Raw genomic sequence first — 57,671 nt, 5'->3', positions numbered from 1 at the left:
GATGAAGCGCCGCAGTATCGCGACCGGAAACCAGTCGCCGCCCTGCAAAGGGTAGACACCACGCCAAGGCTGAACGACGCAGATCAACCACGACATCCCAGCGGGTTGTGGCAACCTGTCGCCATAAATCCAGCCAATGCCCGCCCCAACGGCGTTTATCCATGATGATCAGGCGTTCCAGCTCAGGCAAACCCGAGAACAGTGGAGCCGCCAAAGGACCACAGGCAACAGTGACACGAACCCCCGGCATGACCCCAACCAAATAAGCCAGAAGACCAGAAGACAGAACCGCATCCCCGATCCGGGTCGAGGTGACAAACAACAAACGGCTCATACACAAACCTCAGCGGCAAGAGTCTCAAGAAAAACAGCCGCATCATTCCATGATCGATGGCGGAACGACGCCCCTGCTGCAGCAGACAAACCAGAAAACACACCATCATCCTGTAAAATCTGCACAGCCACACCAGCCAGTGCCGCATCATCGGGGACACAATACCCGGATACACCGTTCTCTACACGGTCAATAGCCCCCCCAGCTGGACCAGCAACGGCAGGAACGCCGCATGCCTGGCTTTCGGCCAGTGTCCAGCAGCACATGTCATCATCACACGTAGGGTAAAGGTGCAACCGGGCACGGGACCAGAGGGTGAACAGACCCAGATCGCCGGGCGGAAGACAGACTTCAACGCCCTTACTGGCCAAAGCCTTGACGCGCTCAAACAGGGGCCTCAGAACCACAGGCACATAATCCGGACCGGATCCAAGGAGACGTGACACGACCAACAACCTTGCCCCGGGAACATGGGGCCTGATCTGGTCACACCAAATATCCAGAAGGCGGTCCAGCCCACGCTGCGGATGCGTGGTAACAACCGCGACAGGATCAATAGAGGCAGGCACTCCCGTACCCCGACCCAAGAAGGGGGAGCGAACCCCAACCGGCATAATCCAAGCGGGACCGTCTCCACTCCAACGGCGATGCTGAGCAGCACCACAAAACAGAACGCCCGCCCTTGTAGCCAGGATACGCGCCTGCACAGCCGGATGCGCCATATATTCAGGTGATGCCGTAACCCAGAGCAACTGCCGACGCGCCGACACCTGCCCCAGCAAGCCCGGATCCCGGAAGGCAACAGAAACATCTGCAACAAGATCCGTCGCCTCGCCTACAGGAACGTAGGCTATCCCGTTGCATTCAACCCGCCGGGATACACGACAGGCAACAGAAACCCCGTGCCCACGGGCTGACAAGGCATCAGCCAGCCCGTGCAAAGCTTTCTCCGCACCACCCAAAGCATGATGATCGGGGGAGAAAACACTGTAATCAGCAGTGCCATCAAGAAAGCAAAAGCGCATGTCCAAGAAAACAGCCGGGCGACCAACGAATGCTTTCGCTTATAAGAGGTTGCACACCAGATTACCAGCCCCGGTCAACCAACCGACTGAAAAACACGGCTGACAGGACTTTTCTCTTGCTTGACTCTATAAGCCCGCCCACATAATCGGGGCATAATCACAGAACTGACAAGCCTGAGACCACGAATGTCACCAGAAACTGCTCCGTTTCATGAGCTTGCTCACCGAGGCGCCCTGATCTTGTCCGGCGATGACCATCGCGCCTTCCTGCAGGGGCTGGTTTCTGCCGACATTCGTACGGTTACGGAGAACCACAGCGCGTGGACAGCCCTGCTGACCCCACAGGGAAAATTCCTGCATGACTTCTTCATTTACCAGCTTGGAAACACCCTGCTGCTGGAGGGAGAGCGGGAGCGACTGGAAGACCTGCGGACACGCCTCCTGCGCTATCGGCTTCGCGCCAAGGTCATCCTGGAATCCGCACCGGACCTGGCCGTCTTTGGTACCCTGCCACCATTTCATGGGCCACTGAAGAACCTGAGCCACGCAGGCGATACAATCACATTCGGGGATGGCATCGCCTGCATGGACCCGCGCCTGCCAGCCGGTGGTATACGCATCGTTGCATCGCGCCAGGCCATTTCAGAGACAGGGCTGACCACAACTGACATGACCGAAGCCGCATGGGAGCAAAACCGCATACGCAACGGCCTGCCTGATGGTAGCCGGGACATAGAACCCGAGAAAGGCTTCTTGCTGGAATATGGCTTCGATGAACTGGGCGGTGTTGATTTTCGCAAGGGCTGCTACGTTGGCCAGGAAACAACCGCCCGCATGAAGTGGAAGCACCTGACAAAGAAACGCCTTGTCCCCCTGCGCGGGGAAGGTAAGACCATTCCACAAAGCAACAGCCCGATAACTCTGCCTGATGGTCAGGTAGTTGGCGCTATACGCAGCAGCACGACTGACGAGACCGGAACAGGCTTTCTTGCCATGGGCATTGTACGCTTGGATGCCATCCAGGCGGATGATTTACGCTGCGACACCATGCGCCTGAAACCCTGCCCTCCCGCTTGGCTGCGCCTTCCGGACAACCGCTGAGGCAAGGTTAACAAAGGCTGGTTAATCCAGCTTGCGTGACAAGGCATTGAGAAGGGAAATGACGGCCCGGCTTGCCTCATGCAGTTCGTCAAGGTGCACAAGAGCGTTGTCGCGCTCTCCGGAATACCACGCCTGAAGCGCTTTCCGGGCTTCAGCATGAACAGTGGCGTGGGGCCCCTCCAGGGCAGCATACTCCGGAAGCGCCTTGATTCTTTGATCATTCAAGGCATCGTACCAACGCCCCAGGCGACAGCTATGGTGATCCGGAACGTCTGTGGGCTGCCACTCCCCATTGCCCATCAAAACATCAACAACCCGCTTCTTGAAAAGAATATGGTCAACGCGGGCCATTTCGCACAATCCTTGTGCTGATCCTTCGACGAACCACTCCTTGGCGCTTTTGCTGACAGCATCATTACTGGAGTGGATACTGTCTGCGACCTTTGTCACCAAGCTTACATTGTCACGCGACATTTCTGCAACGGCGGTAATACTGCGGGCAATTTCACCAGTTGCCTCCTTCTGCTGCCCCAGTATTGTATTGATCTCCTGCATTTGCCGTGCTGCCTCTGTCACCTGTGACGATACGGCGTGCATTTTCTCCTGGATGGACTCAATCGCAGAACGCCCCATGTCAACAGCACGCGTCGAACGCGCCATCGTTTCACGGATAGTTGTCATGCCAACACGCAAGGCATCAATACGACGGGTAATATCTTCCGTCGCCCGCGCTGTCTGATTGGCAAGCGTCTTCACTTCGTTTGCCACGACAGCAAAGCCCTTGCCCATCTCACCGGCACGGGCTGCCTCGATCGTAGCATTCAGGGCAAGCAGATTCGTCTGGCTTGCAATGGCCTCAATCACAACCAGAATTTCACCGATCTGCTCGGAAGCCGTCGACAGATCACTCACACTCAAGGCTGTTTGCTCAACGGCCCCCGCAATATCCCTGATCGCATTCCGTGCTCTTTCGACATCACTGACCCCTTCCCTGACCAAGGCGTCCGCGGCAGATGCCTCACCCGAGGCAGTGCCGCTGTTGCGGGCAATTTCCTCGACACTGGCCAGCAGTTCGGTCGCAGCAGAGGAAATAGCTTCACCCGAACTGCTGGTAATATGCGAGTTACGAGATAGTGACGCCAGAACAACGGCTGCATCATTGACATCAGCTGCTGTATCAGCCATCTGCCGCAGAATAAGAATGGAATGCGCATCCTTTGCTGCAGAAGGTATAGCCTGAACACTCTCGCTGCCTGAGGTCTCCATAAGATCAGGCACAACACGTCCATGCAGGCTACGGATCGCAGCATCACAACGGGATGTACGAAAACGGAACTGACGGGCAAGGGCAGACGAGGCCATGGACAAAAACATGGACGTAGCCAACCGATAAACCGGATCCTGCGGAAGATGCGGTTCGGGATACTCCGTCACACCAACCGACAACAGCCCATCCCAACGAGCGCGGAAGGACGACACACCCGAAGATCCATCCACCGCATCAGATGAAATATGGGCCAAAACAGCATCAGAAACCGCAGGTACAACACGCGCTGCATCCTGCAATCCGCGTTCTGTAACCCATGCCTCTGTACCCAATGTGCCTTTATGACTGGAAAGACTTGTCATATCAGGTGCCCGCTTTACTGCCACGCGCCAAGGTGCAGGTACAATACCCACCCGCAGAAATCACTGTGACACAGCGGAAACCAAGCGACAAACGGGACGTATGCCAGCTTGACTATTCCGCCAAGACAACACAGCACACCCTCTGGTCATGATCACCCCATCACGCCGTACTGTCTACAAGCTCCTTATGCCCGTTCCCTATACGACGACAGGCTGAACGTGCTGCAGCCAAGCGTGCGATGGGAACGCGATACGGAGAGCACGACACGTAGTCAAGTCCAATGCCCTCGAAAAAGTCTATCGAATCCGGATCGCCGCCGTGTTCACCACACACACCAACCTTCAACCCGGGATGAGCTGCACGCCCACGAACTGTTGCAATCTTGACAAGCTCACCCACTCCTTCGCAGTCAATCGATACGAATGGATCCTTGGCATAAACGCCATGACGATGATAGGCATCCATGAAGTGAGCTGCATCATCGCGCGAGATTCCCAGAGCAGTCTGGGTAAGATCATTGGTTCCAAAACTGAAGAATTCAGCATCATCAGCAAGATCACCTGCACGTAGAGCTGCGCGTGGCAGCTCTATCATGGTGCCAACCTTGTAAGGAATCGTCTTCCCACACCGGGCAAAGACATCCTTGGCAGCTTGATCAACAATCGCTTTTGTCAGCTCCAGTTCGCGACGGGTTGCAACAAGGGGAATCATCACTTCCACCATGGACGGTGCATCCTTGGGAGAAACCTCAACAGCAGCCTCAAAAATAGCCTGACACTGCATTGCATAAATTTCAGGGAAAGTAATCCCCAGACGACAGCCGCGATGCCCCAACATAGGATTGGACTCAGCCATCTGGGCAATGGCCTGGCGTACAGTACGCACGTCAACGCCCGCAGAGTCAGCTACCTCCTGAATATCGGCATCTGTATGGGGCAAAAACTCGTGCAGAGGTGGATCCAGCAAGCGTATCGTGACCGGAAGCCCGTGCATAATACGGAAGATCTCGATAAAATCAGCCCTCTGGTACAGACGCAGAAGATCCAGCGCCTGGCGTCGGCCATCCTCATCCCGGGCCAGGATCATCTGACGTACATGCACAATGCGTCCAGGCTCAAAGAACATATGTTCTGTACGACAGAGGCCAATCCCTTCAGCCCCGAAACTACGAGCCACGCGCGCGTCAGCAGGTGTTTCCGCATTGGCACGGACGCCCATACGGCGGATGCTGTCCGCCCACTCCATCAAAAGGGAAAAGTCTTTCCCCAGATCCGGACGAACCATGGGAACAGCTCCGTAAATAACCTGACCGGTCGAGCCATCCAGCGTCAGGATATCTCCCTCCCGGATTTCACGTCCCAACACAGTCATCACACGATCCGTGATATTGATCCGCACAGCTCCGGCCCCGGCAACGCAGGGACGCCCCATGCCACGGGCAACCACAGCCGCATGACTGGTCATCCCCCCACGGGATGTCAGAACACCTTCGGCCACATGCATACCGCCTATATCTTCCGGGCTGGTTTCAACACGCGCCAGAATAACTTTCTCCCCCCGGCGAACCCATGCCTCTGCATCGGCTGCGGTAAAAACCAGCTTACCCGAAGCAGCCCCGGGACTGGCCGGCAAGCCTGTTGTCAGAACATCACGGACAGCCCGTGGATCAAGCATCGGATGCAGAAGCTGGTCAACCTGCCCCGGATCAACCCGCATAACGGCTTCCTCACGCGTGATCAGCCCCTCACGTGCAAGATCAACCGCAATCTTCAAGGCAGCAGCAGGTGTACGCTTGCCTGTGCGGGTTTGCAGCATCCACAGCACCCCGCGCTGGACTGTAAACTCAATATCCTGCATGTCGCGATAATGCTTTTCCAGAATACGGCGTATCGCATCCAGCTGACGAAATACGTCTGGCATAAGCTCTTCCAAGGCAGGAAGATCAGATTGATTGGCCTGTTTTCCCCGAATTGTCAGATGCTGTGGCGTCCGGATGCCAGCCACGACATCCTCTCCTTGGGCGTTGACCAGATATTCTCCGAAAAACGTATCGTCACCGGTCGAGGGATCACGCGTAAAGGCAACACCGGTCGCACAGTCACTCCCCATGTTGCCAAACACCATAGCCTGCACATTGACAGCCGTTCCCCACGCTTCCGGAATATCATGCAAACGACGGTACGTTATGGCGCGCTGGTTCATCCAGCTGGAGAAGACGGCACCGATTGCGCCGCGTAGCTGATCGTACGGGTCATCCGGAAAAGGCGCGCCAGAGCGCTGCATAACCAATGCCTTATAGGAACCCAAGAGTTCCTTCCAGTCTCCTGCCTGAAGATCGGTATCAAGGACATACCCGCGATCAGCCTTGAGATCTTCCAGCAACTCCTCGAAATAATGGTGTCCAATCCCCAGAACGACATCGGAATACATCTGCACAAAACGGCGATAGCTGTCCCATGCGAAACGCGCATCGCCAGATGTCTCAATCAGACCAAGAACCGTATCGTCATTCAGACCAAGATTAAGAATGGTATCCATCATGCCGGGCATGGAAGCACGGGCCCCCGACCGAACCGACAACAGAAGCGGCTGCTTCCGGTCCCCGAAAGACACCCCCATAACCGAGGCAATATGGGCAACCCCTGCCTCGATCGCATCATCCAGGCCAGCAGGATACGTGCGACCATTGGCATAGTAAAACGTACACACATCAGTCGTAATGGTAAAACCGGGAGGAACCGGAAGCCCGATCACAGCCATCTCGGCCAGATTGGCACCCTTGCCGCCCAGCAGATCCTTCATGCCGGCACGTCCCTCGGTCCGTCCACCACCAAACACATAGACCCACTTGGACATCCTTGCGCCCCTTGTCCTGTCTGACTTCTTGTCTACCCGGTATGACACCCGGGCTTCACCTTGAACAAATGGCCGGGACAAGCCCGGCCACTTCTCTACACCACGGCCTCAGCAACCGGGCCACTTCCCTCGACCAATGCCAAGTCTGCAAGACCAACCGTTACCGCACCGACGGCTGACAAAAGTCGCAACCGATTGCGGCGTAAATCAGGATCAGAATCATTCACCGTCACATTCTCAAAGAAAGCATCAACCGGTCCACGCAATCCCGCAACCAAGACAGCCACCTTCTGGTAATCCTCGTCATCCAGAGCCTGATGAATTTCAGGTTCCGTCACCGACAACGCAGCAGCAAGGGCTTTTTCCTCATCCATAACCAAGGACCGAACATCAACAGGCCCGGTGTGCGGCCCGTCTTTCCGATCTTCTATACGGACAATGTTCATCGCACGCCGCCACGCAGCAAGCAGGTTGGCACCATCATCCGAACGCAACAAACCGGAAAGGGCTTCCACCCGCTTCACAAGCCTGACCAGATCATCCTCGTGACCAAGGGAGAGAACCGCTGACACCAAGTCATGCCGCAAGCCTTTCTCTCTGAGAAAAACCTTTAATCGTTCCGCAAAGAACGCCATCAGATCTGTGGCCAAGACATCCGACGACGCAACACGCGGCACACTGTAAGCATCCAGCGCCTTGAGGAATACAGCACGCAACGGCAGGCGCAAGCCATTCTCCAGAACAAGCCGAATAACCCCGAGAGCTGCCCTGCGCAGGGCAAACGGGTCTTTTGATCCGGTTGGTTTCTCGTCAATGCTCCAGAAGCCAGCCAAGGTATCAATCTTGTCCGACAAGGCAATGCATACCGAAACCGGAGCTGACGGGCAACGATCCGACGGACCCTGCGGGCTGTAATGCTCCGCAACGGCATCAGCCACAGCATCAGGCTCTCCGTCAGCCCGGGCATAATAACGCCCCATGACACCCTGTAGCTCGGGAAACTCACCGACCATACCCGTAGACAGATCAGCTTTGGCCAGAAGAGCTGCACGATCAACAAGAGCGCAGTCTACCCCCACATACCCGGCAATCATTGCAGCCAAGGAACGGATACGCCCTACCTTCTCCCACTCTGTGCCAAGACGGGCATGAAAAATCCGTTCCCGCAGCGTATCAACACGTGCCTCCAGACGGACCTTGCGATCCTGGTCCCAGAAAAAACGGGCATCTGACAACCGCGCGCGGAGAACACGCTCGTTACCAGCGATAATCTGCTGCCCTCCATCTTCTGTTTCGATATTGGAGACAACAATAAACCGTGGAGCAAGCGAACCATTATCCTGAACAGTGGAGAAATATTTCTGGTGTGCCCGCATGGACGTTGTCAGAACCTCGGCCGGCAGATCCATAAAGACATCTTCGATAGCCCCGCTCAGCACAACAGGCCATTCAACCAACCCCGTGACTTCCCGCAAAAGGGCGGCATCCTCTTTCAGGCGAACCCCGTGACGATTGGCCAGATCTGTGGCCGCAGCCTCGATCAAGGCAGAGCGGTGCGCCGGATCCAGAACAACCTTGGCGGCGGCCAGTTTCTCAAAATAGTCCGCAGGACCTGTAACCGAAAAAACGGCAGGCGCATGGAAGCGATGCCCCCGCGTTACGTTACCGGCAACGAGACCGGCAAAAGAGACTGGAACCACCTCGGCCCCGAAGAGACACAGAATAGAATGCAGCGGACGCACCCAGCGCTGCGGCCCAGTCCCCCAGCGCATCGACTTTGGCCACGGAAAAGAAGCCAAAGCTCCTTCAATAGCCTCTTTGAGGACCGATGACATAGGCCGCCCGCGGCTGCAAACAACAGCAAACAAAAACGTTCCCTTGGGCGTTTCACGCTTCTCGCATTGATCCAGAGTTACACCGTTGGCCGCCAGAAAACCCTGTATCGCCTTTTCCGGTGCATCAACACGCGGCCCGCGCCGCTCTTCCGAGACATCCGGCGTGGCCTCGAGCAGGCCATCAATAACCAGCGTCAACCGGCGTGGTGTCACGTATGTCCGGGGCTCCGGAGCAGAGAAGCCCGCTTTCTGCAGCCCGTCACAAACCAGACGCTCCAGGGCCTCAGCCGCAGTAGCCTGCATACGGGCCGGTATTTCCTCGGACAGAAGCTCAAGCAAAAGGGACTGCGCCATGATATCAGCCCTCCGCCGCAACAAGATGACCACGCGCTTTCAGCCACCCTTCGCAGCACGCCTTGGCTAAAGCCCGTACGCGACCAATGTAGGCCGCCCGTTCTGTTACAGAAATGACCCCGCGCGCATCCAGAAGGTTAAAGCGGTGGGATGCCTTGATGCACTGGTCATAGGCCGGCAACGGCAACCCGACAGCCAACAGGGACTGACACTCTTTTTCAGCGTCACGGAAGTGATTTAACAGCATGGTGGTATCGGCATACTCAAAGTTATGGGCTGAATATTCGACCTCGGCCTGGTGGAAAATGTCGCCATAGGTTACGCCAGCTCCATTGAAATCCAGGTCATAGACGTTCTCGACCCCCTGGATGTACATCGCCAAGCGCTCCAGACCGTACGTAATCTCGGCCGGAACCGGGTTACACTCGAAGCCGCCAACCTGCTGGAAGTAGGTAAACTGGGTCACCTCCATCCCGTCACACCACACTTCCCACCCCAGGCCCCAAGCCCCGAGCGTCGGGCTTTCCCAGTCATCCTCGACAAACCGGATGTCATGTTTCATAGGATCAATGCCCAGTGCCCGGAGAGAGTCCAGGTAAAGCTCCTGGATATTGTCCGGGGACGGCTTCATGATGACCTGAAACTGATAGTAATGCTGCAAGCGGTTGGGATTTTCGCCGTAGCGCCCATCCGTCGGACGGCGTGAAGGCTGAACATATGCGGCATTCCAAGGGTCTGGACCCAGAGCCCTCAAGGTTGTTGCGGGGTGAAAAGTCCCCGCACCCACCTCCATGTCATAGGGCTGAAGGATTGCGCAGCCGTGACCGGCCCAGAATTGCTGGAGGGTAAGAACAAGCTGCTGGAAACTGGGGGATTTGGACAAAGGGCCTAGTGCGGGCATACGACAAGGTTCCGGGGGGTACAATACCACAGGGTTGAAAGGAACCTGAAAACTACCTGCCCCGACACATACGGTCAAATCCCTTTTGAGACGGGGTCCATTCGCGCTTTCCCGCGTACTACGACAAGGCCATAGCCGTATCCACAGAAAGAGCATCACGCAGGACAGCCTGCGCCGCATCGGTAAAGTCACCGGAAGCATGGTGCAGGACCAGACCGGGCAAAAGACGCAACGGCGAACCGGACCCCTTGCGGGCACGGACCAACACCCTCTTTGCCTCCTGACCAACGCGGGGCCACAAGGGAATGATCTCCACTCCACCGGCACGCCCCTGCAAGGTTGCCAGCATTTCCCCCAGACGATCCATACGATGCACAACGACCAGCCACCCACCTGGCTTCAGGCAGCGCAGACAAAAGATAATCCAGTCCCGAAGGGGCACATCCTCCATGTGGGCATGCGCGCGCCCTGGATCGGAAGGAAAAGTACCCTGTCCGTGATACGGGGGATTGGAAATTACAACATCGAACGACGATCCGGGAACGGGGGCAGGTCTGCTGCGCAAATCTGCGCACAGGACGCTGCAGCGGTCCTCATACCCGTTGGCAAGAACCGACTGTCGCGCCAGATCGGCATGGGACGGAACAAGTTCAACACCACACAGGGAATCAACCGGCAGACGCGCCAACAAACACAAGGCCGCCGCCCCTGTTCCCATTCCTACATCCAGAACTTTCCCGCAGCCGGACCCGGGAACAGCCGCAGCCAGAAATAAAGGATCCAGCGCGACACGATAACCCTCCAAAGGCTGAAGAAGGCGCACACGCCCTCCCAGCAACTTATTCTCTTCCACCATTGCCTTTATCATTCTGGTTACCGTTTTATATCCTGACAAAGTGACCGGAAACCATCACCGGCATCAGACCGCACAAAAAGCATTTATGACCACAGAGGCATTGCTCCTTGACCGCAACAGCGCTGAAATCCTATGCTCCGGCGCACACTGTAACTCCTCCAGATTATTCAGGATTGGCCGTGACCAACCCACCAAACGCCGAAACAATAGCCTGTCCGCAGACGGGAGATACCAACGCCCTGGATGTGCTGAGCGACCTTGTTGCCGATGACATGAAACGCGTCAACGAGACAATTGTCCAGCGCATGCAAAGCCCGGTTGCCCTCATTCCCCAGCTGGCAGGCCATCTTGTTGCGGCCGGGGGCAAGCGTCTGCGCCCGATGCTGACCTTGGCAAGCGCGCGTCTGTGCGGCTATGAGGATGGAGAAGACCACGTTCGCCTGGCAACCTGCGTAGAGTTCATCCACACGGCCACACTGCTGCATGATGACGTGGTGGACGAAAGCATCCTCCGTCGTGGCCAGGCCAGCGCCAACGCCCTTTTTGGTAACAAGCCCAGCGTTCTGGTCGGGGACTTTCTGTTCTCCCGGGCCTTCGAGCTGATGGTCGAAGTTGGCAACCTGCCCGTCCTGGGCATCCTGTCCCGTGCCTCTGCCATCATTGCAGAAGGCGAAGTACAGCAGCTGATCACCACCAATGACATTGACACAACCGAGGAATCTTATTTGGCTGTCATCAGCGGCAAGACAGCAGAACTGTTTGCAGCCGCATGCAAGGTTGGCGCAGAGGTTGCCGGACGCACACATGCCGAGGCCAATGCTCTTTACGCATACGGCATGGCCTTGGGGCTGGCATTCCAGATCGTGGACGATTGCCTTGATTATTCTGCCAATCAGGAACGCCTGGGGAAAACCGTTGGCGATGATTTCCGTGAGGGCAAAATTACCCTGCCGGTTATCCTGGCCCTGCAACAGGCCAACAGTGACGAACGTGCATTCTGGAGCCGGACGCTCGGGGAGCTACAGCAGCATGACGGAGATCTGGAGCAGGCCATGGCGTTGATGAGACGCCATGGTGCCTTGGAAGCAACGGCGCAACGGGCCCGTGAATACGGCGAGCAGGCAAAGGAAACACTGAAGATTTTCCCGCCCTCCCCAATGCATCAAGCACTCCGCGATATTGTTGGCTTTTGCATCAGCCGGGCTTGGTAAAGGGAAATCTGCAACATGCAAACAATGATGCCTTGCTGCACTGTTCCGGTAAGGCTATAAGCACCTTCCTTGATAGCCTCAGGGATATACGGATAGCGGAGTGTAGCTCAGCCTGGTAGAGCACTGTCTTCGGGAGGCAGGGGCCGGAGGTTCGAATCCTCTCACTCCGACCATTTCAAAAGCACCGCCTTCAAGCGGTGCTTTTTTTGCAGAATAAGGGATATGCTCCCGGATAATTGTTCTTGCCAGGGAAATTCGGGAACGTTATAAGCACACGCCTTGGCGCTGCAATGTAACGGAGTGTAGCTCAGCTTGGTAGAGCACTGTCTTCGGGAGGCAGGGGCCGGAGGTTCGAATCCTCTCACTCCGACCAGATTACGGCCCCAAGCAGGGGGAAATCAGGGACTTTCCATCAACCTTTCTAATGCGGGCAACCCGAACAGGGGGAACGTATTGTTTACCCTGTTGACGGAACCGCCGCATCACCTCATATCCTTCACACCACATCTGTTTGGAAAACGGCGCAAATGCGCCAGACAAGGACGATATCATGTCAGATCATCCGATTTTCAAGGACATCCAGCGCGACATCGACGAGAACGCCGTCGTTCTGTTCATGAAAGGGTCCCCAAACTTTCCGCAGTGCGGTTTTTCCGCTGCTGTCGTTCAGGTTCTCAATCACTTCGGCGTTGATTTTAAAGGAATCAACGTTCTGGATAGCGATGAACTTCGTCAGGGAATCAAGGAGTTCAGCAACTGGCCGACCATTCCCCAGCTGTACATAAAGGGCGAATTCATCGGCGGCTGTGACATCGTGCGCGAAATGGCAACAAACGGCGAGCTGGTCAAAGTGCTCCAGGACAAGGGAATATCCGTCAATTCCTGATTCACATTGAACCGGGTTGCCGCAATACCAGCAGCGCCCGGTTTTCTTGTGGTCCCGCGCATAAAAAAAAGCCACCCTTCCGGGTGGCTTTTTTGCATCAAGTGGGTCGAATGCCTTAGCGGCTATAGAATTCGACCACCAGATTGGGCTCCATCTGCACCGGGTAAGGAACATCAGCCAGCTTCGGCGTACGAACAAACGTACCCTTCAGCGCTTTGGCGTCCACTTCCATGTACTCAGGAACATCACGCTCAGATGAAGCGACCGCTTCCATGACCAAAGCCATTTCACGGGACTTGTCACGGACGGACACAACGTCACCTTCACGGACCATATAGGACTGGATGTTGACCCGACGGCCATTCACGCGCACATGGCCGTGGTTGATGAACTGGCGCGACGCAAACACGGTCGGCACAAACTTCATACGGTACACAACGGCATCCAGACGACGCTCCAGAAGACCGATCAGGTTTTCGGAGGTATCTCCCTTGCGACGCACGGCTTCGGCGTAATACTTGCGGAACTGCTTCTCGCTGATATTACCGTAGTAGCCTTTCAGCTTTTGCTTGGCCATCAGCTGAGTGCCATAATCCGAAGGCTTCTTGCGACGCTGGCCATGCTGCCCCGGACCATACTCACGCTTGTTGATCGGAGACTTGGCGCGGCCCCAGAGGTTGACGCCAAGGCGGCGGTCTATCTTGTACTTTGCGGAATGACGCTTCGACATAACAGGTCGTTGCCCTTTTAAAATCTATACGTTGTTGTCCCGATAGTCCGGCCCCGGATACATACGAAACGGGCGGCGGGGCAAGGCATCCAAACCAAAAACCATGCCCACATTCTCGGAAATGGAGGCTGGCATTATCGCGATCGATATCGGGATGTCAAATGATGAATCAGCCGCAAGACCGGTTCCGGGCTGATCTGAACAGCTTCCAGTATACGCCACCCACAAAAACACCACCACCAATTATGTTGGCAAATGTCACGACACCAAGATTCTGCAGGGCGCTAACCACATCAATGTGGGGGCGGCTGTCCACGGCCAATTGTCCGATATCCATCCAGAAGGAATCAGGAGCTCCGTACTCGATCATCAACCCCATGGGAATAAAGTACATATTGGCTACACAGTGCTCTCCCCCTGCGGCGACAAAGCCGGCAATAGGCAACACAATCACCATAATCTTGTCAGCTACTGTACGACCTGCATTGGCCATCCAGACAGCCATACACACCATGATATTGCACAGAATGCCCAGAAAAAAAGCTTGGCTGGCTGGCAGAGATGCCTTCGCAGATGCAATATAAAGAGCATTTGCACCGACAACACCATGCCCCTGCATGTACTGTCCACCAAGGAAGATCAGACCGGCAAAGGCCACAGCACCGACAAAGTTGGAACACCACACCACTGTCCATGAACGCACCATATGCCCAAAACTCAGACGCCTGCTGGCAACAGGCATGGTTATCAGGCAATCACTGGTAAACAACTGACCGCCCCCCAGCATAACTAGGGAAAGCCCGACGGTAAAACAGATGCCTCCCAGCATTTTGGTAACCCCGTAGGGCAAGGCTGAATGCCGATCACCCGACATGACAACCGTGGCGAAAAGCACACCGACCCCGATAAAAATACCCGCCAGGATCCCTTGGATCATTTTTCCCGACAGACTGTTCACCGCTTTCTTGTATGCAAGGTCCTCGTTTTGCCGGGCGAGCAGGTCCGGAGGCAAGACATCAGGCGTCGAGTAGGATGAGGACAAAGGCACACAAGGGATCTGCTCATTGACAGCTGTGGGACTGACAGCCTGAACGGTGTGGTTCATGGAATACTCTCCGTGGAACACTCAAAAAGAGGGGTACAGCATGGAATGCTATACCCGGATTATTTTTGGGCATATTAATCCGGGCTGCGGGAAAGGAAACCTGCAGAACAAGCAATGCCCCCATGCGCCAAGCCGTGACCAGACGGACAACGGCTTGACACCCCGCTATGAGGACAAACCGGGGAAATGGTACTCTTTCAGCTCTATGCAGGCAGAACCGGGCGGCAGGGTACTTCCATGACACAGACAGCAGACTGCTATGGCGTTCACTGGACCGATGGTATTGCCTGGCTGCACCAGGGCGGCGAACCGACAACCTTGGCCGACAAACCAGCACAACAGGTACAGGGCATTGCCCGCGAAGACCGCTGTAATCACGCGATTCCGGTCCACGCCGTATCGGCTGCACAGCCACATAGGGAAATGCTGTCCACGGTCTGGAAAGACCTGATGTTTCAGGCCATGCTGCCTGTTCCCAAAACAGGCCCGGGGATCTGGTATTTTGACGTCGAGCTTCTCTACCCGACGCTGCTGTGCAAGCTCTCAAGCCCTGTCTTTGCGCCAATACGGGCCATGGCCAACATGACGCTGGAGCAAATTATCGATGCAATGGGCCAAAGCAACGTCCAACCCCTGCTTCTGACCGGGGTACGGGACCGCCATGCACAGCTGGTTGAACGCCTTGTAGCGGCAGCCCCGGCCCTGCCCCGCACCCTGATCCTGATCGGCAAGGCCGAGATGCCGCTTTCCCACTCGTTCAGCATGCTGCCCGATCTTCCCCTGCAAAACCTGATCCTGCCGCCATGGGAACAGCTTGGCGCCAATATCCTGCGCGATTACATGCTCGGCCGCCTGACCAGCGAGGGGGGCGCCGGCTATGGCGCCTCAGAAAGTAGCAGCGCTGCAACCTGACCCTATTCAGGCTCTGCATCACCTGCCCCGGAATGAAAGTCCGGTGGAGTGTTGCTTCCGTTGCTGTTGCGGGGCGGACGATCGGGACGACGCCCCCAGCGCAGCTCCCGCACGATGCCATGCAGAGTACGTACTTCCTGCGAACTCAGGCCATTGCGGGCAAAGATAGAACGAATATTCCGCACCATACCCGGACGCTTCTCGGGAACGCGTAAAAAGCCGCTGGCATCAAGCTCCCGCTCCAGATGCTGGTAAAGACCCGACAGTTCCTCTTGTGTCGCCAAGGAAGACTGCCGTTCAGGGGGGCGCTCGGACGGGGTTTCATCAAGGCCCGTAAACCATTCATACCCGACAAGCAAAACTGCCTGGGCCAAGTTCAGGGAACAAAACCACGGATTAAGGGGGATTTCCATGACAGCAGATGCCAGTGCAACATCGTCGTTCTCCAGCCCTGTCCGTTCCCGGCCAAATAAAATCCCGGCTGGCTGGGATGGCTGGGCTGCCAATGCCAGACGCATCTCAGCCCCGGCCTGACGCGGGGTTACAAGACGCTTCATCATGTCACGCCGCCGCGCTGTCGTTGCATAAACGTGTACAAGGTCAGCCACGGCATCTTCGGTCGAATCATAGATACGGGCCTGCTCCAGAACCGCATCGGCACCGGAAGACGCCGCCCGGGCCCGTTCCGTCAAATGATCAGGCCGGGGACGCACCAGACGCAAATCACCCAAGCCACAATTCCCCATGGCGCGAGCACAGGTCCCAATATTTTCTCCAAGCTGGGGCTCCACCAGGATAATGGCCGGCGTCACCCCCCGTGCAGCCGTTACATCCTTTGGCAACAAGGCCCTGCCGCGTTCCCGCCATCCAGCCTCGGCCGGAATATCACTCATGGTCGATCATTCCTCGTTGCTCCAATAATTCCGGTATCAATGGCAAAATATCATGCCGGGGCTGCCCGGGCACAAAAGCGGGGTCATAGACCAGCTCTGCCACCATGCGACCGGCAGGAAGAAATCCAAGCCCGTCAGGACGACTGCGGAATACATCAGATGCCGTGCGGGCATCAATCCCAAATCCTAGGGCCTTGGCCAAACCATGCCCCAGACATGTGGCACGCGCTGAACGCCCCACATCATCGCGAACCAGCAGAACAACATTGCTCAAGGCAGGCCCTTCTGCGCCCAGTACGGTACAACCACGGCGACGATCAGCCAGTTCAGCCGCATGGGTACGCGGGATCACATTCTGAAACGCCAGATCGGCCAAGGCTTGCTCTGGCAGAACCAGGATACGCAAGGAGGCATCGGACGGGTCTTCCAGAAGGCGACGAGAATCCTCTGTAACAGGCAAATTAACCACGGAAAGAGATAGACCACGAACGCTGTTCCACGCTGTGACATACTCCCGCAACGCCATAGTCCAGGGACGCTCGTCATCATCACGCCCCAGCGGCTGACCCCGTACACCTACAGTAACCGGGACCGTCCAGCGCCGAAGCACAGGCCCCTGCCCCGTCGGGCCCTGCTCCCCAAACCCGGAAAAGGCAACGGAATCAAAAAGCCGCACAACCTGTTCTGGCTCCGGTGATCCCTGATGACGGCCACCCACCGCCGAGAACCAGGCAAGGGCAAACATCGCGAGGACCAACCCCACCGTCAGGAACACCACATTCCGGAACATGATATAACCGGGAGAACGCATCACAGTACCACCTTTCTGCTGCCATCGCTGCAAGGTGAAGCAAAGACACGGCTGCATTCAAGACATCTGTGAGAATACCGGGACAGAATCCCCCTTGCGGGGTCAATCATTGATGGTAAAAGATTTCGATGCCCACGTATTTGTTCACCAGACCACAGCAAGGCACGATCTTTTGATGAACCTCATTCCATGGCTTTTTCTGTTTGCCGGTGCGGCGTTGCTATGGCTGCCCGACCGCTTCCGCCCGCTGTCATATGCCCTGCTGATTGCGGGCTATGGTGCAGCAACCCTGAACGGGCACCTTGACTTTCCGGCTCTGGTTCCTGTCCTTCTTCTGGGACTTAGCGCTGTATTGATTCAACGGGAACACTGGATCCGGGCCGCCGGCTTCGTCCTGTTTACACTCACAGCAACGGTCCTTGCCCTGCACAGGGCACCGGGATTCGAGAACCTTGAAGTCATCACGTCTGATGTGCTGTCAGAGGGAGCCGCCCCGGCAAGCCTGTGGCTGAACCTGGACAAGCCACTGGTCGGGTTCTGGCTCATGCTGTTCCTTCCCTGGTGCCTTGCCGGACCCCATACAAAACATCCCGTGATACAGACAGCTTTGGTCTTGGCTGGAACGGTATCCGTATGCCTGGGCCTCGGCTTTATCACCGACAGTATAACCTGGGCACCCAAATGGCCTGAATGGGGATGGCTGTGGGCACTGAACAATCTTCTTCTGGTTTCAATGGCCGAAGAGGCTTTCTTCAGAGGCTTTGTACAGGGAGGGATGGAACGCCTCTGGGGCCACAAACGGTACGGAAAAACACTGGCTCTGGTTCTTGCCGCGCTCTTGTTCGGGCTTGCCTACCACCGCGGTGGAATGGTCTGGATCAGCTTGGCAACTGTCGCCGGCATTGGCTATGGCCTGGCATGGCGTGCGGGGGGATTACGGTCTGCTGTGGTCACTCACTTTGGCCTGAACCTCATCCACTTTAGCTTGTTTACCTATCCCATCCTGGCGAGTGCCACCTGAAACCTGGTCGAAAAAAGGGCGGGCCTGCAAGCCCGCCCACCTGTTTCATACCTGCCATGATCAGGATGTCATCTGCTTCTTTTCCATAACCTCACGCAAGGGGCATTCCTTGTCCATTGCCTCAGCCACCCAGGCACCAACGCGGTGATGGGCATCACGGAAGGGAACGCCTTGTCGCACCAAGTCCTCAAGAATGCGGGTTGCATCCAGATAACCTGACTCTGCCGCGCGGCACATTGCATCCGTCCTGAAGGTAAGAGACTTCAGAAGGGTCGGCATGATCCCAAGGCATGCGACCAAGGTATCGACGGTATCAAACAAACCTTCCTTGTCTTCCTGCATATCCTTGTTGTAGCTCAGCGGCAGGGCCTTCATCACCGTCAGCATACCCATAAGGTTCCCGAACACCCGCCCGCTCTTTCCGCGAACAAGCTCGAAAACATCGGGATTTTTCTTGTTGGGCATCAAGGATGATCCGGTTGAAAAAGCATCATCCAGGACAACAAAACCAAACTCGGTGCTGGCCCATACAATCATGTCTTCGGCAAGCCGTGACAGATGCATCATCACGAGAGCAGCCACGCCATGAAACTCGATGATGTAGTCGCGGTCGCTGACGGCATCAATCGTGTTTTCAATAACGCCATCAAAGCCAAGCTCGGATGCAACAAAGGAACGGTCCAGCGGCAAGGTACTACCAGCCAGGGCACCTGCCCCAAGGGGGCACTGGTTCATCCGGTTTGTCCAATCCTTCAACCGCCCGAGATCACGCCCGAACATGGCAGCCCACGCCCCGAAGCACCGCCCCAACGGTACAGGCTGGGCCTGCTGCAGGTGCGTATACCCCGGCATGGCATCGTTGATGTGACGCTTCTCAAGCTCCAACAAGGTTGCATGTACGGCCTGTAGATATCCTTGTACCTTTTGTCCGGCATCACGGGCATACAGGCGCAAATCCAGCGCAACCTGATCATTACGGCTCCGCCCGGTATGCAGCTTCTTGCCGGTATCACCAGTCTTTTCGATCAGGCGCTGCTCGATGAACATGTGAATGTCTTCAGCCATGGAATCAGATGGAATTCCCCCTTGCTCCAGTTCCACAAGGATCTCAACCAGACCTGCATCTATGTCGTCAGCATCCTGCTGCGTAATTAGCCCTTGCCGGGCCAACATGCGCGCATGAACCCGGCTGCCCTCGATATCAAACCGATACAGGCGGCAGTCAAACGGCAGGGATGCATTGAAACGGGCAACATTCGGGTCCATCGGCTTGCGGAAACGCCCACCCCAGACTGCGTTGGTCATACCGGAACCTCCTCCCGCGTTCTGGACTGCCGGTGCACCATTCCATACACCTTGGCCGGCAAGGAGAAAAGATTGATGAACCCCTGCGCATCGGCCTGGTTATACAGGCTGTCTTCCTCGAACGTAGCCAAGTCCGCATTATAAAGACTGCAGGGAGATTTCAAGCCCGCATACTGAACATTCCCCTTGTACAGGCGCACGGTGACGGTCCCTGTCACGTTCTTCTGGGTTTCACTGAAAAAGGCATCCAGTGCCTCCCGACTTTGGGAGAACCATTGCCCTTCGTATACCAGATCAGCATAGGCAGGCTTCATGGATTGCTTCAAGCGCAGCATGGCCCGGTCAAGACAGGCTGTTTCCAGGATATGATGAGCCTTGTACAGAACGGCAGCAGCAGGTGATTCGTAAATGCCCCTTACCTTCATGCCAACCAGGCGGCTTTCAATAATGTCAGCGACCCCGATGCCGTGCCTGCCCGCACGCACGTTCAAGGCAGAAAGAAGGGATACGGGATCCATTGGAACACCATCCAGCGAAACCGGCACCCCCTGCACAAACTCAAGAGAAAGAAACTCTGCATCAGCAGACGCTTTCTCTAATACCTCTGTCATCAGCAACACGTCATCGGGCTGCCCCGTATCCAGCCTTTCCAGGCATCCCCCTTCATGAGAGACAAACCAGATGTTCCGGTCGCGGGAATAAGGCGATGACGGGCTGACCGACACCTCAACACCATGTGCCCGGGCATAGCGAATGGCATCCTGGCGGGATGTGATGGACCAACTCCTCCAGGGGGCAATGACCTTGATGTCCGGCGCCAGCGCATTAATGGTGTACTCAAACCGAACTTGGTCGTTTCCCTTCCCGGTCGCGCCATGCACAATAGCCGATGCACCGGTGGAACGGGCCACCTCGACCAGCTTTTGCGCAATCAGGGGGCGGGAAATAGTCCCCAGGACATACTGCTCCTCGTACAAAGCACCTGCCTTGACAAGGGGCCACACATAATCCGTTACGAACGCCTTGCGAACATCCACAACAACGGCATGGTCAGCCCCTGTCCGCAATGCTTTGTCACGGATGGCCTGCAAGTCTTCCCCCTGCCCCAGATCGACGGTAACAGCGGTGATCTCGGCATTCGGGTAATGCTCCTTCAGCCACGGAATCATGACAGAGGTATCAAGGCCGCCCGAATAGGCCAGAACGATTTTGTCCGGATTGTCTTTCATTCTTCCTGTTCCTGATAAAAAGATTCCAGATACCCAACGAGGTCACCCAGATCGGAGGTAAGGGTATCCACGGCAATCCTGCCGTTTCTCAGAAGCACAACCCGGTCGGCAACACGGGTCAGAAAATCAAGGTCGTGGGATGCAATAACCATGGTCACACCCATATCCCGGACAGAGCCAAGCAACTCCGCCACGCCGGATGTCGAGGCCACATCAAGACCAGACGTCGGCTCGTCGCACAGCACAATATCCGGCTCCATCATCAAGGTACGGGCCAACGCAACTCTTTGCTTCTGCCCACCGGACAAGTGGCGTGGATACGCTGCAATCCTTGACGTGAGCCCCAAGTGTTCCAGCAGAACGGAGGCACGCTCAAGACACGCAGCCCCCTTTCCCCGTAACCGTGGTGCATAAAGAACATTGTCCAGAACCGTCATATGCGGAAAAAGCTGGAAATCCTGAAACATGAATCCTGTCCGGCCATTACAGTGAATGACACCGGAATCTGGCTTCTCCAGATTCTGGAGAAGACGCAGCAAGGTTGATTTCCCGCTACCCGACGGGCCTGCCAAGCCGACAATACTGCCTTTCTCAATGTCCAGATCCAAACAATCCAGAATCACTGCACTCCCGAAGGATTTCGATACGGTCTCAAGCCTGAGCATAAAAGCCTCTCTTCTCGACCTTGCGGCCCAAATACTCGATCAAGAGAACCAGAAGGTAGTAATAGGCACCCGCAATACACAGCGGCAGGAAGTAGGTGAAACGCTCTGCCCCCAGAATCTGGGCCATCCGCATGATATCCAGGCCACTGATCGTACCAATCAGCGCCGTTTCCTTGAGCAGGGCAATGACCTCGTTCACCAAGGTCGGGAAAACATTGCGCAGAACTTGAGGGAGAATAATATCTTTCCACATGTAGAAAGTCGGGACTTCCAAGGCGCGAGATGCCTCGAACTGCCCGGGGGGCAGGCTCTCGATACCCGAGCGCAAAATTTCGGCGATGTAAGCGGATGCATTCAGGCCAAAGGTCACTATCCCAGCCGTCAGCACACTGAACTTGATCCCAAGGACACCCGGGAGAGCAAAGTAGACAAAAGCAAGCTGCAGGATAAGTGGTGTCCCCCGAAGAACGGAAACCCACCGGTCAATCACCACAACCCCGAAGCCCCTGAACCTCAGGATGCTGATCGCAACGGCCAGTGAAAAACCCAGCAACAGCCCCCCTGACAGCAGTTGCAGGGTCAGGGCAACGCCCTTGCCGATAAAAAGGACATGGGACATCAGCTCTTCCATGCTGAATCCCCAAGCCATTTTTGTTTCAGCCGCGCAAGCTCGCCGCTTTCTTCCAGCTCTGTCAGCGCCTGATCAACCCGCGCATGAAGGGGCGACCCCTTTGGGAAGGCAATGCCATAGCCCGTATCGGAGCGACTGATCACCGAAGATCCCAAAACCGGGTTTCTGGTAGCAAATTCCACCGCCTGGATACTGTCAATGAAAACCAGATCAACATGCCCGGCCTTCAAGGCTTCTATTGCCTGGTTGTTGTTATCCATTGCCACGATGTCAGCACCAGGCACATGCTCTCTCAACCAGATCTCCATAGTCGAGCCCAGCTGGCAGGCAATCGTCTTGTTATTCAAGGCCTCAATAAAAGAAACAGGCGTTTGCAGAGGATAAACAACCGACAGACTTTCCGTATAATAGCTTCTTGAGAAATCGAAACTTTTCTTGCGTTCCTCTGTAATGCTGATGGTCGAGATAGCCGCGTCGACAGTTCCACTTTGAAGCGCGGCTAGAACAGTACTGAACTGCATATCCTCAAAAACAGCAGTCTTGCCCAGCTTGGCAGCAACAGCGCGGGCCAGATCAATGTCAAAACCCTTTATTTCATCACCTTCCCTGTATTCAAAAGGTGGATATTCCGCAGAGGTTGCGAAGCGCATTACTTCAGACTGGTCCTCATCAGAACATGCTGAAATAAGGGATAAAGCAATAAAAACGGCAGACAGCACCTTACTCACAACGGAGCCTCACTCATTATATATTCATTTTATGACTATAGGAGTGCGGTCATTGCGGCGTCAAGGGCAATTCGGCTACAATTCCAAAAACATGAATGCAAAGTCAAAAAAGGACCGCAACATGACGCATGAACCCGCCCTTGATGGGCATATTCTGAATATTATCCAAAGCCATTCCATCTATGAACAAAGTGAAATTCAGGAGATCTTGGAGAAAAGAGGCTACAGGATTCCACAAGCCACCCTTTCACGGCGGCTGAAGAAGCTGAACATTGCAAAAGTATCAGGGCAGTACAAAAGCCTTGAGGTTTTTCATGGAACCCTTCCTGTCATCAAGGGCATACAGGTCTCGGCCCTTGGGCTTATCGTCCTGCACACACACCCAGGACAGGCAAACAGCATTGCCTATGCCCTTGATCAGAAATACGTACAGCCCTCATCAGGAAAGGACAGCGACCACCCAAGAATCCTGGGGACCATTGCCGGTGATGACACCATTCTGATCATTATCGAGAGCAAATCAGCCTTGGAAGTGACGTTGGACCATCTGTGCGCTGACTTTCCCTACCTTGATCGCCCGAAGATCCCCAAAATATAAAACAGGGTCCATCAGACCCTGTTCACTCTTGATCAATCCCCACCTATACGACCAATCGCACGCGCCAGCACGATATAAAGACGCCCCATATCGGAACTGGTGAAGACAGCCGTCAGCACATCACCACGATCATTACTTCTTGCCCCCTTCAGAAGAGACTCAAACTCGGTGACATAACGGGATGCGTATTGACGAAACTCGCGGTTCTCGGAGTACAGCTTTTTGATGGCCTGAACCTGTGAACGCGTAATCGTGCGGGCAGCATGGTGGAGGAAAACGTTCTGCTCGCCCTTGTAAAAACGCTTCCACAGATCTTCTTCCACCGATGGCGTAAACAGTCGTGTAATGTCCACCGCCGTAGCCTGAAGGCGCTCAATCACATACGATGTCTCGGTCAGGAATCGCTGAACATCAACATCCTGACGCACAACCATCAACTCGCTGGCGCGCTCCTTGGCCTCCTCGGCTGCAGCGGCCAGCGCACTTGCGCGTCGCGCAAACTCATCACCGGCCCGACTTGCTTTTTCAGTCACCGTAGCGCTGATCCGGGCAACAATATCACCGCTCTCCCCCAGTGAGCGGGTGACACCCTGCAACCTGTCCGCCGCCTCATCGGTTGCACGGCTCAAGGCATCAACCTGCGCCCGTAACGTACCCCCGGCTCCGTTCAGGGTCTCCATCGTTGTGCGGGCAGAGACAGCAAAGTCATTCGCTCCGCTGGTCAGACGAACACCAGCCGTTTCCACCCTTTCAACACCACCATCGATGGTGGCCTCAAAACTGGCCAAGGCCGCAGCCAAGGCACCACGAACGGCATCAGCACGCAACAGGGCACCATCCGCCGTCTCGCCAAACCGGCGGGTTTCAGCAGACAAGTCAGCAGCAAGCGTGCGAATGGTCACAATTGTGGCATTCGCAGCCTCGCCAATCCGGGCAGCTTCATCACCAAATGCCTGCCCGGCAGCAGCAAGGGCACTGACCCCGCTTGCCATACCATCGGTCGCAGCCCGAACACGGCTGACAGCATGATCAGACTCAGCTGCAACGGCACGCGTCGCTTCCTGGATTTCCCGCGAGGCATCTATGGCCGCGCCGCCACTTTGCTTCATGGATTCGGTCACAGTCTCGATCTCGACAACCGAACGCGCTGTTGTCCGGGTAATATCAACAGCACTGCGACTGAGAAGATCAGCCAAGTGACGAATCCGCTCTGTTGCCCGATCCGTTGCCTGCGATACCATCTGCCCCTGCTCGTCACAGGCTACACCCGTATTGCGGACCTCTTCTCCCATACGACGGGCGGCATCCTCCAATCCCTTGGCCTGGTTATGCAAAAGGCGACGCACGCCTTCTGCATGAGCTGCCGTATCACGAATGGCCGCCGCAGCGGCGTGGGCTCCCTCCAGAGCATCCGTTGTCACATCACGGAATGCATTGAAATCGCCAATCGCCGTAGCAGCCGCTGCATCAAGTTCCTGAGCAGCGGCATGTGCACTGCGGGTAATGTCCTGCTGGCGATTGTGCAGGACATCCGCCCTGCGGTCCACACCATCACCCAGCTCATTCATCTGCTGTATTACGACAGCGGTGGCGTCAGCCAGGGAACGCGCCCGCTCCGTCATGGTCAGGATAACGTTGTCAATTGCCTCTGCCCGCTTGGTCAGGCCGTGCGTTGCCTTGGCGGCACCCACCATCAGAGTGGTTGCAGCGTGATTGAAGGTATCTGCAGAGACCTTGGCAGAAGCCAGTAACGCATCCTGACGCGTTACCAGATCATCAACAACCCGGTTGCGCTCGGCCAGATCTGTACCAAGAACGGCCAACTGCTCACACTGACGCCCCAGTGACGCTGCCAATCCCTCCGCCGAGGTGTCGGCCTGGCGGGCAGCTTCAGTCAAACTCGCGTAGTGATGTGACAGGGAGGAATCCAGAGTGGCCGTGACGTCCCGGACCTTCTCCACCAGCTCCGAAACTTGGCGGACCTGGCTGGCTGCGCGCTCCAGCGCCGGAGTTGTTCGGGTATCAACGTCCTGGATCATATGCGCCAGCTCGCGCGTTTCGCGCCCCAGGATATCGCGCAGGACAGAAGCCTGGCTTGCTGCGGCATAGGTTGCTTCCGACAACTCTATGGCCTGCGCCCGTAAAGCACCGGCCACCGTCGCAACCTGGTTCTTCGCATGGTCTGCCGGGTACGTCAGCAAGGCCAACTGGGCACGCAGAACCTGTGCCTCGCGGTGGATCTGCGCACCACGCCGGAAGAAAGCGACCAGAAGCCACAAAAACATCAAAGGCAGAACATAAACAGCCGACAAGGCCGCCACCTCAATTGGCGGCAAACGCCCCAGATCCGGAACGGGACCGAAAACACCACTGCCCCACCAAGCCCCAACCGATGTCCACACCAGACTGATCAGGGTGGCAAACCGTATAGCAAACGGGGATTCCGGCTCATCGGATAACAGGGCAGACGCTGCAGACAATTCAGGGGCAGAACCGGTATCAGGCAGGAGAGCCGGACGAACAGGCGTTGGTGCATCCACACTGCCACCAACGGACTGCGCATCTGCGGTACCCGCTCCATCCATACCCTGACCTTGCCCGGAAGAAGGCGCACCGGGATGCGGAGCCTGAAGCTTGAAGTGCACGATCCGCGGCTGGACCGGATCAACACAGATCTCTCCTGCCTCGCGCTCGTCCGATTGCACATTATCGGTCATGACACCTCCTGCCCGCTCCGCTCCGGGTATCTGTATCTCATGCCCTGAAACAGAAACACTACTACAGTCGGGCAAAATTGTTGCCGGATCAATATAATCTGCGCAGTATCGTGTTTCCGAGACAATTCAACAAGAGTCATGCCGTGCTGCCTATGCCGGTTTCCACACCACGGACACAGCTGTCCATTCTGGGGTGCCCCCTGTCACTTCTCTCTCCGCATCAGGCCGCACGGCAGATCGTGCTCTGGGCACAAGGCAAACAAGAATATCCGGCTCTTGTCCTGTTCAGAGATGCACACAGCCTGCTTGCCGGGCGGGACATACAAGACATACGCCAACTGGAGCACGCGGCCGATCTGGTCCTGCCCGATGGCATGCCCTTGGTCTGGATCGCCCGCGCACGGGGATATGCCTCCGCCCAGCGCGCCTATGGACCGGATATCATGCACATTCTGTGTTCTCTTAAAACACAGACCCCGCTCAGACATGCTTTTCTGGGTGGAGCACCGGGCGTTGCGGAAAAGCTTGCCACATCCTTCCCGAACCTGTCTGTCGCCGGCATGCTGACACCGGATATTACGGATGGGTCACGCTTGGATTTCGGGCTGATCCAAAAGCTGAATGCCATGAATGCCGACCTGTTGTGGGTTGGCCTGGGAACGCCCAAACAGGACATATGGATTGCAGCCCATCACCCTTACCTGAATGCGAAGGTGATCCTGGGGGTTGGTGCCGCATTCAATTTTCTGGCTGGCACAGTACGCCAAGCACCGCGCTTTTTACACCCACTCGGGCTGGAATGGCTGTGGCGGATGGCCATGGAACCAAGACGCCTGATACCCCGCTATGTCAAAACTGTCCCGCGGTTCAGCTGGCTGGCCTTGCTGGAACTCTGTTCAATACAGCGCCGATAAACCTCCAGCAACGGATCTATACTGGTGAACAAGGATCGCGCACGTCGATAACCATCAGTCCCGACGGCAGCATACTCAACCAAGGCCATCTGAATCGCCACGCCCAAGGCATCTGGGTCCCCGGGTGGAACAAGGAAACCTGTGGGACCAAGAACCTCGGGCAGCCCTCCGACAGCCGAGGCAACAACAGCTGCACCGGCAGCCATGCCTTCCAGTGCCGCACGCCCGAAAGGCTCCGGCCAGAGAGAGGGAACCACAACAACCTGCGCCTTCTCCATCGCACGATAGATGTCTTCAAGCGGTACATGCCCATAGACCTTGATCCGGTCACAGGCCCGAACCTCAGCCTCCATCGGTCCGGTCCCGTAGATGCTAACAGGGACAGAGGGATCAAGTGCCCGAACAGCCTGAAGAAAAACATCAACCCCCTTCTCGGGTGACAAGCGCCCTGCATACACAACTCCGCTGCGCTGTGCAGGGGGACAGGGCACCAGATCCGGCGCACTATTCAGCACCACAACCGCTTTGCTGCGATCAAGGACCGGGGCCAGAATGTCGCGCAAAAAAGCCGAGGGCGTAACAAAAGCAGAAACTTGGTCCCAAGTCTTGCGCTGCCAACGCACCATGCACGCAGACAACAAAGTCTGCATTCGGCTGTTACGCCAGCAACCATGATAAATCCCCGGAACAGGGGAAGCGCGACAAGCCACACACAAGCCTTCACCCCGCCACAATGTTGCAGATGGACACAGCAGACGGGCATTACGCAGATGCTGGACAACGGGAATGCCACGATGAAAAGCAGCATGGTGTACGGCCGTTGTCGCTGCCGGAAAGAAATTCTGGACGTGCAACAGATCAAATGAACCGTGCTCCAGCATACGGGCAACACGATGCCCCCATACGCCGGGCCACACCGTTCCACAACGCCCCAGGGCGGGTGCAATCATCTGCGTAACCTGAACACCGGCAGAGCGCAGACGTGTGGCATCAAGCTCAACCGAAACATCTTCGCCTCCCGCAAGGCGATAGCGGGCATGAAACATCAAAACGTGCATGGCGACACCGTACCTTGGAGCTGTGCATGCAAAACCGGTAACAGGGACTTCATGACCATGCGGGGCAAGAGCTGCGACAAACAGGCATGATCACCACGCCAACAAACTCTTGCCGGTGCACCAGGCAAACCACAGGGCTGACACTTTGGCCCAAGACGCAGGACAGGAACACCGGGGGGATCCCAAGCCCGTGCTGTCGGGCCAGCAATCCCTACAACCGGTACACCCAGCGCGGATGCCAGATGCAGCGGGCCACTGTGCACACTGACCACAGCACGGGCACCGGCTATCCCGGCCAGAAAGTCACCAAGGGGACGCCTGTCATCAACACCACGACGGACAAGCCAATGGAATCCCGTCACAGCTTCCAGATACGGGGCAAGCTGATGCATGCCATCCCATTCCTGCAAGGACGTGGCGGCTCGTACATGAAGCTCCCCATAGGCAGTAGTACCCTCCACACGTCCGGGCAAACGGGCCAAACGCATAACAGGGCACACGCCCCCCATGAAACGGGCCAGGTCATACAGCATGTCATAAACAGGGCGGTGCGGATCAAATGGCAAGCGATGTGTCAGCAGGTATTCTCCCCGGCTGATGCCAGAATCAAAGCCGATACGGCATGGAGAAACGCATGCCGCAACACCATGAACCGCCGCTGTTTCATCATACGACAACAACGCTTTATCCTGACGCCCAACCTGCTTCACCAGTGCGGGAAGACAACGCAAACCCGCTATGCCGGACAGGGAAGCCCGTGGCACGGTGACAACGCGCACACGATCCAGTACCGGATTCAGGACAGTTTCTCCAATAGGCGATAACAAGACGGTTATATCCAGATCCGGACGATCTTTCTTCAAGGCCAGAAGAACAGGCAACAAGGCCAAGCTGTCCCCCATACCCCCAACCCGTGCAATTAGAACACGTGTCACGTGTGTAGCCTGATCCTGGCTAATAAACGGGTAACAACGCGATCCGGTGCCCGACGACAAGCCAACCAGCGCCCGACGCGGCCCATACGGCGACAACGATCCGGATTGGCAAGAAGCTGCTGCACGGCACGGGTCATATCGGGAACGGTTTCTGCCACTATTCCTGTTACGCCATTCACAAGCCAACCACCAACCGCAGCGGATGGTGTTGCCACCACGGGAACTGCGCAGCACAGGGCTTCCCAGCCAACCAGGCCATCAGTTTCATAATCCGACGGGATCAGCACAACCGAAGCCTGCTGGTAAAACGGAACAACATCGCGCTGTAATCCGTGAAAAATAACACGATGCCCAACACCAGCACGTTCAGCGAAAGCCATCCAGCGCGATACAGGACCTGCCCCGACAACATCCAGAACCACATCATTTGCCAACGGAACGATAGCCATAATGGCGAGGTCAAGACGCTTGCGATGCCAAGCTCCACCGACAAACAGAATGCGTGTTGATCCCTTGGGAGGAGATATTGCGGGAACAAAGCAATACGGATCCGATGCATTCGGCACAACGTGTATCCGGTCCGGAGATATGCCGTGCTTCCGGACTAGATCAAGGGCCAAGGATGTAGACACAGGGAACAGAAAGACAGCCCGGGACGGGTGAAGGACAAAATGCTCCAGCGTCATGGCGATCCAGTGGCGCCACCGCTCGTGAGAATAGCGGACACATCCGGCAAGACCAGAAATGACAGCAAGACGTGGATACCAGCTTGATGACAGAAAATGGACCAGAGCAGCATCTCCCCCGCCGTACAGGGGACTGTCGAGCAGGACATAGTCCATTCCCCGCCGCAGCCAGCGACGGGCCATCCACCAGACAAGCAAGAAAGTCAGAAATCGTAAGGATCCATGCCAGACCGGAAGAGTGGGTAAACGAATCAAGCGTATTCCCGGCGGCAGGGTGGTCTTGTCGGCAACAGCCGTGACAACCGTCAGGCGTACTGCTGGATGTGACGCCAAAGCCCGCACCAAGCGCCAGACAGCGACATCCTGCCCAGATCCAAAGGGGCGCAGGGATTGCGTAACCAACATCAGACGCATGGCATAATCGTGCAGCGCCGCCGGTTGACCGCCAAACCCAGCGCACTCCAGAACAAGGCTGCCAACACAACAGATTTACCCCCCAGGAACACAGATGCAAGCATCAGCGACCAGGCAAAGGACACCATGCCCTGCCCCAAGGCATCACGCCCCTTGCCACGACTGGCTGATACCAATATAGCCATCACCAGAACCAGCAGGGCCATTCCTCCGTCTTCGACAAGATCCATGGCCCGGCTGTGATGGTAGACCTCTCCCGCATGCGGACTCTGTTCCGGGGCGAACTTGGTCATGGCAGAGCCGCTGGCTCCAAACCCGTACCCAACAAGGAGGACACCCGGATTATGGAGCACATGCTCAAGCCAAGCCACCTGCGCATGCCAACGCTGCAGATAGGTTCCCGTTACAAAGATCCGGCCCACAAGGCTGTGGGTATGTTCCCACCGGAACGCAACAGCCTGCATAGCCTCAAGACCGGGAACAGATACCATCCCGATCAGCAGCAGCACCAGTACACGAACCAGGACAGATCGTAACCGCCCCAGAATACTGCCCAGCATGGCACCAGCCAGCACAACCCATGTAAAGCGCACCATGGTGAGAACCGTACCGGCCGCACACAAAGCAGCCAACCCTGTGCGTGCCAGAATCTCAACCACCCCGCCGGGACGGGGGCGACATAAAACCCAAGAAAATGCCATAAAGACGCCCATATCCGTTCCATTGCCAAAAAAGGCATACGGGCGTAACCACCCGGCTTCCAGATTCCCCAGGCCATGAGCGCCCGTCACGCCAACGGCACCACCACGAGCCAGAACGGACCGTCCGGATTCAATCCAGGCCAGATCCAGCATACCCGGCCCGTCCATCATCTGAATGCCCCCCCAAACAAGCCCCGCAATGACCAGAAACAGGGGCAAGCCGTAACGTGTTCCGGCTGCTGGTCCACACTGCCGGACCAGAAAATAAAAAATCAGACAACCGTACTCTTCTTTCCAGTGCGCAAAACGCACCATCCATGGGACGCGGGGATCCAGCAGAGCAAGCCCCAAGGTCAAGGCAAGAAGGGCAAAGACCAAATAATCTGTTACGCAATCTGCGGGAACAGATCTGCCGCTCACCGTTCCCAGAAAGAACACAAGCACAATAAAGGCATCCGCTACTACAATCAGAACATACCAAGCCAGCTCGCTCTGCCCCAGCCACGGGTCAAGAAACAGAAGACGACGCAAACCATAATTGATGGCCAAGCCTGTCAACGCTGCACTGAAACGGTGTCCTTCACCGCAGGCCGCGTACAACAACAGGCTGCTGTACGCCAAGCCAATCAGCAACACTATCGCCATGGCCATGCCAACACCACCGCGTTTGTAGCGTACGACAACGCCAGAAGAGCAAGGAGGCAAGCGATGCCATAAGGAGCACACAGCGGCAAACCAGCCATGCAGATACCGCCAGCACAGAGGGTTGCCAGAAAAACCCGTGCATTATCCTGCTTGGCACGCACAAAGATACCCGCAGCAGCTGCCAGTGAAGCAGCCACCAGGTAGGTACAAGCCAGAACACCATCTGCCACGCCAATGCCATGGGCTGGCAACAGGACACGCAAGGATCCTGGATCATCTCCGGCGAAACAAAGACCAATGCACCACAGACAGGATAATCCAGACAGGCTCACTCCAAAGACAAGCGCACGTGCCTTGGCCAATCTTTTCTGTTCTTCACGCACCAGCCGGGCAAGGCGTGGCTGTAGATACCCTCCAAGGAATGCCATGCCCTGCAGGACAGGCATCATCAGAAGCTGAACACGTCGCCAGTCGCCAGCCCCTTCCGGACCGTGAAAAACTGCAACAACCAGCACAGGCCCTTGCTGCACCACCAAGGCAACAGGCAACGCGAGCACCAGGCAAATCCCCTTGCGCACATGCCACGCCAATACACTCTTCAGCACACGCACGCGCAAAGGCGAAAAATGGGCCAGACATCCGATGCTCGTTATTGACAGAACCAAGACCAGGTTATGCGGCGTAAGATCACCCGACAGAACAAGAATACAGGTGGCCAGTGGACACAGCCCCACCCAGATCCACACCTTTGGACCTGTGCAGATACCAGCCTGCATAAGGCGGCGGTGCAAAAAAACAGTCGCCAGACCGGGGGAAAGAAAGAAACCGGAAACCGGCAGGGCAAACCACTGCGTATCTGAAAACCCAACCATCAGGATACCAGGCAGGAATGCAGAAAGACCAAACCAGCCGAAGATAGCCTGTAACATGCGTCCATGCGTGCGACCGCACCGCCCGCGCTGGCTGAAGGGATCCAGAAACACGGCGGTTAGAATCGAAACACCCACCCACATTCCCGACAGCAAAAGGGCAAACCGCCCATGATCTTCTGGAGAAAAGACAGCAACAGCCAAGACAGACAAGCCAAAGACAATACAGCCACTACAGACATGGAAAAGAATCGACCGCGGAAGAAGGGCTCCATGGCGCAAAAACACAACGCGCATAACGTGAAATGAATCCGGGAAAAATCTTTTGCGAAAGTTCAAACCGTGACGTTCATGTTTCGTCCATCCATATGAATTCATTGTCTGTTATTCCGGCACACAATTCTTCACCACTCACCATCATTGTGATAACAAATCCGTCTATTTTCTACCAAAGAGATGTAACGCGTGCGCGGTATTCAGGCGACAGGACAACACAGGGATGATGGTGCATTCGACACCATCCTGAGGCTACTGTGGCGGCGGTGGCGCACTGTCATGTCGCCCGCATTTGGTCTGATGACGGTCACCCTGATAGCGAGCACAGTCATGCCACGGCATTACACCGCAACATCTGTCATCATGCTGGACCGGGGACAGCCAGAAAACGTAACAGGTGTTGCGGGTGTAAATCCTGCTTTGCCGCGCGAGCCTGTCTCCATACTTGGGGAAATCGAGGTTCTGCGTTCTCCGGCCCTTATCTCTGCCCTGATAAAGGCTGAAGATCTGGAAAATGACCCAGAGTTTGTTCCAGCCCTCGCATCATCAGAATCAACAGCATGGCTGAATGGATTATTGGCCGCGCTGAAACCAGAACCCGATCCCATACCGGCAGGTGCATCCCCAGCACTGCATGCCGTGCGCAAGGCAATATCTGTCAACCAGATGAACCGTGCCCTGGTTATCGGCATTTCTGTCAGCACCCGAGAGCCAAGCAAATCAGCACGGCTGTCCAATCGCTTGGTCGAGCTGTACCTGGAACATCAACGCCAAGCCAGGACAGAAGCCGTTATGTCGGTATCCGGCTTTCTCAATGATCGTCTGGAAACCCTGCGTCAGGCTGTCAACGACGCCGACGCCAAAGTCACCGCATTCCGGAGTACACATGGCCTTGGCCAGAACGGGGAGATTTCATTGGCCGCACAGCAGCGCACAGATCTCAACAACCAACTGGTACAGGCGCGTACAGCCCGGGTCAGTACGGAAGCGCGCCTGGAACGCCTGCGCCTGGCTGCACACCATGATGATCTGGAAAACATGCCTGATGTCCTGCTGTCTCCCACAGTACAGAATCTGAAAGCGCGAGAGGCAGAACTCAGCCGCACACTGGCCGATCTCAATGCACGCTATGGAGAGAAACACCCCTATATCCGCGATACCAAGGCGCAAATAGAAGATCTGCGCCGACGCATAACCGGCGAGGCTATTACCATTCTACGCAGCATGGAAAACGAAGCATCCATTGCCCGCATCCGCGAACACAGCCTGACAGCAGAGCTTCGGGACCTGGAAAACCAGCGGCAGACAGAAGGCGAAGCCATGATCCGGCTCAGGGAACTGGAACGGGAAGCCGAAACCAGTCGTGCCCTGTACCAAACGTTTCTGACGCGCATGAAGGAAACCGGCAGCCAGGCTGGGCTCGACATACCGGATACACGGGTTGTCTCCAGCGCTCCGGTTCCTGATCGACCCGGCGGCACACCACGCGGTGCGCTGGTTGTTGCGTCCTTCTTTGTCGGTCTCCTCCCCGGCCTCGTCCTGGCCATTTTGGTCGAACGCCTTGATCGCAGGCTGCGTCACCCACGTGATATCCCACAGAAGCTTGGCCTTCACCTGGCCGGACTGATGCCCCGCGAAACCGCAGCACCACGCAATACCATGCCACCGGGCAACACAGCCGAGGAATTACGAGCCCTGATCGCCCGGATATGGCCAGCCGGTGATACCCCCGGACCATCAATACTGGGGGTAACATCGACCCTGCCCGGCGAGGGCAAAACAACGCTGGTGTACCGTCTTGGTCAGGTCCTTGCGCGCAGCGGGCGCAAAGTTCTGCTTGTTGACGCCGACCTGCGCCGCCCGGCACTAACGCCGCTGGCAACGGGAAACCCCGTGGATCCGGATAATTCTTCAACACCAAATCTGATGTCTGTGCTGGCAGGCACACAGACTCCGGAAAGCAGCATTATCCGCTTGCAACAGACCAGCCTGTTCCTTTTACCCGGTGCCATTGCCGGGGCCGTAGCACCTGATCTGCTCGAGGGGCCGGGCTTTATGACCCTGCTCCGCTATATGCAGGATAACTTTGACATCGTACTTCTTGATGCGCCCCCCGTTATGCCGGTTGCAGATGCACGGGTTATGGCGCGCTTCTGCCAAACCATGCTGTTTGCCGTGCGCTGGGAAAGCACACCCAGCGACGCAATCCAGCAAGCCCTGGAATTGCTCGATGCCTCCGGTGCCGGTGTCCCCCTGATGGCTGTTATGACCATGATCGACCTACGTAAACAGGCAACGTATGGCTATGGCGGGTACTGTCAGCATTATTCTGCCTATCAGGAATACTATGCATACTAGGAAGAACTGCCTTCCTGCCATGGCCTATGGACTGATACTGCTGCTGGGGTCAACGGTCATGATGGTGGAGTGGATCCTGGTCCTGCCCGGATATAGCTTAATGGAGGACCTGTCCCGCAATCATCCTGTATCAAAATCACAGGCACACCTTCTGGCCACTATGCCCGGCCATATCCCCGAGGCAGCGAGACAGCGCGCGGCCGGCCTTACCCTGCTTGGACAGTGGGATCAAGCACAACAACAGCAGGAACAGTGGCTTGCCCTTTCGCCCGCCGATGCTTATGGATACCTGCGCCTGAGCATCATCGCCAGCATGGCAAAGGATACAGACACATCAACCTATGCCTTGGCGATGGCGTTCAGAACCGGACGCCACGAACGTGAGCTTATGCTGCCAAGGCTGTTAGAAACCGTAACACAGTGGAACAGGCAAGAACATCCTGTACGGGACATGGCACTGAACGACCTTGCCATGCTATGGCGGTGGGATCGCACTGGATTGACCCAATCCCTGCCCGTGAGCAAAGCTTGGCCCCTGTACAGTCGCGCCTTGTCGGGCACTGCGGCTTTTACGGAAGCGATGACCCTGCGTTCCACACCCTAAACCAAGTAACAGGGCAACCCATAGACTGTTGGCTGGAATCTGGGGTGCAAAATCAATCAGCCCCTGAACAGCAGCCAGAGCAAGAGCCGAAATCCCAACAGCCGGAGCCAGGTCAGTGCGTACAGCCCGGGCCTGACGCCAACAGATGCGCACTTGGCCAAGAACCACAAAAGCCAGAACCAGGAAAGCGGGTATCCCGATCTCGACTGCCAGTTCCAGATACATGTTGTGAGCCCGATCCCAATGCTGGACCGTTACAACATCGCGCCAGCCCGTGAAGGCATGGTCAAACCCACCCCCACCGACACCAGACCACCACTGATCCGCTATTCCGCGCACAAGACAATGCCACACATAGAAACGGTCAATGTGATCGGGATCTGTTGCAAGCCAGCGGTCCGTAACAACACGCCCGGACACCAAGATCAGAATCAAGAAAAGGAAAAGGGTTTTTGCGCTGTCTTTATGCTGTGGTCGGCGCAACCAGACCAGTACCACCAAGGCAACAACCAAGGCTGCAAACCCGCCACGGCTCCCTGCCATCAACACAGCAACAAAGGGAATGGAAACCATGACAGACCTGTACAGGCCCGACATACGATCAGCAGATCCTAAAACCACCAGACAAACCAAGCCAAAGAAACAAGCCGCTGCATTACGGTTTATAAACGGACCCGTCAGCACCCCGATATAAGCTTCCTTCTCCCACAGGACCAACAACCGCCCCGGCGACAGCATTTCAAGAAGAATGGAGACAAGAGCCCAGATCAGACCACCTACAGCCATACCACGCAGAACCCACACGGCACCATAAGCTGTATCACGGGCCAAGACAAACCCGAGAAAGAAAACGCCACCAAGGGAAGCCAGACGCAGTGCATGCTCAACTGCCGTCACAGGCTGCACGGCCAACGGCACCAGAGAACCCGTCACAGGATAGCTCACAACAGCACCAGGCCAGATCGGCAAGGCCTGCAGCAGCATCCACACCAGAACGCCCGAAAAAAGAAATAAGGAACGCTGCAAACGCACCGGAACATCACAGCGTGCCAGAACTGCCATCATGCAGGCACCGGCGATGATTCCTGGCAAGTGCCAAACCCAGGGACGATTGCTGCCAAAAGGAAGCGGTACCCACAGGGCAAGACCCACCAGAACGCATGGCAGCCACACATGCCACCCCGGGGGATGATCAGAAAAATCTCTGGTGAACATGAATGATGTCTCCGGGCTGAACCGGCACCGTCAAGGAAACTCGCCGGATTTTGGCATCATCACGGCGAATGCTGATATCATCCTCGTCCGCGCGGTAGGTAAAGCCACCGCCCAAGGCAACCGCTCCCATAACAGACAGCCCGCTGGCCCATGGATAGGCACCCGGCTTTTGTACTTCTCCCAGAATGTAGAATGGACGATGGGTTGTGACCTCAAGCGCCACATTGGGTTGACGCAACCACCCATCTGCCAAGCAACTGACCAGCGTTTCCTCCGCTTCCTTGAGGCTCAGCCCGCCCAGCATAACAGGCCCGAGCAGAGGCATCGCCAGGCGCCCGTCGCTATCCAGCGAGAATGTCCCGGAAAGATTCTCTTCACCAAAAACCGTTACGCGCACCACATCGCCCGGCCCCAAGCGGAACATGTCGGTTGCCGTGACATGAACAGGAATGAGAAACATCAGCGCAAACAACACGACAAAGCATCGCATTATAAACGTACTCCCAGACGTGTGGACAACCGGAGCCGTTGATAGCTGTACTCCGGCAGGGATGACGCCTGGTCGTCATCCCTGACATGAAGGCTGAGATACCAGTGTGGCCCAAAAGCAAAGCGCGCCTCGGCCTCAATACTTTGCAGAACATCGCGCCTTTCGCGGCCAAACCAGGACAGCCACGGGGCAGCCTGCCAGTCCGACGTCTGGCGGAATACACGCAGACCAATCTCCAGATTGCGCAGTACCTCATGGCTGATCCCAAGCCTTGCCTCCTTGGACAGGGCACCGGCCCATCCATAAACAGCACCTTCACGGACCCTGTGCTCATACAAACCGGACAGGGTTGTCAGAGGTGTTGGCGCAAAGGCAAAAGATGCCGACCGAACAGAACGGTTTACCGACGGAAAAATGGGGGACAACCAGTGAACCGAGGCACGCCCCGTGGTTATTTCAGCAATCAGGCGCTCGTTGATATCCATCCCGATACCAATGAAGCGCCGCGCTTCACCAAAGCCAAACTCCATGCCATAAGGCTGACGCATGTCATTAATTGAATAGTGGCGGTCCTCACCGACAAAAAGGTCCAGTTGGTCAATCGGAGAAAACCCGGCACGATAAGAGGTACGAATGTCATGCCGGTCCCGGTCATCCTGTTCAAGCAAGCGGCCATCGAACATGGTGCCATCATGATAGTCATCACGTTGCACACTACCCCCCACCATGCTGAAGGCACGGACGTGGCGGATAAGAGCGCGCGCTTCCGCCTTGTATATGTCAACGGCAATGGGCTCAGCCGCAACACGTGACCGGGAGGAATCCCCCGGCATCTCATGACGGCGGCGGGCAGACAGTTCCCCAGTCATCCAGGAACGATCCCATGCCCGTCCGGTCAGGAATGTATAGGCACCCGCATTATACCACGCACCGAAAGAACCAGACACAGGCTGCACATACTCCAGTTCGCCGCCTGTTGTCAGCTGCCATACATCGGGTTTTGCCCTGACCCTGGCATCAACCGACGTCACAAGACTGCTAATACCGTCAGCCTGTGAAGATGAGCGGGAATGCGGGTTGCTATCCCACAAAACAGCCTCATGCATACCAAGGTCCAGGTGCATACCATGCCCCTCCCACCCCGGAGGCTGGTAAAGGCGCCGGCGTTCATCTGCCTCTTTCGCGGCTGTTGTTATGGCGGGAAGCCCTGAATGGGTCGCAAGGTCACCAATGCCAGCATATGCCGGTACCAGCACCAGCAGCGGCATGACAAAAAGAAAAAAAGCCGATAACAACAGGCGGTTCATGACGGGCTTGGCAAAAGGAGGGAAGGAACATGTGGCGGCGGAAACAGAAACAGCCTGTACAGAAGCTCAAACCCCTCGTACGAACGTGATGGAGATGAGTCACCATCCATAAGACCGCCCAGACGAAGGTCATGATCACGCACCATGATCCGGCTTGGATCCGGAATGTTCTGTATGCTGTCTGGTAAGGGATCCAGCGTTGCCTGCCTTATGACAAGCATGACACGGCGCAATGCTGCCATCCCATGTTTCATGGCTTTGTAATCATCTGGCTGGTCCACCGGAACATCACGCAGGGCATAGACCGTGCCCCATGAACCAGCCTCCATCTTCCCCAAACGGGCAACAATGCGTTGGAGGACACGAACATCCGCATGCGGAGCTGCTGTACGAACTGCGGCCAGAATATCAGCAGCATGACGTCCTTCTGAGGCAGCAAGAGCAGCAGCCAGAACGGCTGCAGCCAAGCGGGTCTGCTGTTCGGGTAAGGCACGCATAACAGCAACACTGGCAACCGGGGCTGCCAGCCATGGTGCCAGACGTACAACCAAGGCAACCAAGTCCGGCCCCAATTCAGGGGCCTGCTCCGATAATGTCAGGACAGAGTCCAGAACAGCCGTATCATCCCCAGCCTCAACAGCATTCAGAACCCTCGTATACCCCTGCAAAGGGGCAGAGCGAACCGATTGTACAGGCACGAACAGAAAGAAGACCAAACAAACAGCCTTCCAGAATCCCCTGTAACAAGACACAGCACACTTGCCCCGGATACGTCGCGAAAACCTATTTGTACAAAATACTCCGCATAATATTCAATCAAAAGAAATGACCTGCATCATAAAACAGTAAGGCCAGAGGCTAACGCGCCTCCTGCCCTGCCATAACCTGCTCACGCATGGATCCAAAAGCACCAATCATGCCCAATGATGGAACCGGAGACAGGTATGTACCGACAACAACTGCCACTGCAGAAAATGCAAAACCGGGCACCAGTTCATAAAGGCCAAACAACGGACCCGGAGCAGCACCAAACCATTCGCCATGGCTCCACACAATCACGGTCGCAGCCCCTGTCACCATCCCGGCCAGAGCGCCATAGCGTGTCATGGAGGGCCACAACAGGGACAAGAGGACAACAGGACCAAAAGCCGCACCAAAACCAGCCCAGGCATAACCAACCAGCCCCAGAACACGGCTTTGCGGATCACGGGCAATCAAGATTGCCACAACGGCGACAACCAAGATCATGGCACGCCCAACCCAGACCAGCTCTGCCTGGCTGGCGTTTTTACGCACGAATGGCTTGTACAAATCCTCTGTAAGGGCAGATGAACAAACCAGAAGCTGACAGGACAAGGTGCTCATGACGGCAGACAGAATAGCAGACAACAAAACACCTGCTATCCAAGGATTGAACAGTACCTGTGACAGCTGGATGAAAACGCGCTCCCTGTTCTCAGTAACAGGGCCGGAAATGCCTGTATGTTCAGCAAAATAGGCCGACCCGAAGAAGCCAACCAGTACCGCACCCACCAGACACAGGATCATCCAGGTCATACCAATAAGCCGGGCCCTGGGAATGGAGCGAACCGAGTCAACGGCCATAAAACGGGCGAGAATGTGGGGCTGCCCCATGTAACCCAATCCCCAGCCCAGCAGGGATGCAATGCCAACGACGGTCATATTACCAAACATATCGGTAGCTTGCGCATTGACCTGTAGAACCTTGTCAACAGCACTCTCCAACCCACCCAGCTCTCCGACCACAACAAATGGAACCAGCAGCAGCGCCATGATCATCAAGGATGCCTGAATGGTATCCGTCCAGCTGACAGCCAGAAAACCGCCAACCAGCACATAGACGATGGTTGCTACAGCACCGGCCCAGAGCGCCACCTCGTACGACAGCCCAAATGTTCCTTCAAACAAACGGGCACTGGCGACCATGCCTGATGCACAGTACATCGTGAAAAATAACAGGATAAGTACAGATGAAATTACCCGCAGGACACGACTGTCATCCTCGAAGCGGGCTGTGAAATAATCCGGCAACGTCAGGGCATTGTCTGTCAGCTCTGTGTAAACACGCAACCGCCCGGCAACAACGCCCCAGTTCAGCCAAGCCCCCAGCACCAGCCCAACAACAATCCAGCTTTCTGAAAGTCCAAAGGCAAAAACAGCACCCGGCAAGCCCATCAGAAGCCATCCGCTCATATCCGATGCGCCTGCCGACAGGGCCGTAACAAACGACCCAAGACTGCGCCCACCAAGAATATAATCGGAGAGATTACGTGTATAGCGCCATGCAAAAAAGCCGATGCCAACCGTTAGAAGGAGATAAGCGACAAAAGTCACTGTTGTCGGATTTCCGAAACCCATAGTGCACCCTGCTCTGTTATAAAGCCCCCGGCACATACATTCCCAAACCCACCAAGCAACACACCGGAACGACAAGGGCCGGGACATAAAAGCCAAGGCACCGGCAGAGACACACCAGGCAAGAGAACAATGTACACATTTCTTTCATTCTCTGAAATCTAGCCCAGGTCATACAATTACGCAATCAAGGGTTCTGATCTTTATGGAGCCAAGACGTCCGAAGGCATATCCATGCCATGTGTATGCTGTTATATGTCTTTTTCCCCACGCTGCATTCCTGCCTCTGAAGACGCATCATGACACGTCCCGCTCGTTCAAAAACAATTGCTTTTCATAAACCCTATGGCGTGTTGAGTCAGTTTACACCCGAGGCATCAGGGCAAAGGACACTAGCTGATTTCGGCCTTCCCCCCGGGGTATATGCAGCGGGTCGGTTGGACCAGGACAGTGAAGGCTTGCTGATTCTATCCTCGGATCGTCGGCTTGTGCATCAGTTGCTGGAACCCAGCCATGCACACCCTCGTATCTATTTGGTACAGGTGGAGCGCATTCCGGACGAAGAGGCTCTCACCATGCTCCGCACCGGAACAGATATAAGGGTGGGGAGCCGGATATACCGAACACGACCGGCCACCGTTGAATTGATGCCCGAAGATTTTGACCTGCCGCCAAGAAACCCGCCGGTACGTTACCGCAAATCAGTTCCCACCGCCTGGCTACGCCTGACGTTGACCGAAGGAAAGAACCGACAGGTCCGCCGAATGACCGCCGCAACGGGATTTCCGACCCTGCGCTTGATACGCGTGCAGATCGGCCATCTTGCACTCGGTGATCTTGAACCCGGACAATGGCGCACAGTCCAGGCACAGGATGTTCTCGGCACAACACCCCTCCTTCCGAACCAGAAAGCATAAACATATCTTTATGTCTTATTGACAGTTGTATCACCTCCCACCTATCGTCTCATGGTCGAGGTTCTTCGGGACAACGCCCGAAGCTAAGAGGGAATCCGGTGCGTTCTCCAAACTAATCCGGAGCTGCCCCCGCAACTGTAGGCGAAGAGTAGGCCGTCGCTACGTGTCACTGGGACTATCACGTTCCGGGAAGGCCAGACGACCACGAGGACTCGCAAGCCAGGAGACCTGCCCCGACTTATAACGTCCTCGGGCGGGGTGTCCCGGTGGTACGCCTGAGGGTGTGCGGGTCGCTCTGTACCAGTCGCCTTTCTGCGTGTCCGCTTTACCTTGCCCCAACACCATGGGGGTCAAGCCGTGACTGTTTCTTCTCTTTCTGTAGCAACCCTTGGCATGCCGCGTATCGGTCGGCACAGGGAATTGAAGTTTGCCCTGGAAGACTTCTGGAAAGGTAATATAGCGGAAAGTGCACTTGTACACACCGCAACCAAGCTCAAGGCCAGAAACTGGGCGCGACAGGTTGAACAAGGTGCGACCATTCTGCCATCAAATGATTTTTCCCTGTATGACCATGTCCTTGATACCAGCGCCATGGTTGGTGCCATACCGGAGCGATATGACTGGCAAGGCGGCCCGCCGGGACTGACAACATACTTTGCCATGGCCCGCGGAACACGGGGCACCGCAGGAAAGGAATGCCACAATGCCTGCAACCCGGCCTATACAGGGGCCGGCATACCAGCCCAGGATATGACAAAGTGGTTTGATACCAACTACCATTACATGGTTCCGGAATTCACACCCGGACAACCCTTCCGTCTTTCATGCCTGAAGGCTGTCAACGAGTATCGGGAAGCACGCCTGCTGGGGTACAGAACACGGCCAGTTCTTCTCGGGCCTGTTACGTTCCTGAAACTGGGAAAGAGCACCGACCCCATTGTCTCCCCTCTTCGGAATCTTGATTCGTTACTGCTGGTGTACATCGACCTCCTGACACGCTTGTCACTTGAAGGAGCAGACTGGATCCAGATCGACGAACCCTGCCTGGTTACCGATCTGGATAATGAAGCCCGAACCGCATTGCAAACAACATATCAGGCCTTTGCACGCGCACTCCCCAATCTGAACATCATGTTAACTACATGGTTTGGCGGACTGGGGGATAATCTTGATCTGGCAACACAGCTCCCCGTAGCTGGGCTGCACCTGGATCTTGTGCGCGCCCCGGAACAGCTGCCTGAAGTCATACGCAGGTCAAGGCGTGAGCAGATCCTGTCCTTGGGGGTCATAGACGGACGCAACGTATGGCGCGCTGATCTGGAGGCCATACTGGATCAGCTGGAGCCCGTGGTAAAACAAAAAGGCGCAGAGCACATTCAACTCGCCCCTTCCTGCTCATTGCTCCACGTGCCACTGGATATCAGCGTGGAGACTGATCTGGACAGCGATATCAAAAGCTGGCTGTCCTTTGCGGACCAGAAGATCCACGAACTGGCGGTTCTGGCAACGGCCCTTGCCCGCGGCAGGGAATCCGTACGTGGTCAGCTGGAGGCTGCATCACTGGCTACCCGTGCCCGCAAGACTTCAGACAAGATACATTGCAAGACCGTCCAGGACAGGGTCAACGGCATAAAGCCACACATGACCAAACGCAAAAGTCCGTACGCTGTGCGGGCATCACAGCAACAGAAAGACCTTGCCCTCCCTCTCTTTCCAACCACGACGATCGGCTCGTTTCCTCAAACCGGGAAGGTCAGGCAGGCACGGTCAGCCCATAGCAAAGGAATACTGACGACCGAAGACTACGAGATCTTCCTGAGGAAGGAAACAGAGCGGGTTGTTCGTTGGCAGGAACAAACGGGACTGGATGTTCTGGTTCACGGCGAGTTTGAACGCAATGACATGGTCCAATATTTCGGGGAGAAACTGTCAGGATTTGCCTTCACGCGGCACGGATGGGTGCAGTCTTATGGCTCGCGTTGCGTCCGTCCTCCCATCCTTTATGGCGATATATCCCGCCCCGAATCCATGACCGTCAAATGGTGGTCGTGCGCACAGGCTGTCACAGCACGCCCGGTCAAGGGCATGTTGACAGGGCCGGTCACTATCCTGAACTGGTCCTTTGTGCGGGACGATATTCCCCGCAGTACGGCTTGCCGCCAGTTGGCACTGGCTCTGCGGGACGAGGTGCTTGACCTGGAAAAGGCCGGTGCCCGCATCATCCAGATCGATGAGGCTGCCCTGCGCGAAGGGTTGCCACTGCGACAAACAGAATGGAATGCCTATCTGGAATGGGCCGTTGCGTGCTTTCGCCTGACCTCATCAGGCGTTTCAGACCATACGCAAATACATACCCATATGTGCTATTCAGAATTTAACGACATCATGGAAGCGATCGCGGCCATGGATGCCGATGTTGTATCAATAGAAGCCTCCCGATCGGGCATGGACCTTCTTGAGACTTTCAGGACGTACCGCTACCCAAACAGCATTGGCCCGGGCGTGTACGATATTCACTCTCCACGCATTCCGGGAACCGATGAAATTGTCGCACGCCTTGCCATGGCACGACAGTATCTGCACGATCGACAGCTGTGGGTCAATCCGGACTGCGGCCTGAAAACAAGAGCATGGGATGACATACAGCCTGCCCTGCTCAATATGGTTGCAGCCGCGCGTAAACTACGCATCAGCCAGAATCAGGAACAGCGAAATGTCCAAAGCGCGTTAAGCACATAGTGCCATACAAGGAGGAAGCCGGTGACCGCAACCTGGGCAACCAGATAGGGCCAGAGCAAGAAGCCTGACAGAGCGGTCATCAGCACTCCGTTCCACAAAAACCCGGTCCCGGCTACCATGAAAAAACGTGGCAATGTCTCGACATGGGGCCGGGTACTGCGGAACACAATGACACGTCCGGCTCCATAATTCGTCAGGGCACCGCACAGAAAACCGGCAACAGATCCAGAAACAGGATCAAAAGACAGGAGTTCGACCAAACCGACCAGAACACAATAGTGCACGACAGTACCAAAGCCGCCAGCAACAGCAAACAGCATGAACTGGCGCCAGGACAACACCACAGATCACCGAACAATCACAGGATACCCGGCCGGGCGATCCTGCACAGGCCTCAGATCCTTGACCACAGCCAAAGGAACCCCGAGACGGCGCACCTCAACAACAACATCCCCGTCCATGGCCGCATCACACCCCATCTGGGTCGCCGAGACAAAAAAATCAGCCTGCAGCCAATCGGCAACAACGCGAAATCCCGGCCCAAGAACAGCATCGGCCTGCACGAGTTCAGCACAAACAGCAACCCGGTATTCTCCACCTGTATCACGAGGTAGAGCATACTGTTGCAGCCCGACAAGAGCATCCTTCACACTGCTTGACCAATAGTCCATCTCCCACCGCCCAACAGCACCGGAAAGCCCACCGGCAAGAATGTTGTAACCCACATATCCGTAGGGATGGATCAGGACCAACGGAACCGCTGACAGCAGACAAACAGCACCGAAAACAGCAAAAAAGAACCTTCTTGCAGCAACAGACGAAACAGCCGCAACACGGATACAGACAGTATACAAACCAGCCGCAGAGAGAATGACAAGGGGAGGAACCACAAACAGAAAGTGACGAACACCGTTATACAGCGGCGGGTTTGTTATCAAGGCAAGAAGAACGGGACACACCGCAGCCGCCACAACAGGAACCCACAGAATGGATTGCCGCGCCCGTATCAGGGCACGCCGACGGACAGCAAGCACCAGAATGCCGCAAAAAAGGCCGAGCAAAACAGGCTCGGACATCTTGACCAGAAGGTAAATCGGCAGGTAGGTGCGTGGAACATCATCGACCTGATAGACTATCCCGGATAGAATCGTATCGATCTCGAAAGAAAAATTGGAAAACGCTTTTATGGCAAGCGGAATATGATCGAACTGCTGCACTGACCACGGCCAGAAGAAAGCCATCAGTACAAACGCAAGACACATTCCGGGAAAAAGGGAACAAGCAGACCGGAACCAGAACAGAGCCCTGCCCTTCCATAAACCAGAATATGAAACGCCGCAGACAAGGATAACCAACGCTGCATAGCAGACCAACAGCCCCCCCCCAACCCGCAAGCCCAAGGCCAAACCTGTAGACAGACCGAAACCAAGACCCAGCGACAAGGGAACCCGAGGCAAGCAGGATACAATCCGCGTCAGAGTATAAACGCCCCAAATCATTGCCGTTGCAAAGGGAATATCCTTGGTGTGGGTAAACATGGCCCCCGACCATATCCCGCACAAGGCCAGAAGAACGATTGCCAGCAAACCCATACGTGGTCCGTATAGATACGTTGCCAGACGGCCTGTACCAACCAGGCCAACCACACCAACCAGCCCCGACAGCAGGTGACGCAGGTCCCAGATAGAGGCAGATGGTACCAGCTTCAGCAGAGCCACCACGGGAAGATCAAACGCTCCCCCATAAAGATACAGGTTACGATAGGAAAATAGGGAAGTATCTGTCAGGCCGGACGCATAATAACGCCACAGCATATCGCCGTACGTATGCTGCACCAGCTCGTCATTGCTGATTCCATGACGCCGGAATGTCAGGACAACAAAGGCAACCATGCTCCAATAAAAAAGAATGGAGAGACGGTACTCCCACGTCCCCTGCTTTTTGGTCGGAACACCAGTTGCAACACAACGGGTGTCAACATTGCATCCGCCATCCATCATCACCGGGCTACACCTCTGCCTGCAGGAATCTCGTCTTCTTGTTCAGCTTCCGTCTGTTCGGCTACCAGAAACAGGGGGCGCCCCTTCACTTCACGGAAAATCCGCCCGATATACTCCCCCAATACCCCAAGACCTGTCAGCTGCACTCCGGACAGGAACAGGATTGATACCATCAACGATGTATATCCCGGCACATCAACCCCCTGAACAAGCGTACGGACAATGAGCCAGCTTCCGTAGAGCATGGATCCGGCAGCCAGTACCAATCCCAGAAGGGACCAGACACGCAATGGCACAACCGAGAACGCCGTCAACCCATCAACCGCGTAGCGCAAAAGACGGAAGAAAGAAAATGTAGAGCACCCACCTGCCCTTGGTTCTGGATCAAAAGGGATAAAACCCTGCGTAAAGCCAACCCACCCTGTAATACCCTTCAGAAAGCGGTTGCGCTCGGGCAAACTGTTGACGGCCTGTACAACACGCCGGTCGAACAGTCGAAAATCGCCGGCTCCTTCGGGAATCTCAACATTCGCAATACAGCGGAACACCTGATAAAAAAGACGGGATACCAAGCGGCGCAAAGCCGGATCTGTGTCGCGGGAACGCCGCACCGCCGTAACCATACGGGCACCAGCTTTCCAGCAAACAAGCAATTCCGGTATCAACTCGGGGGGATGTTGCAGATCGGCGTCCATCAGCACAACAGCGTCACCGCACGCAGCCTGCAGGCCAGCTGCTACGGCGGCTTCCTTGCCAAAATTACGCGCCAGACGAATACCACGCACCCGGCTGTCTGCACGTGCCAACTCCCGGATCGTGGCATAACTGCTGTCGCGACTGCCATCATCCACCATAATGATCTCATATCGTAGCAATCCGGCACGCTCCAGAACCTCTGCCAGACGACGAGACAGGGAGATCAGGGATTCTGATTCATTATAGACAGGGATGACAATGGAAAGGAGATATGCTGTTTGTTCTTCAGGACCACTCTGGACATCAGGCACGGCATCACCTTGGATCTTGGATCAAAGAACGCGGCGGATACGGGCTTGATTGTGCCCGGAACAACGAGAAGCACCAAGGTCTCCGCTTCATCATGTCTGAGCGGTGACGGAGAATGATCATGAGCGAGACAGGACACAAAGCGCAAGAAGAACACTCCATCATTATTTGTGCGGACGACTACGGTCTCTCTCCCGGTGTCTGTGACGCCATAGAAAACTTGATAGAACGGGGCAGAGTATCCGCGACAAGTGCCATGGCAGTTATGCCTGAATGGCCCAAGCGGGCACGAACACTGAAGGCATTGACAAAAGGCTATCCCGTCGAGGTTGGCCTCCACCTGACCCTGACCGGCCCGTGGCGTCTGACAGCGTTCTGTGGAACCGTGCCGGAATCCCTGCATGCCCTCTCCCATCGTGCCCTGACCCGACGTCTGGAATCTGGGCCGATTCGCGTTGAAATACGGGCCCAGCTTGATGCCTTTGAAGATGCCTGGGGCCAAGGCCCTGACTATATAGACGGCCATCAGCACATCCACTGCCTGCCGGTTATCTGCGACGAGCTCCTGCGTGAGGTCAAAAGCCGTTACGGAACACGACCGTGGATCCGGAACTGCGCGGCACCGCTGCATGAATGGAACCGCTACAACAGTTCACCGGCAAAAGAAGCCTACCTGTCCGTTATTGGCCGCCGCATGGCAGCCAAGGCCAGAGCACTGGGATTTCGCATGAATGACAGTTTTCGCGGTCTGTATCCGTTTACAACACGCCGAAGCTACGAAAGCCTTTTTCACAAATTTCTTGCGAAACCAGCGGCAACGGCCCTTTTGCACTGTCACCCCGGCTGGGTGGATTCATCGCTCTGTGAACGGGATGCCCTGACCTGGCCACGGGAGAGGGAATTCGCCTGGCTTGCCTCCACAGCCTGCCAGGAACTACTGGAACAGACCGGCATAAAGCCATCCTGCTTCCCGGGAGCCTTTGCTACAGACACGTTCTGATCTTGAAATTCCGGGCACAACCCTGTACCTCACGGCATCACCTGATACCGTCCCGACCGGATACGTGCCCTCTCCCGACATACCGGGAGGATGCATGATACGAGCCGGTCTTGTTTATGGAACACCTGTATGACCGGCACAGCCAAAATCCTCAAGCCTGCCCCACGGATCGGACTGGTCAGCCTCGGCTGCCCGAAGGCATTGGTTGATTCAGAACGAATCATGACACGCCTGCGTGCGGAAGGCTACGAACTGGCACCAACCAGCGAGGGAGCGGATGCGGTCATTGTCAACACCTGTGGGTTCCTGGATTCGGCAAAGGCCGAAAGCCTGGAGGCTATTGGCGATGCGCTGGCCGAGAATGGCAAGGTTATTGTCACCGGCTGCATGGGAAAGGACGAAAATGGCATCCGCACTATTCACCCAAGGGTTCTGTCTGTTACGGGTCCCCACCAGTATGAAGCGGTCATCAACGCCGTTCATGACGCGGTGCCCCCGCAGCATGAGCCTTTTGTCGACTTGGTTCCACCAGAGGGTATCCGACTGACACCCCGCCACTATGCCTATCTGAAAATCTCGGAGGGCTGCAATAATCGCTGTACCTTCTGCATTATCCCCTCTATCCGCGGGGACCTGGTCAGTCGACCGATGAACCGGGTTCTGGCTGAAGCAGAAAAACTGGTCAAGGCGGGCGTACGGGAATTGATGGTTATTTCACAGGATACCAGCGCTTATGGCGTTGACACCCGCTATGCCGACGTTGACTGGAAAGGGCAGACCCGCAAAAGCAACCTGCTGGAACTGACCAGTGCGCTGGGAGACATGGGGGTATGGGTGCGCCTGCACTATGTTTACCCCTATCCATCGGTTGATCATGTCATCCCACTGATGGCACAAGGCAAAATACTACCCTACCTGGACATTCCCTTCCAGCATGCCTCCCCGGGAATCCTCAAGGCCATGAAGCGTCCGGCCAACAACGGGAAGGTTCTGGACCGGATCAAGGCATGGCGCGACATCTGTCCCGAGCTGACCATTCGCTCGACGTTCATTGTCGGCTTTCCCGGTGAAACGGAAGAAGACTTCGAGGATATGCTGGAATGGCTGGAACAGGCCCAGCTTGACCGGGTTGGCTGCTTCAAGTACGAGCCTGTCGAAGGCGCTGTAGCCAACGCCCTGCCCGACCCTGTGGACGAAGAGACCAAGGATGAGCGCTGGGCCCGGTTTATGGAGCACCAGCGTCAGATTTCCGAACAGCGCATGGCCCGCAAGATCGGAAGCCTGCAACAGGTTATCATCGATGAAGTGGATGAAGATGGCGCCATTGGACGATCCACCGGTGATGCACCGGATATTGACGGCAATGTTTTTCTTAACGGCGAAGTAAACCTGAAGGCCGGCGATATTGTCACGGCACGGATTGAGCACGCTGATGACTACGACCTGTGGGGTGAACTTGTCTCCAGCTGAAAGGAACGCAATTGAGAGATAAAGGACTTGCAAGACGGCAAAAGGCCTTCTATAAGGTCCTCCTCTGCTCCTGAGGGTTTCCTGACAGGATCCGAAACTGGGCAGATAAAGGGCGCGTAGCTCAGTGGGAGAGCACTGTGTTGACATCGCAGGGGTCGCAAGTTCAATCCTTGCCGCGCCCACCATCAAGGCCTCGACTGAAATGTCGGGGCTTTGTCTTTTTCCCGGAACCCTTTGCAACATTTGACAGATAAATGCCTTGCCAGATGATAAAAGGGGCTTTATAAGCGCGTTCCTCGCTTTTGGTGACAGAAGTTGCACCGCAACATACCCAGAGCAGGGCGCGTAGCTCAGTGGGAGAGCACTGTGTTGACATCGCAGGGGTCGCAAGTTCAATCCTTGCCGCGCCCACCATCAAAACCCCGACTGAGATGTCGGGGCTTTGCTCTTGCAAAAGCCCTTTAACAGGTATCTTGGCGAGGGAAGACCTGTTGGTGTAACCTCCTCTTATGAAAGCAAAACAGGGCGATCACACAACAGGCACCCCCAACCTGGAGACTGACAGGCAGCCTCCCCCGTCGTCTCCCTTTGCAATCATTAAACCTGACGTGCAAACACTGCCTCTCGTTCTGGCATCTCCCCACTCGGGAAACTATTACCCTCCCGCATTTCTCGCAACATCACAGCTGAATCCCCACGAAATCCGCCAATCAGAGGATTTCTATGTTCACGAGCTCTTTGCAGCGGCACCACGGCTGGGAGCTCCGATGATCCGGGCCACATTTCCGCGTGCATACATTGACGTCAACCGTGAGCCATATGAACTGGACCCCGACATGTTTGATGGTCCCCTGCCCGCTCATATCAACACAACATCTGTTCGCGTTGCCGCCGGCTTGGGAACCATTGCACGAATAGTTGCCAACAAGGCTCTCATCTACAAGACAAGACTACCAATTGAAGAAGCAGAACAACGTATCCAGCTTTTCTATCGCCCATACCATGCTGCGCTGCGGAAGCTGATCGCTGATACGGTCGCCCTTTTTGGTCACTGCCTGCTCCTGGACTGCCATTCCATGCCCTCTATTGCTGTGTCCGGGCCAAACAGAAAAGTCGGGTTTGTCCTGGGGGATGGGCATGGCAAGACATGCGATCGCACGTTCACGGATACAGCCCACCGTACACTGGCAGGAACCGGATGGAATACAGCCCGTAACGCACCTTATGCCGGGGGCTATACAACCCGGCACTACAGTCAGACTAAACAGGGCATTCATACCTTACAAATAGAGATCAACAGAGCGCTCTATATGCAGGAAGATACGTACGCAAAGATTCCAGCGTTCCACACGATAGCCGGACACATGGAAGATCTGATCCTTGCCTTGGGCCACAATGCACCGGCGCAAAAGATTGGATCTTGCTAAGAACATCTGCTGCACAGGTGCCAGTAGAGACAAGATCGCCGCCATGCGCCGTCCCGGCGTAGCGGGTACACACAACATCAGCTAGAATACGGCTCCGGAACCAACACGATGGAGACAGCCATGTTGCCGCGCGCTACAGCCGTCTTCGCATGGCTTTGGATAGCACTTCTTTCTTTTACCGCTCACGCACAAAACAGGGATGTCCAGTTTGGGCTGGCTGACAACGCTCCGCTTGGTGGCGTCCATAACGGACAAGCCGACGGAGTATTTGGCATTACCGGGACACATATCCTGAAAACAATGGGTTATAATCCCACAGCCTTGCAACTTCCGTTCTCCCGCCTTTATGAAAGCATACACAGGGGGGCCATAGAAATTGCCGGCAGCACGATGAAGACACCTGAGCGCAGCCTGCTCGCCCACTACACCATTCCTTTGCTGACCGAATACAATGTCATCATCGTTCATAAGGGTGATGCCTTCCCCTTCGAGAATCTGAGCCAGCTCTCTGGAAAACGGCTGGGTGCTATTGCTGGCTTTGAATTCCCGACTCTCCACTCCGTCACAGATCTTATCCTGGAACGGGTCCACAACGAAGAAGACAACATACGCAAGGTCGCAGCCAAACGTCTTGATGGCGCAATTTTGTCATCAATACGGGGACTTCACACCTTGGAACAAAGTGGGCTGGCCAACGAGGTTGAGCTACTGCCTCTGTCTATAGGGCGGGTAGACTTGGGCTTTGCCCTGTCCAAAACGTTCTTCAGCACGGAAGACGTAGACCGATTCAATCAAGCCATAACAGATCTGAAGCAATCACCGGAATGGATCCACATCCTAGATGAAACAGGCACCAAGTCCCTGATAAAGGATTGGCCACTTGCGACCATGCCATAAGCTCTCCCACACAAAAAAAGGCCGCGACACATGAGATCGCGGCCTGAGTTCAGGGAGAAAACATCCACTACAGCAGCACCCCGCTTTACACCACAGACGGGTTGCTGCGACGCACAATGACATCATGCATCACCAAAGATGGCAAGAAAGAAAGAGATCACACATAACGCGTATCCAAAATTGAGAAGTCCCCAACACTATACTTCGTTAGACACACCCCCTCCAACTGTGGCACGAACCTTGCTGTTGACTCTGGTATCTGATCCCCACAAACTAGAGATATAGCATGCGCACCCTATGTTTATCAGTTCTTCTCATAACCTTGCTGCCGGGAGCAGACAGAGCAGCCTCGGCGTCTTCCCCCTCTCCGGCAGGGGCTATATCACGTGGGTACTATGCACAAAACTCTTCTGATGTGTGTCGTCTTCATACGGAATACCATGAAACACGCCTGCGCTTACCCCAGAACATGCTGACAGCCCTGTCTCATGTAGAATCCGGACGCTGGGATACAGCCAAGCAGGAAAAAATTGCCTGGCCCTGGACCGTTATGGCCGAGGGAAACGGCAGATATTTCAGGACAAAGGCCGAAGCCATACGAGAAGTGCGTACCCTGCAATCAAGGGGCGTGCGCAATATTGATGTCGGGTGCATGCAAATTAACCTCAAGCATCATCCCGACGCGTTCAGAACCCTTGAAGATGCCTTTGATCCCGCACGAAACGTGGCCTATGCCGCTGATTTCCTGACCCGCCTGTACACCGAAACCGGATCATGGGCCAAGGCAGCAACACGTTATCACTCAGCCACCCCCGTCCGCGCAACACGCTATGGCGGACTTCTGACCCGGGCATGGTCCAAACTGAACAATCAGTCACGTGCAAATACAAGGCAATGGCATAAAGAGACAAGACGCCACCTGGCGCTTCCATCTCCTGTGAAACGTATGATATACCCCTACCCACAGATGAAGGCCATTGGCCTGAGAAATACAAAAACGGAGAGTATCCATGCCAGGGAGAGATATAGTCGCAGGAATGCAAATGACTTTGCAGAAAACTGGCGGAGTCATAGACTGACAGAATACCTTGGCAGTCGCCGCGCATCGACTACACCCGGATCAAATGCAGGTGCACCCCCTGCGCCGGACGTCGATGAAAAGCGCGAAACCGCTCCGCCGGACACATCCATTTCGGCCCCCGTGGCTTTCGGAAGGATTGAGATCGCGGAGCGTTGAGACAATAGGTTCAACCGTAGCCCGGTCTTCATTCTCATGAAAAACTCTTCACATCCTGCTTGCACCACAGATGCACCCATTGTTGGCCTGATTGCCGATGTTGGTGGAACAAACGTACGTCTTGCCTTTGCCCACGCTGACAACAGCTGGTCCGAAGAGCGGGTCTACCGGTGCGAGGGATACTCCAACCCAACCGAAATTGTCCGTACCTTCCAGAGAGATACAGGCGTACCCTTGCCCCCCCATGTTGCGCTGTGCGTTGCAGGTCCGATTACGGGTGATGATGCCGCCTTTACCAATTTAGGATGGCATTTCTCTATCGAAGCCATGCGACGTGACCTGGGTGTTAAAACCCTCAATGTCGTCAATGATTTCGTTGCAAACGCATTGGCCTGCCCACGACTTCCCTCCAGTTCCCTGGTGCAGATAGGTCAGGGTGCAACAGCCCGGACTGGTTATCCCATCGCTGCAATCGGGCCTGGCACGGGCCTTGGCACGGCTACGCTGGTGCCGGACAACAAGGGGGGCTGGATTCCCGTTGCTTCAGAAGGGGGGCATGTCACATTGGCAGCCTCGAACCAAAGGGAATGGGATATTATCTGCCATCTTCGCCAACGCAGCTCTCATGTGTCAGGTGAAAGTACAGTGTGCGGCAGTGGCCTGGAATCCTTATTCCGTGCAATACGCGATCTGGATGGTCTGGAGCCCTTGAACCTGTCTGCATCCGAGATTGCGGCCAGAGCCTTGGGAGAAAGAGACCCATGTTGCCGTGAAGCCCTGGAAATTATGTGCGCTATGCTGGGCACCCTTGCCGGGAACTTGGCGCTTACAACAGGAGCCTTGGGGGGGGTTTATGTTCTTGGCGGCATACTCCCCCGGATGGTCGATTTCCTTCAGGAATCTCAGTTCCGGAATCGTTTTGAAAACAAAGGACGACTATCGTCCTGGGTCCGGGACATCCCGACTTGGCTGGTTACCCATCCGTTTCCCGCGTTTCCCGGTTTGATCGGTCTTCTTCCAGAGCAGAAGGTCCAACCTGAGGCAATTGGCTCCGTGTAACAGGGCCAATCCTTAGCGCATATAAATAATCTGCAAAGAACGCAGGAAGTTCCCGTACAGCAGAACGCCACCAGCTCAGTCTGGTGGCGTCGCTTTTTGATGGCTTGAAACCAATTCTCCACCTATGCCTATATCCCAGAAGACGCAATAACATCCATAAGCGGGGAATATGCCAGACATCGCTTACCAGAATAACCTTGGGGGGCATCATGCCAGCCAAAAGAGGCAGGCTGAACTGGATGTTCTCACGGCTGTTTCTGGATTTGTCTTCTTGTACAATCCGGTGCACCGGCAAACCTTTTTCAATTAAAAGGGAAGACATGATAGTGGATTCCGGCACAGAGCTCCCCACAGCACCGCCAGACAGGATCATCGTAGAGACCTTTCCTTCTCTCCACAAATCGTAAACCGCCTCCACTCTTCGATACAATGCCAAGGACGGTGTCCCGTCGGGATAAACCCGTGCCCCAGCAACCAAGGCAACCGCACCTCCTGATTTCATATGCACACCAGAAGATGGTTGACCTGACGTCAATGAAGCCTTTCTCCCGCGATGAATGTGGGGCATGGACAAGTTACCAATTTCCTTCCAAGATCATTGAAGTATAGAGAAGTATCTACAGTCCTGCCGCAAAGCACCGCAACATAAAGAGACACAGGAAGCAATGGCTGCTGTTATTTCCGGCATAACGCTCTACCGCGAAAAGAGCACGGTTCACCGGTTTGACTTCTCTGGTGAACACAGAGATGAGGATGCCATATTCCAAGTCCGCTCCAACCGAGTATCGGTGATTCTGAAGTCTGGTCCTGTCACAGAACATGTGATTATACGTGGCCAGAATATACCAACAACGCTACGAATGACGGCACTTGTTATTGAGCAGTTCAACCGTAACCCAGCCCTGTTCACAGAAGATCATACAACCAGCTTTGACTGGGCTGAACACTGGAAAAGCCGTGTTTCAAGCTACGAGCGCCAGTTTATGGAAGAATCATGGATATCCATTTACCATGAAGGCGGCACACTGTTCAGTACCAACTCGTCGGCACATATTGATGAAATAGAGCGCATCGCCTTGGGTGGGGACATTAATGACAGCCACATCAAGAAGGTTTCCCAGTCCATCGTCGGGGCTATCGAAGATGTTGTCACCCAACACGACAGCCAAACAGCTGTCGTCTTCACCCCATTCAAGGAATACCATCGCGCTGCTATTCTAGAACGGAGAGGCGGACGCACAGGGTCGTTTGCAACATCAGCTTACCATCCACCCAAACCCGGCAGACCCGTTCGTTATTCCGGATTTATCAACTTTTGCGCGGATGCAATCGAGGCTCTGAACTTGAAGGTGTTTCTGGAACGCGTCAAGCAAATGGTTGAGGAAAACAAATCATACGGCGGCGCCATCACAGCCGTTCAGGTTGCAGCGGCTATGGCCAGAAAGCGTGATCTGATGCAATTTATCCAGTCATACGAACGAGCTAATAAAGTGGTCTATAGACCGGATAGGCCCGAATTCGTCTAGACAAGAACCAGGAAAACCTATCCAAAACCTTTTTCGGTGCATACATATTAGAAAATGTATCCCTAGGAACAACAACTTTTACTTGTAAGCATTGCAGTCCATCCGGAATGATAAACCAGTTAGCGGCCTCGAAAGCCACACTGGATCAGGAGGGAAATCTGTGCAGGCTATTTTCACAACAGGCACAGCCAAAGACGAAGTCTTCTCGCCAGAATATGGCGCAAACTTTATCAACGGCAATGGTGGGATTGATCGCGTTGACTACTCCGCGCTCAAGGAACCCATAACAGTCAAGCTCCATGACGGGTTAGATCCGTCCATCGTATATGTTGGAACAGAGCCCCGTGATGTACTGATAGATGTAGATGACATTACAGGGGGAATTGGTGATGACCATCTCACTGGAAACACACAAACAAATAAATTTAATGGAGGACTAGGACAAGACACCTTGGATGGAGGAGAGGGGCTTGACTTTGCAGAGTACACGGATAGATCTCTCCCCATTGCGGTTAAGCTATCATCAGATAGTCCATCTATTGTTTATGTAAATGGAATGGCTGAGGATACCCTGATCAATATCGAAAATATAATCGGAGGGTCGGGAAACGATTATATTGTTGGAACCGATGATTATAACCTTCTATTTGGGGGGGATGGTGACGACATTCTTGAAGGCAAGGGGTTTGTTGATGCCCTTTCAGGGGGAGCAGGTGCTGACACCTTTGTTTACAGGTCGTTCCGAGACTCAACGCCAGACCAAAAGGACTGGATAGCCGATTTCAACAGAATAGAGGGAGATCGCTTTGAGATGTCTCACGTGGATGCAGACATTAACAAGGCAGGACACCAAACGCTGACCTTCAACGGAAATCAAGCACAACCTCATTCCATATGGTACGAATGCGAAGGATTTACTCCTTTTGCAAATAATAAGATCGGTGGGTATTACGTTATAAACATTTTCGCCGATGTTAATGGTGATACATCGGAAGACTTCGCAGTCACCGCTTATTCCCAATCCCCACTTATTCTTCATAATGACTTCATTCTATAATCAATTTTTTATCCCCGGGGCATTTATGCTCCGGGGTATATTTATCTATTTGATAGGCATGTTTTTGCGCAGATATTCCGCCACACCTATATACGGTATCTCTCTTTTTATTCTGCATCGCTTTTGCTGAAGGGATGGGCATATTTATACATTCT

49 protein-coding genes, 4 tRNA genes and 1 riboswitch (1 of these 54 running past the window's edge) are annotated in these 57,671 nt (G+C 55.4%); of the genes, 22 read left to right on the top strand and 31 right to left on the bottom strand.

Translation table 11 applies throughout. From position 1 onward, the window contains the following. Both HEQ61_RS08350 and HEQ61_RS08345 read right to left on the bottom strand, forming a co-directional pair. Positions 1-334, bottom strand: partial view of a glycosyltransferase family 9 protein gene (locus tag HEQ61_RS08350; RefSeq protein ID WP_168020701.1) — the 5' portion only. 626 nt of this gene lie to the left of the window's left edge; the window shows 334 of its 960 coding nt (coding positions 1-334); the start codon lies at positions 332-334; its stop codon lies off the left edge, out of view. Continuing rightward, positions 331-1,359, bottom strand: a complete 1,029-nt coding sequence (locus tag HEQ61_RS08345) for a glycosyltransferase (protein WP_168020699.1) — start codon at positions 1,357-1,359, stop codon at positions 331-333. The genes HEQ61_RS08350 and HEQ61_RS08345 overlap by 4 nt, the downstream gene beginning before the upstream one ends. Positions 1,360-1,545: 186 nt before the next feature. On the opposite strand from HEQ61_RS08345, the gene HEQ61_RS08340 reads away from it, so the two are divergent. After that, on the top strand, positions 1,546-2,460 hold the full coding sequence (locus HEQ61_RS08340; RefSeq protein ID WP_168020697.1) for a YgfZ/GcvT domain-containing protein: 915 nt from the start codon (positions 1,546-1,548) through the stop codon (positions 2,458-2,460). A gap of 21 nt (positions 2,461-2,481) precedes the next feature. On the opposite strand, the gene HEQ61_RS08335 is transcribed toward HEQ61_RS08340, so the two are convergent. The 5 genes from HEQ61_RS08335 to HEQ61_RS08315 form a co-directional block, all read right to left on the bottom strand. Then, positions 2,482-4,089 carry a methyl-accepting chemotaxis protein gene (locus HEQ61_RS08335; RefSeq protein ID WP_168020695.1) on the bottom strand — a complete coding sequence of 536 codons (1,608 nt, stop codon included), beginning with the start codon at positions 4,087-4,089 and terminating at the stop codon, positions 2,482-2,484. A 160-nt stretch (positions 4,090-4,249) separates the two neighbouring features. Then, positions 4,250-6,946: a pyruvate, phosphate dikinase gene (gene ppdK / locus HEQ61_RS08330; protein ID WP_168020693.1), complete on the bottom strand. Its 2,697-nt coding sequence runs from the start codon at positions 6,944-6,946 to the stop codon at positions 4,250-4,252. A gap of 95 nt (positions 6,947-7,041) precedes the next feature. Beyond that, complete coding sequence (glyS, locus tag HEQ61_RS08325) at positions 7,042-9,135, bottom strand: glycine--tRNA ligase subunit beta (RefSeq protein ID WP_168020691.1); 2,094 nt, start codon at positions 9,133-9,135, stop codon at positions 7,042-7,044. Between the two features lie 4 nt (positions 9,136-9,139). Continuing rightward, positions 9,140-10,018 carry a glycine--tRNA ligase subunit alpha gene (locus HEQ61_RS08320; RefSeq protein WP_168020744.1) on the bottom strand — a complete coding sequence of 293 codons (879 nt, stop codon included), beginning with the start codon at positions 10,016-10,018 and terminating at the stop codon, positions 9,140-9,142. A 136-nt stretch (positions 10,019-10,154) separates the two neighbouring features. Further along, complete coding sequence (locus HEQ61_RS08315) at positions 10,155-10,904, bottom strand: tRNA1(Val) (adenine(37)-N6)-methyltransferase (RefSeq protein ID WP_168020689.1); 750 nt, start codon at positions 10,902-10,904, stop codon at positions 10,155-10,157. 167 nt (positions 10,905-11,071) lie between these two features. Between HEQ61_RS08315 and HEQ61_RS08310 the strand changes: the two genes are divergently transcribed. The 4 genes from HEQ61_RS08310 (at position 11,072) to grxD (ending at position 12,989) form a co-directional block, all read left to right on the top strand. Further along, positions 11,072-12,103 carry a polyprenyl synthetase family protein gene (locus tag HEQ61_RS08310; RefSeq protein WP_415877254.1) on the top strand — a complete coding sequence of 344 codons (1,032 nt, stop codon included), beginning with the start codon at positions 11,072-11,074 and terminating at the stop codon, positions 12,101-12,103. 96 nt (positions 12,104-12,199) lie between these two features. After that, positions 12,200-12,276: transfer RNA gene (locus tag HEQ61_RS08305), tRNA-Pro, on the top strand. Between the two features lie 123 nt (positions 12,277-12,399). Continuing rightward, positions 12,400-12,476, top strand: a tRNA-Pro gene (locus HEQ61_RS08300). A 177-nt stretch (positions 12,477-12,653) separates the two neighbouring features. Beyond that, on the top strand, positions 12,654-12,989 hold the full coding sequence (gene grxD / locus HEQ61_RS08295) for a Grx4 family monothiol glutaredoxin (protein WP_168020687.1): 336 nt from the start codon (positions 12,654-12,656) through the stop codon (positions 12,987-12,989). A 115-nt stretch (positions 12,990-13,104) separates the two neighbouring features. On the opposite strand, the gene rpsD is transcribed toward grxD, so the two are convergent. Next, the gene (gene rpsD / locus HEQ61_RS08290; protein WP_168020685.1) at positions 13,105-13,719 is read right to left on the bottom strand and encodes a 30S ribosomal protein S4; all 615 of its coding nucleotides are present in this window, start codon (positions 13,717-13,719) and stop codon (positions 13,105-13,107) included. Positions 13,720-13,888: 169 nt separating this feature from the next. Continuing rightward, entirely contained in the window at positions 13,889-14,824 is a 936-nt protein-coding gene (locus HEQ61_RS08285; RefSeq protein ID WP_168020683.1) for a formate/nitrite transporter family protein, read from the bottom strand. Between the two features lie 237 nt (positions 14,825-15,061). On the opposite strand from HEQ61_RS08285, the gene HEQ61_RS08280 reads away from it, so the two are divergent. After that, positions 15,062-15,736, top strand: a complete 675-nt coding sequence (locus HEQ61_RS08280; RefSeq protein WP_168020681.1) for a hypothetical protein — start codon at positions 15,062-15,064, stop codon at positions 15,734-15,736. 2 nt (positions 15,737-15,738) lie between these two features. Here the strand turns inward: HEQ61_RS08280 and HEQ61_RS08275 are convergent, their stop codons facing one another. Then, complete coding sequence (locus HEQ61_RS08275; RefSeq protein ID WP_168020679.1) at positions 15,739-16,629, bottom strand: RNA methyltransferase; 891 nt, start codon at positions 16,627-16,629, stop codon at positions 15,739-15,741. Continuing rightward, entirely contained in the window at positions 16,622-17,440 is an 819-nt protein-coding gene (locus HEQ61_RS08270) for a DUF2927 domain-containing protein (protein ID WP_209315900.1), read from the bottom strand. The genes HEQ61_RS08275 and HEQ61_RS08270 overlap by 8 nt, the downstream gene beginning before the upstream one ends. A 175-nt stretch (positions 17,441-17,615) precedes the next feature. Between HEQ61_RS08270 and HEQ61_RS08265 the strand changes: the two genes are divergently transcribed. Further along, positions 17,616-18,461, top strand: coding sequence for a type II CAAX prenyl endopeptidase Rce1 family protein (locus HEQ61_RS08265; protein ID WP_168020675.1), 846 nt, complete (start codon positions 17,616-17,618; stop codon positions 18,459-18,461). A gap of 60 nt (positions 18,462-18,521) precedes the next feature. Here the strand turns inward: HEQ61_RS08265 and argH are convergent, their stop codons facing one another. From argH to HEQ61_RS08240, 5 genes are read right to left on the bottom strand one after another with little or no spacing between them, the layout of a single operon-like run. After that, positions 18,522-19,766, bottom strand: coding sequence for an argininosuccinate lyase (gene argH / locus HEQ61_RS08260; RefSeq protein ID WP_168020673.1), 1,245 nt, complete (start codon positions 19,764-19,766; stop codon positions 18,522-18,524). Further along, the gene (locus HEQ61_RS08255; RefSeq protein WP_168020671.1) at positions 19,763-20,995 is read right to left on the bottom strand and encodes an argininosuccinate synthase; all 1,233 of its coding nucleotides are present in this window, start codon (positions 20,993-20,995) and stop codon (positions 19,763-19,765) included. Before HEQ61_RS08255 ends, argH begins: the two co-directional genes overlap by 4 nt. After that, positions 20,992-21,660, bottom strand: coding sequence for an amino acid ABC transporter ATP-binding protein (locus tag HEQ61_RS08250; protein WP_168020669.1), 669 nt, complete (start codon positions 21,658-21,660; stop codon positions 20,992-20,994). The genes HEQ61_RS08255 and HEQ61_RS08250 overlap by 4 nt, the downstream gene beginning before the upstream one ends. Beyond that, positions 21,647-22,279 (bottom strand): amino acid ABC transporter permease, encoded by a 633-nt coding sequence (locus HEQ61_RS08245; RefSeq protein WP_209315685.1) that lies wholly within the window; start codon positions 22,277-22,279, stop codon positions 21,647-21,649. The genes HEQ61_RS08250 and HEQ61_RS08245 overlap by 14 nt, the downstream gene beginning before the upstream one ends. Then, positions 22,279-23,019, bottom strand: coding sequence for an ABC transporter substrate-binding protein (locus HEQ61_RS08240; protein WP_209315684.1), 741 nt, complete (start codon positions 23,017-23,019; stop codon positions 22,279-22,281). Before HEQ61_RS08240 ends, HEQ61_RS08245 begins: the two co-directional genes overlap by 1 nt. A 121-nt stretch (positions 23,020-23,140) precedes the next feature. Here HEQ61_RS08240 and HEQ61_RS08235 point away from each other — a divergent pair, with 121 nt between their 5' ends. After that, positions 23,141-23,617 carry an ArgR family transcriptional regulator gene (locus tag HEQ61_RS08235; protein ID WP_168020665.1) on the top strand — a complete coding sequence of 159 codons (477 nt, stop codon included), beginning with the start codon at positions 23,141-23,143 and terminating at the stop codon, positions 23,615-23,617. A gap of 32 nt (positions 23,618-23,649) precedes the next feature. On the opposite strand, the gene HEQ61_RS08230 is transcribed toward HEQ61_RS08235, so the two are convergent. Further along, positions 23,650-26,334: a hypothetical protein gene (locus HEQ61_RS08230; RefSeq protein WP_168020663.1), complete on the bottom strand. Its 2,685-nt coding sequence runs from the start codon at positions 26,332-26,334 to the stop codon at positions 23,650-23,652. A 152-nt stretch (positions 26,335-26,486) separates the two neighbouring features. Here HEQ61_RS08230 and HEQ61_RS08225 point away from each other — a divergent pair, with 152 nt between their 5' ends. After that, complete coding sequence (locus HEQ61_RS08225; RefSeq protein ID WP_245183211.1) at positions 26,487-27,248, top strand: WecB/TagA/CpsF family glycosyltransferase; 762 nt, start codon at positions 26,487-26,489, stop codon at positions 27,246-27,248. Here HEQ61_RS08225 and HEQ61_RS08220 read toward each other — a convergent pair. From HEQ61_RS08220 to HEQ61_RS08200, 5 genes are read right to left on the bottom strand one after another with little or no spacing between them, the layout of a single operon-like run. After that, the gene (locus tag HEQ61_RS08220; protein WP_168020659.1) at positions 27,179-28,306 is read right to left on the bottom strand and encodes a glycosyltransferase; all 1,128 of its coding nucleotides are present in this window, start codon (positions 28,304-28,306) and stop codon (positions 27,179-27,181) included. The two genes, HEQ61_RS08225 and HEQ61_RS08220, sit on opposite strands and share 70 nt — an antisense overlap. Continuing rightward, a complete protein-coding gene (locus tag HEQ61_RS11525) occupies positions 28,294-29,241 on the bottom strand; it encodes a glycosyltransferase family 9 protein (protein ID WP_168020657.1) in 948 nt (315 codons plus the stop codon). Before HEQ61_RS11525 ends, HEQ61_RS08220 begins: the two co-directional genes overlap by 13 nt. Then, positions 29,238-30,341, bottom strand: coding sequence for a glycosyltransferase family 4 protein (locus tag HEQ61_RS08210; protein WP_168020655.1), 1,104 nt, complete (start codon positions 30,339-30,341; stop codon positions 29,238-29,240). The genes HEQ61_RS11525 and HEQ61_RS08210 overlap by 4 nt, the downstream gene beginning before the upstream one ends. Then, positions 30,332-31,687, bottom strand: coding sequence for a hypothetical protein (locus tag HEQ61_RS08205; RefSeq protein ID WP_168020653.1), 1,356 nt, complete (start codon positions 31,685-31,687; stop codon positions 30,332-30,334). The genes HEQ61_RS08210 and HEQ61_RS08205 overlap by 10 nt, the downstream gene beginning before the upstream one ends. Then, the gene (locus HEQ61_RS08200) at positions 31,678-32,853 is read right to left on the bottom strand and encodes a hypothetical protein (RefSeq protein ID WP_168020651.1); all 1,176 of its coding nucleotides are present in this window, start codon (positions 32,851-32,853) and stop codon (positions 31,678-31,680) included. Before HEQ61_RS08200 ends, HEQ61_RS08205 begins: the two co-directional genes overlap by 10 nt. A 168-nt stretch (positions 32,854-33,021) precedes the next feature. On the opposite strand from HEQ61_RS08200, the gene HEQ61_RS11520 reads away from it, so the two are divergent. Continuing rightward, positions 33,022-35,190 carry a GumC family protein gene (locus HEQ61_RS11520; RefSeq protein WP_168020649.1) on the top strand — a complete coding sequence of 723 codons (2,169 nt, stop codon included), beginning with the start codon at positions 33,022-33,024 and terminating at the stop codon, positions 35,188-35,190. A gap of 475 nt (positions 35,191-35,665) precedes the next feature. Here HEQ61_RS11520 and HEQ61_RS08190 read toward each other — a convergent pair whose 3' ends face one another. The 5 genes from HEQ61_RS08190 to putP all read right to left on the bottom strand — a co-directional run bounded on the left by HEQ61_RS08190 (position 35,666) and on the right by putP (position 41,185). Continuing rightward, positions 35,666-37,009 carry an O-antigen ligase family protein gene (locus HEQ61_RS08190; RefSeq protein WP_168020648.1) on the bottom strand — a complete coding sequence of 448 codons (1,344 nt, stop codon included), beginning with the start codon at positions 37,007-37,009 and terminating at the stop codon, positions 35,666-35,668. Then, positions 36,987-37,469, bottom strand: a complete 483-nt coding sequence (locus HEQ61_RS08185; protein WP_245183205.1) for a polysaccharide biosynthesis/export family protein — start codon at positions 37,467-37,469, stop codon at positions 36,987-36,989. The genes HEQ61_RS08190 and HEQ61_RS08185 overlap by 23 nt, the downstream gene beginning before the upstream one ends. A gap of 29 nt (positions 37,470-37,498) precedes the next feature. Continuing rightward, complete coding sequence (locus HEQ61_RS08180) at positions 37,499-38,806, bottom strand: outer membrane beta-barrel protein (protein WP_168020644.1); 1,308 nt, start codon at positions 38,804-38,806, stop codon at positions 37,499-37,501. After that, on the bottom strand, positions 38,803-39,522 hold the full coding sequence (locus HEQ61_RS08175; protein WP_168020642.1) for a hypothetical protein: 720 nt from the start codon (positions 39,520-39,522) through the stop codon (positions 38,803-38,805). Before HEQ61_RS08175 ends, HEQ61_RS08180 begins: the two co-directional genes overlap by 4 nt. 142 nt (positions 39,523-39,664) lie before the next feature. Next, positions 39,665-41,185, bottom strand: a complete 1,521-nt coding sequence (putP, locus tag HEQ61_RS08170) for a sodium/proline symporter PutP (protein WP_168020641.1) — start codon at positions 41,183-41,185, stop codon at positions 39,665-39,667. Between the two features lie 296 nt (positions 41,186-41,481). Between putP and HEQ61_RS08165 the strand changes: the two genes are divergently transcribed. Both HEQ61_RS08165 and metE read left to right on the top strand, forming a co-directional pair. Continuing rightward, positions 41,482-42,099 (top strand): pseudouridine synthase, encoded by a 618-nt coding sequence (locus HEQ61_RS08165; protein WP_168020640.1) that lies wholly within the window; start codon positions 41,482-41,484, stop codon positions 42,097-42,099. Between the two features lie 41 nt (positions 42,100-42,140). Then, positions 42,141-42,350, top strand: a riboswitch (cobalamin riboswitch). A gap of 106 nt (positions 42,351-42,456) precedes the next feature. Continuing rightward, the gene (metE, locus tag HEQ61_RS08160) at positions 42,457-44,838 is read left to right on the top strand and encodes a 5-methyltetrahydropteroyltriglutamate--homocysteine S-methyltransferase (protein ID WP_322099229.1); all 2,382 of its coding nucleotides are present in this window, start codon (positions 42,457-42,459) and stop codon (positions 44,836-44,838) included. On the opposite strand, the gene HEQ61_RS08155 is transcribed toward metE, so the two are convergent. Genes HEQ61_RS08155 through HEQ61_RS08145 form a run of 3 tightly spaced genes read right to left on the bottom strand, consistent with a single transcriptional unit; the run spans position 44,799 to position 47,845 of the window. Beyond that, positions 44,799-45,158, bottom strand: a complete 360-nt coding sequence (locus HEQ61_RS08155; RefSeq protein WP_168020639.1) for a GtrA family protein — start codon at positions 45,156-45,158, stop codon at positions 44,799-44,801. The two genes, metE and HEQ61_RS08155, sit on opposite strands and share 40 nt — an antisense overlap. Positions 45,159-45,185: 27 nt before the next feature. After that, a complete protein-coding gene (locus tag HEQ61_RS08150) occupies positions 45,186-46,838 on the bottom strand; it encodes a hypothetical protein (protein WP_168020638.1) in 1,653 nt (550 codons plus the stop codon). Further along, complete coding sequence (locus tag HEQ61_RS08145) at positions 46,838-47,845, bottom strand: glycosyltransferase family 2 protein (protein WP_168020637.1); 1,008 nt, start codon at positions 47,843-47,845, stop codon at positions 46,838-46,840. The genes HEQ61_RS08150 and HEQ61_RS08145 overlap by 1 nt, the downstream gene beginning before the upstream one ends. A gap of 119 nt (positions 47,846-47,964) precedes the next feature. Here HEQ61_RS08145 and HEQ61_RS08140 point away from each other — a divergent pair, with 119 nt between their 5' ends. The 8 genes from HEQ61_RS08140 to glk all read left to right on the top strand — a co-directional run bounded on the left by HEQ61_RS08140 (position 47,965) and on the right by glk (position 54,933). Next, the gene (locus HEQ61_RS08140) at positions 47,965-48,843 is read left to right on the top strand and encodes a ChbG/HpnK family deacetylase (RefSeq protein WP_168020636.1); all 879 of its coding nucleotides are present in this window, start codon (positions 47,965-47,967) and stop codon (positions 48,841-48,843) included. Positions 48,844-48,972: 129 nt separating this feature from the next. Beyond that, positions 48,973-50,313: a 30S ribosomal protein S12 methylthiotransferase RimO gene (rimO, locus tag HEQ61_RS08135; RefSeq protein ID WP_168020635.1), complete on the top strand. Its 1,341-nt coding sequence runs from the start codon at positions 48,973-48,975 to the stop codon at positions 50,311-50,313. Positions 50,314-50,423: 110 nt separating this feature from the next. Further along, positions 50,424-50,498, top strand: a tRNA-Val gene (locus HEQ61_RS08130). A 154-nt stretch (positions 50,499-50,652) separates the two neighbouring features. After that, positions 50,653-50,727 (top strand) — tRNA-Val (locus tag HEQ61_RS08125). 95 nt (positions 50,728-50,822) lie between these two features. Continuing rightward, positions 50,823-51,740 (top strand): N-formylglutamate amidohydrolase, encoded by a 918-nt coding sequence (locus tag HEQ61_RS08120; RefSeq protein WP_168020634.1) that lies wholly within the window; start codon positions 50,823-50,825, stop codon positions 51,738-51,740. 120 nt (positions 51,741-51,860) lie between these two features. Then, on the top strand, positions 51,861-52,637 hold the full coding sequence (locus HEQ61_RS08115) for a substrate-binding periplasmic protein (RefSeq protein WP_168020633.1): 777 nt from the start codon (positions 51,861-51,863) through the stop codon (positions 52,635-52,637). A 286-nt stretch (positions 52,638-52,923) separates the two neighbouring features. Further along, complete coding sequence (locus HEQ61_RS08110; RefSeq protein ID WP_168020631.1) at positions 52,924-53,874, top strand: transglycosylase SLT domain-containing protein; 951 nt, start codon at positions 52,924-52,926, stop codon at positions 53,872-53,874. A gap of 36 nt (positions 53,875-53,910) precedes the next feature. Next, a complete protein-coding gene (gene glk / locus HEQ61_RS08105; RefSeq protein WP_168020629.1) occupies positions 53,911-54,933 on the top strand; it encodes a glucokinase in 1,023 nt (340 codons plus the stop codon). Here the strand turns inward: glk and HEQ61_RS08100 are convergent. Next, a complete protein-coding gene (locus tag HEQ61_RS08100) occupies positions 54,848-55,435 on the bottom strand; it encodes a YdcF family protein (protein WP_168020628.1) in 588 nt (195 codons plus the stop codon). The two genes, glk and HEQ61_RS08100, sit on opposite strands and share 86 nt — an antisense overlap. Before the next feature lie 163 nt (positions 55,436-55,598). Between HEQ61_RS08100 and HEQ61_RS08095 the strand changes: the two genes are divergently transcribed. Together HEQ61_RS08095 and HEQ61_RS11415 are read left to right on the top strand one after the other, a co-directional pair. After that, positions 55,599-56,459: a hypothetical protein gene (locus tag HEQ61_RS08095; protein WP_168020627.1), complete on the top strand. Its 861-nt coding sequence runs from the start codon at positions 55,599-55,601 to the stop codon at positions 56,457-56,459. Between the two features lie 160 nt (positions 56,460-56,619). Next, positions 56,620-57,516, top strand: coding sequence for a calcium-binding protein (locus HEQ61_RS11415; RefSeq protein ID WP_168020626.1), 897 nt, complete (start codon positions 56,620-56,622; stop codon positions 57,514-57,516). The last annotated feature ends 155 nt before the right edge of the window (positions 57,517-57,671 follow it).

Origin of the sequence: Haematospirillum sp. H4485 (genome assembly GCF_012102745.1) — a bacterium.
Taxonomy (GTDB): domain Bacteria; phylum Pseudomonadota; class Alphaproteobacteria; order Rhodospirillales; family Rhodospirillaceae; genus Haematospirillum.
The sequence above is the reverse complement of the archived record's forward strand: the minus strand, read 5'-3'. Positions and strand labels throughout refer to the sequence as shown.

Excerpts from the sequence above, each read along its gene's own strand:
- HEQ61_RS08100 (WP_168020628.1), bottom strand. The coding sequence starts at position 55,435 with ATGAAATCAGGAGGTGCGGTTGCCTTGGTTGCTGGGGCACGGGTTTAT.
- HEQ61_RS08225 (WP_245183211.1), top strand. The coding sequence starts at position 26,487 with ATGCCGGTTTCCACACCACGGACACAGCTGTCCATTCTGGGGTGCCCC.
- HEQ61_RS08230 (WP_168020663.1), bottom strand. The coding sequence starts at position 26,334 with ATGACCGATAATGTGCAATCGGACGAGCGCGAGGCAGGAGAGATCTGT.
- HEQ61_RS08245 (WP_209315685.1), bottom strand. The coding sequence starts at position 22,279 with ATGTCCCATGTCCTTTTTATCGGCAAGGGCGTTGCCCTGACCCTGCAA.
- HEQ61_RS08205 (WP_168020653.1), bottom strand. The coding sequence starts at position 31,687 with ATGGCGATAGTGTTGCTGATTGGCTTGGCGTACAGCAGCCTGTTGTTG.
- HEQ61_RS08190 (WP_168020648.1), bottom strand. The coding sequence starts at position 37,009 with ATGTTCACCAGAGATTTTTCTGATCATCCCCCGGGGTGGCATGTGTGG.
- ppdK (WP_168020693.1), bottom strand. The coding sequence starts at position 6,946 with ATGTCCAAGTGGGTCTATGTGTTTGGTGGTGGACGGACCGAGGGACGT.
- HEQ61_RS08250 (WP_168020669.1), bottom strand. The coding sequence starts at position 21,660 with ATGCTCAGGCTTGAGACCGTATCGAAATCCTTCGGGAGTGCAGTGATT.
- rpsD (WP_168020685.1), bottom strand. The coding sequence starts at position 13,719 with ATGTCGAAGCGTCATTCCGCAAAGTACAAGATAGACCGCCGCCTTGGC.
- HEQ61_RS08280 (WP_168020681.1), top strand. The coding sequence starts at position 15,062 with ATGACACAGACAGCAGACTGCTATGGCGTTCACTGGACCGATGGTATT.
- HEQ61_RS08110 (WP_168020631.1), top strand. The coding sequence starts at position 52,924 with ATGCGCACCCTATGTTTATCAGTTCTTCTCATAACCTTGCTGCCGGGA.
- HEQ61_RS08285 (WP_168020683.1), bottom strand. The coding sequence starts at position 14,824 with ATGAACCACACCGTTCAGGCTGTCAGTCCCACAGCTGTCAATGAGCAG.
- argH (WP_168020673.1), bottom strand. The coding sequence starts at position 19,766 with ATGACCAACGCAGTCTGGGGTGGGCGTTTCCGCAAGCCGATGGACCCG.
- rimO (WP_168020635.1), top strand. The coding sequence starts at position 48,973 with ATGACCGGCACAGCCAAAATCCTCAAGCCTGCCCCACGGATCGGACTG.
- HEQ61_RS08140 (WP_168020636.1), top strand. The coding sequence starts at position 47,965 with ATGAGCGAGACAGGACACAAAGCGCAAGAAGAACACTCCATCATTATT.
- glyS (WP_168020691.1), bottom strand. The coding sequence starts at position 9,135 with ATGGCGCAGTCCCTTTTGCTTGAGCTTCTGTCCGAGGAAATACCGGCC.
- HEQ61_RS08155 (WP_168020639.1), bottom strand. The coding sequence starts at position 45,158 with ATGCTGTTTGCTGTTGCTGGCGGCTTTGGTACTGTCGTGCACTATTGT.
- HEQ61_RS08265 (WP_168020675.1), top strand. The coding sequence starts at position 17,616 with ATGAACCTCATTCCATGGCTTTTTCTGTTTGCCGGTGCGGCGTTGCTA.
- HEQ61_RS08255 (WP_168020671.1), bottom strand. The coding sequence starts at position 20,995 with ATGAAAGACAATCCGGACAAAATCGTTCTGGCCTATTCGGGCGGCCTT.
- HEQ61_RS08200 (WP_168020651.1), bottom strand. The coding sequence starts at position 32,853 with ATGCGCGTTGTGTTTTTGCGCCATGGAGCCCTTCTTCCGCGGTCGATT.
- HEQ61_RS08115 (WP_168020633.1), top strand. The coding sequence starts at position 51,861 with ATGTTGCCGCGCGCTACAGCCGTCTTCGCATGGCTTTGGATAGCACTT.
- HEQ61_RS08165 (WP_168020640.1), top strand. The coding sequence starts at position 41,482 with ATGACACGTCCCGCTCGTTCAAAAACAATTGCTTTTCATAAACCCTAT.
- HEQ61_RS08335 (WP_168020695.1), bottom strand. The coding sequence starts at position 4,089 with ATGACAAGTCTTTCCAGTCATAAAGGCACATTGGGTACAGAGGCATGG.
- HEQ61_RS08210 (WP_168020655.1), bottom strand. The coding sequence starts at position 30,341 with ATGCGTCTGATGTTGGTTACGCAATCCCTGCGCCCCTTTGGATCTGGG.
- HEQ61_RS08345 (WP_168020699.1), bottom strand. The coding sequence starts at position 1,359 with ATGCGCTTTTGCTTTCTTGATGGCACTGCTGATTACAGTGTTTTCTCC.
- HEQ61_RS08180 (WP_168020644.1), bottom strand. The coding sequence starts at position 38,806 with ATGAACCGCCTGTTGTTATCGGCTTTTTTTCTTTTTGTCATGCCGCTG.
- grxD (WP_168020687.1), top strand. The coding sequence starts at position 12,654 with ATGTCAGATCATCCGATTTTCAAGGACATCCAGCGCGACATCGACGAG.
- HEQ61_RS08340 (WP_168020697.1), top strand. The coding sequence starts at position 1,546 with ATGTCACCAGAAACTGCTCCGTTTCATGAGCTTGCTCACCGAGGCGCC.
- HEQ61_RS08220 (WP_168020659.1), bottom strand. The coding sequence starts at position 28,306 with ATGCACGTTTTGATGTTTCATGCCCGCTATCGCCTTGCGGGAGGCGAA.
- glk (WP_168020629.1), top strand. The coding sequence starts at position 53,911 with ATGAAAAACTCTTCACATCCTGCTTGCACCACAGATGCACCCATTGTT.
- putP (WP_168020641.1), bottom strand. The coding sequence starts at position 41,185 with ATGGGTTTCGGAAATCCGACAACAGTGACTTTTGTCGCTTATCTCCTT.
- HEQ61_RS08150 (WP_168020638.1), bottom strand. The coding sequence starts at position 46,838 with ATGATGGATGGCGGATGCAATGTTGACACCCGTTGTGTTGCAACTGGT.
- HEQ61_RS08275 (WP_168020679.1), bottom strand. The coding sequence starts at position 16,629 with ATGAGTGATATTCCGGCCGAGGCTGGATGGCGGGAACGCGGCAGGGCC.
- HEQ61_RS08185 (WP_245183205.1), bottom strand. The coding sequence starts at position 37,469 with ATGTTTCTCATTCCTGTTCATGTCACGGCAACCGACATGTTCCGCTTG.
- HEQ61_RS08315 (WP_168020689.1), bottom strand. The coding sequence starts at position 10,904 with ATGATAAAGGCAATGGTGGAAGAGAATAAGTTGCTGGGAGGGCGTGTG.
- HEQ61_RS08120 (WP_168020634.1), top strand. The coding sequence starts at position 50,823 with ATGAAAGCAAAACAGGGCGATCACACAACAGGCACCCCCAACCTGGAG.
- HEQ61_RS08095 (WP_168020627.1), top strand. The coding sequence starts at position 55,599 with ATGGCTGCTGTTATTTCCGGCATAACGCTCTACCGCGAAAAGAGCACG.
- HEQ61_RS08235 (WP_168020665.1), top strand. The coding sequence starts at position 23,141 with ATGACGCATGAACCCGCCCTTGATGGGCATATTCTGAATATTATCCAA.
- HEQ61_RS08270 (WP_209315900.1), bottom strand. The coding sequence starts at position 17,440 with ATGCGTTCTCCCGGTTATATCATGTTCCGGAATGTGGTGTTCCTGACG.